The following is a 57671-nucleotide window of genomic DNA, read 5'->3' as shown; positions in this document are numbered from 1 at the left end:
CGTTCCGTCGCATAACGGTCAGAGTCGACCTCCACGCGCATCGGGGGCGGAAGATCGGCCTCGAGCAAGGCGAGATCGGCAGAAGAGAGGTTCGGCATCGCATCAACCCTCGGCGGCGTGTGCAAGATCCGGCGATTCCGTCTGACCGACGTAGCCCAGCCGACGCGACAGATCGGCTGCGGTCGAGCGCAGCGCGCGGGCAAACGGGCTGTCGAATTCCGGCTCGAAGCGCGCCGCGTCGCCTACCGCCGTTATCGCGAGCACCGCTGTGCCATCCGCGCCGCGCACCGGTGCGCTCAATGCGTGGATGATCGTGTGCGCGCCGTAGAACGCTCCGGGCGTACGCCTCGCGAGCCCGTGCAGGCGCACGCTTGCCAGTTCGTCGGCCCACGCCTGCGGCGTGGCCGGCCAGTCCACTTCGCCCGCCGAAGCGGCAATCAGTTCGGCGCCGACAAAGCGGTTCGTCGCTTCCGGCGGCAGATAAGCCGCGAGCGCAACGCCGGTCGCCGTCGACATCACGGGCAGCGTGAGTCCCACCGGCAGTTGCGGGCTGACGGGCTCCGACGACGGCTCCCACGCGACGATAGTCGGTCCATGATTGCCCCATACGGCGAGCGCGAGTGTCTGATCGAAGTCTTTCGCAAGACGCGCCATGGCGCGCGCGCCGAGCCGCATCGCGTGCAACTGTGACTGCACGGTCGTCGAGATGCCTGGCGGCGGCTTGCCGAAATCGTGCGGATCGGCAACCAGATACTGACCTCCGCCGAATACGAGCGGCTTGCGGGCCGTGCGGCGGAACGCCTCGATCTCTCCGACGAAAATCACGTGGTCGCCGCCCGGCAGCCGCGACACGACTTTGCACTCCAGCCATGCGCAACAGCCGCGCAGTAGCGCCACCCCGCCCTTGCCGCTGTCGGTCTCGACGTTTGCGAACTTGTCGATGCCCGATGACGCGAAGCGATTCGACAACTCAATCTGGTCCTCGGCAAGAATGTTGATCGCGAAGCGCGGCGCTTCGAGAAAGACCGCATGACTCGGCGATTTCGTCGCCTGACTCCACAGCACCAGCGGCGGATCGAGCGATACCGAGCTGAACGAATTGGCCGTCACACCATAGCGCTTGCCCTCGGCATCGGCGGTCGTGACCACCGTGACACCCGTCACGAAGGAGCCGAGCACCTGGCGCAGTTCCTTCGCATCGAACCGGCTCGTATCGCTCATGGTCACACCCGCTGCGTTTCTTCGAGGACAGGGCGCAAAGCGACTTGCCCCAGGTCTTTTAGATGCGGCATCACATGGTCGGAAAACAGATTCACCGACTTCACGACGTCGCTGTGCGCCATGTCGCCGAACACGTAGCTGCCGATCAGGTAGTTGAGCCCACCATCGGCGATCTGGCTGGCGAGTTCCTTCGTGACCGTTTCGGGCGAGCCCACCACCGCGTGACGGCTCGCAAGCAGCGAGTCGAAGTCGGGCGGCAGCTTTGCGTTGACGGGTTCCGTACCGTGCTTTCGCCACAGCCGGATGAAGTTGCCGAAGAATGTCGGCCATGCTTTGCGACCGATCTCGAGCGCGGCCTCGTCCGTATCGGCCACGATGATGTAGCGGTTCACGCCGATCAGCGGCAACTCGTCGTGAGCATCGTGCGTCTTGCTCCACTCTTCGCGATAACGGTCCGTAACCGCGCGGATTCGTTCGACCGGACCGCCGCACACGATGTTGATGCCGCGTTGCGCGGGCCACACCGTCGAATCCGGCGACGCGAGCGCATACCACACCGGCGGATGCGGATGTTGCAGCGGCTTGATCTCTACCGGGACGTCGTCGAATTGCCAGAACTGGCCCGCGAAATTCAGCCTGTCCGAAGTGAAGAACCGTTCGATGACGTCGAATGATTCCGCGTACATCTTCCCGGCATTCGCGGCATCGATGCCCATTGCCGCGAGTTCATGCGGAGACGCGCCGCGGCCAATGCCGAACTGGAAGCGGCCGTGGCTCAGGTGATCGAGCATGCAGATTTCTTCCGCCAGTCGCACCGGATGATGAATCGGCAGCAGATAAACGAGCGGACAGAGCCGGAGATGGCGGGTGCGCTGCGCGATAGCCGACATCAGCACATTCTGCGACGGCGTCGTGCTGAGCGGTGTCGCGTGATGCTCGCTCGTGTGATAGCAGTAGAAACCGTTGGCGTCGAACAGCTCCGCAAGCTGAAGACGCTCTTCGTACTGCTGCGCGAGCGGACGGCCGCTCCTGTCGTTTTGATCGAAAATGCCGAATTTCATGAGGATTCCTTATTGATGTCCGGGCTATCTATCACGCGGATGGCTGCCGGGAAAAAACCTGAAAGATCTGCCTTTCGGCATCGAGAAAGACCAGCACCCTGCCGTGCGAGCCCATGTCGCGCTCCGAAACGAACTCGCCGCCGGCGGCTTCGACGCGCTCCCGAATTCCGTCGACGCTGTCCGCTTCGAAAACGACGACGCTGCCTGTCGCTCCCGGCGCGGCCTCCTCTACGGAGCTCAGCGCGAAGTTCGAGCCGCCCACGCCGAACTGCAGCCATTTCGAACTGTCCCGAAACTTCAGCGTGAGCCCTAAAGCACGCTCGTAAAACGCCTGCGCCTTGTCCATGTCGCGTACGACCGTGTAGATGCTTTGAATCTTCTGGATCGCCATGCCTGCTTCTCCTGACTGGGAAACGACCGCCGTCGCGGCCCGATGCGGCCGCACTGTTCTTGCGTCGGTGTTCGTGGTATATTGTTGAACGCATGGTGTATGGTTGTATTATGCGCCGTGCGCGCGCCCTGTCAATGCAAGGGCGCCAGGTGCCCAACCCGTGCAAAAATGCGGGGATCGGTCGCAAAACGTTGTGGGAGCAGGGGTTGCGCGCCGCGGCGCGCGCCATGGTTTGCGCGCGAGGCCCGGGTTAATCCCTAGACGAACGCATGCATTCGACTCGCTGGAATTGACGAGAAATGGAACAACCAGACACTTCAGAACCGGTTGAAAAGAACGAGCGGCGCGGTATTCAGTCCGTCGAAATCGCTTTCCGGCTATTGATGGCATTGCAGAACACGCAGCAGGCCCTGCCGCTCAAAGAGATCGCGACGCGCGCGGAGATGACACCCAGTGCCGCAAACAACTATCTCGTGAGCCTCGTGCGCACGGGTCTTGCCGCGGCTGACGAGAAACCGGGCTACTACAGGCTTGGCCCGGCGGCACTGATGCTGGGGGTCAGCGCAACGCGGCAGATCGACGGCTTCGACGTGGTGCGGGGCGAATTGGGAAAGTTGCGCGACGCCACACAGTGCAGCGGCGCCATCACGATGTGGACGACCGACGGCGTGTTGAGCCTCTTCAAACTCGAAGGACAGCAGCGCGGCGCATTCGAGCTACGCACGGGTCTGATGTCGTTGCTCTCAACGGCAGCAGGCAAGGTGTTCGCTGCGAGCCTGCCGCTCGCCGTGACGCGACCGTTTCTCGAACAGGAACTGGCCTCGCGCAAAGCAGGCGGCGACGCGATCCAAACATTCCACGCGGACGTGATGCATGAACTGCAGGCGAACGGCTACGCAACCATGCGGCGTTCGGACATTGCGGGCTACGCGTCTATTGCGGCGCCGGTCATCAACTGGACCGGCGACGTCAAGTTCGTCATCAGCCTCGTGGGGGCCGACACCGTGCTGGACTTCGAGCCCGGTTCGAAGCATGTGGTCGCCCTGCTCGAGTCTGCGGCGCGGGCGACCGCCCTGCTGGGCGGTCGGCCCCGCTCGCAAAGCAACGCGGCGAACTGATGCGGTCGCGCGCGGGCCGGCGCAGTGCGCTCAAGCGCAGACAGCGAGCGACGCAAGCCGGTGCAGCACCGCTTCAGCGGCCGCGCCCGCCGATGCGGGGTTCTGCCCCGTGACGAGGTTGCCGTCGATCACTAAGTGGCTGCTCCACGGCGCGCCCGCTTCGAACAAGGCCCCGGCAGCGCGGAGGCGATCTTCCAGCAACCAGGGTGCGTTGGCGGCAAGGCCGACTTGCGTCTCTTCATCGTTGGTGAAGGCGGTCATTGTTCTGCCTTTGAACGCCCAGTCTTGAGCGTCGCCCGCGGACAGGAAGCTCGCCTGCCCGTGGCATACCGCTGCAACGACCTGTCGCTCGTTATGAAGTGCCGCTTGCAGGATCCTGCCTACGCCTGCGTCGACTGCGAGATCCTGCATGGGGCCGTGTCCGCCCGGCACGAACACGGCGTCGAAGTCGGCAGCGTTCACGTCCTCGGTGGGCAATGGCGCGCGTAGGGCGTCGGCAAAGCGCTCGAGGTAAGACGCCAGTTCGGCGACTTTTTCGGTATCGCCGTGATTGCCCTGCGGCGTGAGGCTCAGGGCATCGACAATCGACCGCTTGCCGGCTGGCGTAGCCAGCGTGATGCGGGCGCCGGCCCGTATGAAGATGTCATGCGGCGTGACGAACTCTTCGGCCCAGAAGCCGGTTGGACGTTGCGTGCCGTCTTTCTGTGTCCATGTTGTCGCGCCAGTCAGAATCATCAGGATGGAATGCATGTGCGTTGTTCGCCTTGAAGTGATGCCCGTAGAGCCGGCCCGAGTTTCGTCAGGAAATGTGGAGCAGCGGCCATCAGGCAGTGGATCGGGTATGCGTCGGCTAGTGTCGACCGTGCCGGTAATCGCGTAAATGAATGCACCGCGATTTCTCAATTCCTGTGCCCGGAACGCCATGTGGAGAAGCGCATGAACCGATTCGAAGCGTTGCGAATTTTTTGTGTAGCCGCCGGAAGTGCCAACTTCCGGGCAGCTGCCACACGAATGGGCGTGTCGCCGCAGGTCATTACGCGCGTTATACGGGAACTGGAAGCGGAGTTCGGCGAGCCGCTCTTTCATCGCAGCACGCGTGGGGTGCGGCTCACACACGTCGGCGAGCAGCTCGCCTCGAAGAGCGCAGCCGCGATTGCAGGCATTGACGAAATCTTTGCGCATGGTGCCGACCACGCCCCTCGCGAGCTCGCCGGCACGGTGAGGATTGCCGCTCCGACCTCACTGGGACGGCGCGTTATCACACCGGGGCTCGCGCCGCTCGTCGCGAGTCATCCGGGTCTTGTCGTGGATTTACGTTTGTCGGAAGTGCTCGCCGATGTCGTGGACGAACGGATCGACATCGGCGTACGCATCGGGCCGATGCGCGATAGCAGCCATGTCGCGAGAGCGGTATCGGGCGCATCGCTAGTGATTACCGGCTCGCCGGAACTCGTGGCACGATGGGGTGAACCCGAAAACCAGACGGCATTGGAGAAGGCTCCGCTCACCATGCTGATCGACCGCAATACCGGCCGCCCATGGCCCTGGCTACTCAATGGCGTGGAGCCTTTCGTACCCACGAATCCGGTATTCGTCACGGACGATCCGGAAGCGGAATGCGAGGCCGTGCTGGCCGGCATGGGTTTCGGTCAATTGCCAGGGCATCTCGCCACGCCGCTGTTGCGTGAAAATCGCCTTGTCCCCGTTCTAGAAAAACTGCGCCCTGCCGCAGCCGTCATGTATGTATACCGGCCCTACCGGATACCGTTACCGGCACGGGTCCGCGTGGTTTTCGACGCATTGTGTCAGTTGCTGGACAATTGCGAGGAGACGCTACATGGCCCAAGCGCCCGCTATACGTAGTCAAGCGATGGCGCGAACACCCACTTTCCGCAGTCTCCACCGCCCCTTGCGGGTCGTTCAGAGCCGCTGTCGGCGCGCTGCACAGCACCACGCATCGTTTAGCCCGAAAGGCCGAAGTGGATACTGCTTCGGTAAGCACCGACCCGGACCGTCTTGAAGGATTGACGACCGAGAGCAAGCGGTCTGCCAGATTGACCTGCCCTGGAATTTTCGGACCGGTTGAAACTTGAGAGAACGGCTTCCAACGGAGAAAAGGAAGTCATGAAGAAGAGCCGGTTCACGGAAGAGCAGATGGTCACCATCCTGCGCGAGGCGGACAAGGCGCCGGTCGCTGAGGCCGCGAAGAAGCACGGGATCAGCGAGCAAACCATTTACAACTGGCGGCAGCATTTCGGCGGGCTGGAAGCCGCCGATGTGAAGCGGCTCAAGCAACTCGAGCAAGAGAATGCGCGGCTGAAGAAGATGCTTGCCGAGCGCGATTCCGTCCACGTTGGACGATATTCCGCACGAGCCGAACGAAGCACAACTAGTTCAGTGCGTCATCGCGGTCACATGCTAGCCTCGATATAGCAAAGTCCGCAGCGTGAGGGTGCCGGCGATGTCGCTACCGGGGAATGTCCAGGCAACGGGAAGGCAACCGTTACCAGGGACGACGACATACCCAAGAGCGCAAAAAGAGAAGCCCGCGTAACCTTTTGATTACGCGGGCTTGTTCTGGTCGGGGCGAGAGGATTTGAACCTCCGACCACCTGCACCCCATGCAGGTACGCTACCAGGCTGCGCTACGCCCCGAAAGCACAAAAGTATAACAGAGTGTTTGCGCCTTTAGAACCTTTACGTACGAACTTACTGCAACGTCGGTCCGGCTAATGGCTCAGCACGTCGAGCACGTTGAGCAGGTCGTGACGCAGTTGCTCGACATCGACGCTCGATGCCGGTTTTGCCGTTACCGCATGCACCTGTCTGTCCATCTCGCGCACAGGCTCTTCTACCACATCGCCACGCGAGTCCAGCCGGTTGCGCGCGCCGTTGATCGTGAACCCCTGCTCGTAAAGCAGTTCGCGAATCCGGCGAATCAGCAACACCTCGTGATGCTGATAGTAGCGTCGGTTGCCCCGCCGCTTCACGGGCTTCAGCTGCGTGAACTCCTGCTCCCAATACCGCAGCACGTGCGGCTTCACGCCGCACAACTCACTCACCTCTCCGATCGTGAAATAACGCTTCGCGGGAATCGGAGGCAAGACGACTTTTTCAGTTGTCGCTGTCATCGCCGGTTAGCTGTCGTGGTGTTGGTAGAGGTGCTGCGAAGGGCGTTCGCCACGGTTGCGCCGCGCGTCGCATGGCGCCGCGGCGCAACGTCTAGTTGCGCGCGTAACTCGTGTCGGCGCCGTTCTCGACGAGCGCCTTCAGCTTCTGGCTGGCGTGGAACGTGACGACGCGACGTGCCGCAATCGGAATGGCCTCGCCGGTTTTCGGATTGCGGCCGGGACGCTGCGGCTTGTCGCGCAGTTGAAAGTTGCCGAAGCCGGAGAGCTTCACGCTCTCGCCGCCTTCCAGCGCATCGCGGATCACCTCGAAGAACGCCTCCACCATGTCCTTCGCTTCGCGCTTGTTGAGCCCGACATTGTCGAACAGCAATTCGGCGAGTTCAGCCTTCGTAAGCGTAGGCGTCTCCGTGGAGGCGGGGGCCGTTGATGTCGGGATGTCGCGAATCATGGCGCTGCGTTGCGCCGCAAGAAGGGCTTCGAAATCGCTCGAGTTCATTTCGTTCATGTAGCTATGAATGGCGCGCGAACCAGTAAGCTGCTATGCGCGAATTGCCGTTTCGGTTATCCGCGCAACCGGGCGCCATAGACTCGAGCCAGGCGATCCACCAGAGACTTGATGGCCTGATCGACCGTTTCGTCCTGAAGGGTCCCGCCAGTATCTTGCAAGGTCACCCGGAAGGCAAGGCTTTTCTCGTGCGCAGCCATACCACCGGAAGTGTTTGATTTTGCACGAAATTCGTCGAACAACGCAACCCTCTGAACGATCTTCGCGGGCCCTTCCTGAAGGGCCTTTTGCATCTCGTCCAGAAGCGCCTGCACCTCGATTTTCTGGTCGACCACGAGTGCGATGTCGCGACGCACGGGCGGGAATTTCGACACGTCCGTCGGGCTCGGCAGCGCACGCTGCATGAGCGCCTGCGCTTCGATTTCGAACAGGATCGGCGCGTGCGGCAGATCGTACTTCTGCATCCAGCGCGGATGCAGTTCGCCGATCCAGCCCACTGCGCGCCCGTCCACTTCGATGCGCGCGCAACGCCCCGGATGCAACGCCGGATGCTCGGCCTTGACGAAGCGCGCCACGGTCGGTGCGAGCAACGCTTCCAGGTCGCCCTTCACGTCGAAGAAATCGACGGCACGCGTGGGCGACGCCCACTGCTCGTCCGCAGTGGAGCCGTAGGCCAGCGCGCCGACCATCTTGGGCTGCGCGAAGCCTTCCACGGTCATCTCGCTCGAAGCAATGGAGGCATCGGGCAGAAACACGCGACCCACCTCGAACACGCGGATGCGTTCGGCGCGGCGGTTCAGGTTGTATCGCAGCACGCCGATCAGGCTACCGAACAGCGTGGTGCGCATCACGGAAAGCTGGCTCGCGATGGGATTCAGCAGACGCACGGGCTTGTCGTTGCCGGCGAAGTCGTGCTCCCATTCGGCGTCCACGAAGCTGAAGTTGACCGTCTCCGCGTAGTCGCGCGCGGCAAGCGCATGGCGAATGTCGTGCACGGAGCGCTGCGTCTCGTGCGTCGGACGCATGACGTTCGACGCAACCGGCGGACGCGCCGGAATCTTTTCGAAACCGTAGATGCGGGCGACTTCTTCGATCAGATCTTCCTCGATCTCGATGTCGAAGCGATACGCGGGCGGCGTCACCGAGAACGTCTCGCCGTCGCTTTCGAAGGCAAGGCCAAGGCGCGTGAAAATCTGCGCGATTTCGTCCGCGCCGATCCGCACGCCGATGATCCGGTTCGCGCGCGACACGCGCATCTTCACCGGCTCGCGCTTCGGCACATTGACGACCTGGTCGTCAACCGGGCCGGCCTCGCCGCCGCAAATATCGAGAATGAGCTGCGTGAGATATTCGATGTGTTCGACCGTCGTCGACCAGTCCACACCGCGCTCGAAGCGATGCCCCGCGTCGGTGGAGAAGTTGAAGCGGCGCGAGCGGCCGCGAATGCTGTCCGGCCACCAGAAGGCGGCTTCGAGGTAGATGTTCGTCGTATCGAGCGTAACGGCGGTGCTGTCGCCGCCCATGATGCCGGCGAGGCTTTCGATCTGGTGATCGTCCGCAATCACGCCCACGGCCTCGTCCACTTCGATGGTGTTGCCGTTCAGGAGCTTGAGCGTCTCGCCCTTGCGGCCCCAGCGCACGTCCATCGCACCGTGAATCTTGTCGAGATCGAACACATGCGAAGGCCGGCCCAATTCGAGCATCACGTAGTTAGAGATGTCGACGAGCGCCGAGATGCTGCGCTGACCCGAACGTTCGAGCCTTGCCACCATCCACTGCGGCGTCTTCGCGCGCGCGTTCACGCCGCGAATCACGCGACCCGAGAAGCGACCACACAGATCGGGCGCGGAAATGCGTACCGGCAGCGTATCGGCAAGCTTCACTTCGGCAGCCTTGAACTGCGGTGCCTTCAACGGCGCACCGGTGATGGCTGCGGTCTCGCGCGCGATGCCGAAGACGGAAAGGCAGTCGGCCTTGTTCGGCGTGAGCTTGATTTCGAAGACGGTGTCGTCGAGATTGAGTGCTTCGCGGATGTCCTGGCCGATCGGCGTGTCTTCCGGCAGGATCAACAGGCCGCTGTGATCTTCCGAAAGCTTCAGCTCACGCGCCGAGCACAGCATGCCCTGACTCTCCACACCGCGCAGCTTCGAGAGCTTGATGGCAAACGGCGCGCCGCCCTCTTCCGCCGGCGGCAACTGCGCGCCCACCAGCGCGACGGGCACCTTGATGCCGGGCGCCACATTGGGCGCGCCGCAGACGATGTTCAGCGTCGCGCCCGTGCCGGCATCGACTTGACATACGTTGAGCTTGTCCGCGTCCGGATGCTTGACGACTTCCAGCACGCGCCCCACCACGATCTTCGACGTGGGCGGCGCAGCCGGGCGCAGCCCCTCAACCTCGAGACCGGCCATCGTCAGCGCATGGGACAGCTCTTCGGTGGTGAGCTGCGGATCGACAAAGGTTCTGAGCCAGGATTCCGGGAATTGCATGAGTCTGTACGTTCCAACAGGTTAGGAGCACGGCGCCGCGCGACTCGCCTCGTTGCAGCGCGGCCGGCCAGTGGGCGGCGCGGCCCGGTCCACGGGCGCAGCCGCTCGGTCGTATCGCGGGTCAGGCAAATTGCTTCAGGAACCGCAGGTCGTTCTCGAAGAACAGACGCAGGTCCTGCACGCCGTAACGCAGCATGGTCAGACGCTCGAGACCGCTACCGAAGGCAAAGCCGATATAGCGCTCCGGGTCGAGGCCCATGTTGCGGATCACGGTGGGATGCACCTGCCCCGAACCGGAAATCTCCAGCCACTTGCCCGCGTTCTTGCCCTGCTCGAACATCATGTCGATCTCGGCCGAGGGCTCGGTGAACGGAAAGTAGGACGGCCGGAAACGCACCAGGATGTCGTCGCGCTCGAAGAACTTCTTGAGGAAATCGGAGTAGACGCCCTTGAGGTCCGCGAAGCTGATGTTCTCGTCGATCCACAGGCCTTCGACCTGATTGAACATCGGCGAGTGCGTGGCGTCGCTGTCTACCCGATACGTGCGGCCCGGAACGATCACCTTGATGGGCGGCGTATGGGTGCGTGCATAGCGAACCTGCATGGGGCTCGTATGCGTGCGCAGCAGCAGCGGGCGGCCGTCCTTGTCCTTGCCGTCCACGTAGAACGTGTCCTGCATGGAACGCGCCGGGTGGTTCTCGGGGCTGTTGAGCGCCGTGAAGTTGTACCAGTCGGTCTCGATCTCGGGACCGTCCGCCACGTCGAAGCCGATCGAGCCGAAGATCTGCTCGACGCGCTCCCACGTTTGCATCACCGGATGAAGGCTGCCTGCGCCCATGCCGCGACCGGGCAGCGTGACGTCGATGGCTTCGGCGGCGAGGCGCTGGTTCAACAGCGCGTCGGCGAGCGCCTGACGGCGTGCCGTCAGCGCCGCTTCCACCTGCTGCTTCGCGACGTTGATGCGTGCGCCTTCGGTCTTGCGCGTTTCGGGGTCAAGCCTGCCCAATCCCTTCAGGCGTTCCGTGAGGACACCCGACTTGCCGAGAAAGCGCGCCTTCTCGTTCTCGAGCGTGTTGACATCGGGCGCCTCGGCAAAGGCGCTTTGCGCGTCAGCGACAATCTGGTCCAGATCCATTGGTCCCATCGTTTCAACGTCAGTGTTTCAGTGTCTGTAGTACGGCGTAGCGGAGCCGGAGCACGACCGGTCCGACACCCACGCGCGACTGGCTCGACCAACAAAAACGGGGCTCGGTGAGGAGCCCCGTTTTTGTTGCAGCGTCACCGGCAAGCCGGAATGTTCGCTGCAACCAACCACGCAATACCTGAACGCCTGGTTAGCGATCAGGCCGCAACGGCGGCTTTCACCTGCTGGACGACAGCAGCAAAAGCAGCCTTGTCGAACACAGCCATGTCGGCCAGCACCTTGCGGTCGAGTTCGATCGACGCCTTCTTCAGGCCGTTGATGAACACGCTGTACGTCATGTCGTGCTGACGCACCGCCGCGTTGATACGCGTGATCCACAGTGCGCGGAACACACGTTTCTTGTTGCGACGGTCGCGGTAGGCGTACTGGCCTGCGCGCATGACCGCCTGCTTGGCGATGCGATAGACGTTATTGCGGCGGCCGCGGTAACCCTTGGCCAGCTTGATGATCTTCTTGTGACGGGCCCGTGCGGTAACCCCACGTTTGACTCGAGGCATGTTTCGCTCCTATGAGTATCGGTTGAGGGTTACGCGAACGGCAGCATTGCGCGCACGGAGTTCAGATCGGAATCGTGAACGGCCGTAGCGCCACGCAGGTGCCGCTTGTTCTTGGTGGTCTTCTTCGTCAGGATGTGGCGCTTGAAGGCTTGACCGCGCTTGACGGTACCACCCGGACGCACCACGAAGCGCTTCGCAGCGCTCTTCTTGGTCTTCATCTTGGGCATGACAGACAACTCCATTATTTGATGGACATGGGTGTGCGGTTGGCTCGCGAACGCCCGATGCAAAAGCCCGGGACCATCGTTTGCCCTTCACCCGCCCTTCGAAACCCACTCCACTTGGTATGCAGCCGGCCGGTGATGCTGGCCGCCGCTTTCAGGAAAAACGCCCGTCGCCGCACCGATCACTGAGATCGACACAGGATGCGGGCGCCGTTCCGGAACCTGCTGGCGCGAAGCGTCTAACGACGATCCGCGCACTAACCTGCTTCGCACGGCAGCGAAGTGCCTTGCGGCACATCGCGCTTGCCCTGCGCTTACTTCTTCTTCTTGGGAGCGAGCACCATGATCATCTGGCGCCCTTCCATTTTCGGCATCTGCTCGACCTGCCCCACCTCGTCGAGGTCAGTACGCAGGCGCTCCAGCATGCGCATACCGATTTCCTGGTGAGCCATTTCGCGGCCACGGAAACGCAACGTGATCTTCGTCTTGTCGCCGTCTTCGAGGAAGCGGACGAGGTTGCGCAGCTTGACGTGGTAATCGCCGTCATCGGTCCCGGGGCGGAACTTCACTTCCTTGACCTGGATGACCTTTTGCTTGAGCTTCGCCTCGTGCTGCTTCTTCGCTTCCTGGTACTTGAACTTGCCATAGTCCATCAGGCGGCACACCGGAGGCACTGCCTGCGGGGCAATTTCTACCAGGTCGAGATCCTGTTGTTCCGACAGACGGAAAGCATCTGCAAGCTTCACGATGCCGAGCGGCTCGTTATCGACTCCGACGAGACGCACCTCGGGCGCGGTAATTTCGCCGTTGATGCGATGCGACTTTTCAGTAGCGATGTTACGTTTCCTCTAAAAATTAAAAAAACGAGCCGCGCTGCCAGGTGGCTTACCTGAACGCCTGCAGGTCTTCACGCAGGCGTTCAACGAAGGCATCGACCGGCATCACACCGAGATCGACACCGCCACGGGCACGCACGGCTACCGTTTGCGCTTCACGCTCCTTGTCGCCGACCACCAGCAGGTACGGGACCTTTTCGAGCGTGTGTTCGCGTATTTTATAGCTAATTTTCTCGTTGCGCAAATCGGCCTCTACTCTAACCCCTTGTTTTTGCAACGTTTGGGCCAATTTTTGCGCATATTCGGCCTGACTTTCAGCAATATTCATCACAACCACCTGCATCGGAGCCAGCCAGGCAGGCATCGCGCCGGCATGGTGCTCGATCAGGATCCCGAGGAAGCGCTCCATTGATCCGAGGATTGCCCGGTGCAGCATGATCGGGCGCCGGCGGCTGTTGTCCTCGGCCACGTACTCGGCGCCAAGGCGCTCCGGCAGCACCATGTCGAGCTGCAGCGTGCCGCACTGCCACGAGCGGCCGAGCGCGTCCTTGATGTGGTACTCGACCTTCGGACCGTAGAACGCGCCTTCACCCGGCAGCTCTTCCCAGCTCACACCGCAGGCCGTGAGCGCGCGGCGCAGGCCGTCCTCTGCGCGATCCCACGTTTCGTCCGTGCCGGCGCGCGAGTCCGGACGCAGCGACAGCTTGATGTCGATGTGATCGAAGCCGAAATCCTTGTACACGCTCATGGCGAGCGTGTTGAAAGCGATCGACTCGCTGATGAACTGATCTTCCGTGCAAAAGATGTGTGCATCGTCCTGCACGAAGCCGCGCACGCGCATGAGCCCGTGCAGCGCGCCGGAAGCCTCGTTGCGATGGCACGAGCCGAATTCCGCGTAACGCAGCGGCAGATCGCGGTACGACCGCAAGCCATGATTGAACACCTGCACGTGGCCCGGGCAGTTCATCGGCTTGATGGCGTAGTCGCGCTTTTCCGACTCCGTCGTGAACATGTTTTCACGATAGTTCTGCCAGTGGCCGGACGCTTCCCAGAGCGAGCGGTCCATGATCATCGGCGTCTTGATCTCGAGATAGCCGGCCTCGGCCACGCGGCGGCGCATGTACTGCTCCACCTGCTGCCAGAGCGTCCAGCCGCGCGGATGCCAGAACACCATGCCGGGCGACTCGTCCTGCATGTGGAACAGGTCCAACTGCTTGCCGAGCTTGCGGTGGTCGCGTTTCTCCGCCTCTTCGAGCATGTGCAGGTACGCGTCCTGTTCTTCCTTCTTCGCCCAGGCTGTGCCGTAGATGCGCTGCAACTGCTCGTTCTTCGCGTCGCCGCGCCAGTAGGCGCCCGCCACCTTCATGAGCTTGAAGACCTTGAGCTTACCCGTGGACGGCACGTGCGGGCCGCGGCAAAGATCCGTGAACCCACCATGCGAATAGAGCTTGATCTCGTCGCTTGAGGGAATCGATCCGATGATCTCGGCCTTGTACTTCTCGCCGATGCTCTTGAAGTAGTCGACCGCCTCGTCGCGTGAGACGACGCGACGCGTAACCGGCTCGTCCTTCTTTGCGAGCTCCTGCATACGCTTTTCGATCTTCTCGAGATCCTCAGGCGTGAAGGGACGGCTGTACGCGAAGTCGTAATAGAAGCCGTTGTCGATCACCGGTCCGATCGTGACCTGAGCTTCCGGGTAAAGCTCCTTCACCGCGTACGCCAACAGGTGTGCCGTGGAGTGGCGAATGATGTCGAGACCGTCGGGGTCCTTCTCCGTGACGATCGCAAGCGACGCATCGCGATCGATGAGCGCCGACGTATCGACGAGCTCGCCATCGACCTTGCCGCCGAGCGCCGCCTTCGCGAGACCGGGGCCGATCGACGCGGCCACTTCGGCGACCGTCACGGGATGATCGTACTGTCGAACAGAACCGTCGGGCAGACGTATCGAAACCATTGCGTTCTCCATGTGCCGGCCGGCGGCACGTCAACAGGTGAAAGACAGAAACCCTACGCGGACCGGCAACGAAACCAGGGCAAAAAAAATGCGGCCCCGCTTTCGAGGGGCCGCATTCACATTTCGAACCAGACTACACGGCGAAATACAGAGGCGAAAGGGGTCCTCGACTAGCGTCGCTCCGAAGTAGTTTCGGTAAACGTTCGCGGTGTCATAACCGTATTCGCCTTATGCGCAAGAGCGCGTGCACTGCCGTTTGTACTGCTGCTTATACCGCATGAAACCCGATGCATGACCAGGCTTCCGATTTCGTTGGTAGGCTCGATTGGACTCGAACCAACGACCCCCACCATGTCAAGGTGGTGCTCTAACCAGCTGAGCTACGAGCCTGAAGAAGCTGAAATTATATGGAGTACCGGAACACTTGGCAAGCACTTTTATGCGGCGACATGAAAACGCCTCATGCCTTGCGCGCGGCCCGCACCACGCCCTGCACCTCTCCCAGCAGGGTGCACGCACGCTGGATTTGCGCCGCGCTCGACACCTCGACGGTGAACTGCATGAAAGCCGCGTTTCGCCGCGACTGCGTCTTCACGCCGATCACGTTGATCTTCTCGCGCGCGAACACTTCGGAGATGTCGCGCAGCAGCCCCTGGCGGTCGCCCGCCTCGATCGTGAGATCCACGGGATAGACGGACTGTCCGCGCCCGCTCAGCACGTCCGCGGACCACGTGGTCTGCAGCACGCGCTCAGGCGCGCGCTCGGCCATGCGACGAAACGTGGGGCAATCCGTGCGATGGATCGACATGCCTTTGCCGCGCGTGACGAAGCCGCTGATGTCATCGGGGGGCGCCGGACGGCAGCATCGCGCGAGCTGCGTGAGCAGCGCGTCCACGCCTACCACGAGCACGCCGGTGGATGCGCCATGCGCGACGCTCGCCCCGCTCGCGCGCTTCGTGATCTGCTCGGGCGTTTCCGTTTCCGGCTCGGGCGGCGGCGCGTCCTGCAACGCCTGCTCCACCTGACGCAGGCTGAACTCTTCCTTGCCGACCACGGAGAACAGATCGTCGGTCGACTTGAACCCGAGCTTGGCCGCGAGCTGGTCCAGATTGACCGAGGTCTTGCCCTCGCGCTGCAGCGTCTTTTCCACCATTGCGCGGCCAGACGCGATGTTCTCTTCGTGCTCGATCGCGTTGAACCACGCGCGCACCTTCTGGCGTGCACGCGGGCTTTGCAGATAGCCGAGCTGCGGGTTGAGCCAGTCGCGTGACGGCCCGCCCTCCTTCACCGCGATGACCTCGACCGTCTGACCGTTCTGCAGCGGCGTGTTGAGCGGCACCATCGCGCCGTCGACACGCGCGCCGCGACAGCGGTGCCCCAGCTCGCTGTGCAGGTGATACGCGAAGTCGAGGGGCGTTGCGCCCTGCGGCAGCGCGATCACGCGCGCCTGCGGCGTCATCACGTAGATGTGGTCGTCCTCGAAGGTAGCCTGGCGCAACTGGTCCCACGGCTGGCGGCCGTCGGACACGTCGTCTTTCCACGCGAGCAGTTGGCGCAGCCATGCGATCTTCTCGTCGTAGCGGTCGCTCGCGCTGAACTGACCGCCATAACCACGCACGCCCGCTTCCTTGTAGCGCCAGTGGGCGGCCACACCGTATTCGGCGAACTGGTGCATCTCGTGCGTGCGGATCTGCACTTCGAACGCGCGCCCGTCGTCGCCGATCACAACCGTATGCAGCGACTTGTAGCCGTTCGGCTTCGGCCGGGAGATGTAGTCGTCGAACTCTCTCGGCACCGGTTGCCACAGGTTGTGCACGATGCCGAGCACGGTGTAGCAATCCTTGATGTCGGGAACGATGACGCGAAACGCGCGCACGTCGTAGAGTTCGGCGAAATCGAGCTCCTTGCCGCGCATCTTGCGCCAGATGCTGTAGATGTGCTTCGGCCGCCCCGACACCTCCGCATCGATGTGCGCGGCGGCAAGCTCGGCGCGCAGGCGGTCGATGGCCTGCGTGACGTAGCTCTCGCGCTCCACGCGTTTCTCGTCGAGCAACTTCGCGATGCGCTTGTAGGTCTCGGGCTCTTCGAAGCGGAACGCGAGGTCCTCGAGCTCCCACTTCAACTGCCAGATGCCGAGCCGGTTCGCAAGCGGCGCGTAGATTTCGAGCGTCTCGCGCGCCACGTCGGGCGACGGCGTGAGCTTCGCCGCGGCGTAGTAGCGCAGCGACTGCAGCCGCGAGGCGAGCCGGATCAGCACGACACGGATGTCCTGCGCGAACGCGAGCAACATCTTGCGCAACGCTTCGACCTGCGCGCGACGCGCGGCCTGCGCATCGCGACCGGCCTCGGGCATCGCATTCTGAGCGGCGCGCATGCTGACGGTGCCGAGCCTCAACAGCTTGCGCACGTCCGCAACGAGCTGCGAAACCTCTTCGCCGAAGCGTTCGGCCAGAATGCGCTCGGGGTCCGACAGATACGGCGTGAGCGCGAAGAGCGCCGCCGCCAGCACCGCGGGCGAATCGACGTTGAGCTTGCCCATGATCGATGCCGTCCCCGCCGCATGCTCGATCAGTGATTCGCCGGACGGCAGTCGCGCGTCACCGGCGGTCTCGCGCACGAACGCGAGCGCGTCGTCGATGGACGGCACCGGACTCGTGGTGGTGGGGAGATTGTCGCGACTCATGATGCTTTGACCCGGCAATCATGCCGGGCTGGAACGATGAAACCGCCATGCGGCAGCCGAAGCTTCCGCACAGTCAATTGCAGGGCAACAAACCGCAGCCGCTTGCGCCGCGGGCTGCCCCGCCCAACCGTCAGCTGCGCTGAGCCGCCACTACGACCACTTCCACGAGGCACGCCGGGTTCGCGAGCTTCGCTTCCACCGTGGCACGCGGCGGCGTGGCGCCCGGCACGACCCACGTGTCCCACACGGCGTTCATGCCGGGAAAGTTGGCCATGTCGGAGATGAAGATCTGTACCGAAAGCAGATGCGACTTGTCGCTGTTCACTTCGGCAAGCAGGCGGTCGATGTGGTCGAGCACCTCGCGGGTCTGGCCGGTGATGTCCTGCTTCGTGTCTTCGGCGATCTGGCCGGCCAGGTACACGGTACCGTTGTGCACGGCGATTTCCGAGAGACGCGGGCCGACGTGGTGACGATTGACTGCCATAAGGTTTCCTGTTGGTGTGGTGAAGGTGGCACGCTGCGGCAATGGCGCAGCGCCATGCGCGGCCGCCTGCCTCGCGCAGGCGTGCAATCGCATATTATGACCCGAGCGCGGCTCAGCCGATCAGGAAACGTCGCGCGATAGCGATCTGGTCAGGTGCAAGAAAGGCCGGCGCATGGCCCGCACCGGCAATTTCGACGCTCGCAACAGCCTTCCCTTCGCTGACCATGCGCGCCACCGTCTCACGCGAAAGCAGATCCGACTGCTCGCCGCGCACGACGAGCATGCGCCCCGGGAAGGCCGCGAGCGAGCGCCAGAGTATCGATTCGCCGAGCGCGTTCTGCTCGGGCGTCGTGGCGCCGAACGGCTGGGCGATGCGCGGGTCGTAACGGAATGCCCAGGCGCCGTCCACCTCGTGCAGGAGCGGCGTGTTGATCTCGCGCCACTCCTCCTGGGTGAGCGGGCCGAACGACTGCGCGAGCAACGCGGCATGATCGATGCCCTGCTGCAGCGTTTCGAAGCGCGCCGGCTTGCCGAGATACTCGCCGATGCGAGCCAGCGCCTGCGGCTCGATATGGGGACCGACGTCGTTGACGATCATCTTGCCGATGGGTGAGTCGGGCAGGCCCGCCAGGGCGAGGCCGATCAGCCCGCCCATCGAAGTGCCGAACCAGTCCACTTTTTCAGCGCCCGTGCGCGCGATCAGCGTGACCATGTCGGCAACGTACTGCGCGACGCCGTAACCCATCGGGTCGGCGAGCCACGACGAGAGGCCGCGGCCCACCACGTCGGGGCACACCACGCGATAGGTGTCGCTCACCGCGGCCGCGAGCCGGTCGAAGTCACGGCCCGAACGCGTGAGCCCGTGCACGCAGACAAGCACGCGCGGGTTCGCAGGGTCGCCCCATTCGGTGTAGGCCATGCGGTGCAGACCGCCGGGGCTGATGCATTGAACGAAGCGCTGGCGCAAGGCGGTAGACGTGGCGGTCATCGTGAGGTCCTGTCCTGGCATAAGACTGTCGGGGCCGGGCCCGCTGCGGCGCCGGCGGCACGAGTCCGATTGTAGACGGCGGGGAACCGCACCAACGCGTTTTTCAAGGAAAGCGCGACGAGCGTCACGCGCAACGCGACCGCCCAAACACCGCGGGCGGAACGCTCTTTCCGAACCTTCCGCCCGCTTCGAATCGATTTACCGAACAAGGGTCACGTTTCGCCGACATAACCTCACGCAACCTCAAACGACCACACAGCCCCGCCTGCAAGCGACCGCGGCGACCACAGCAACCCACCATCAGGCCGCTTTTCGCCGACCGCGATACCGCTTAGCTCACGGCGCTCACGTCGAGCGGTGCGCCGGTCTTCGCCGCGATCTCGTCCACCGTCACGCCAGGCGCGAGTTCGGCGAGCCGCAAACCGTCTTCGGTCACGTCGATCACGCCGAGGTCGGTGATGATGAGATCCACCACGCCCACGCCCGTGAGCGGCAGCGAGCATTCATCGACGATCTTGTGCTGATCGCCCTTCGCCACGTGCTCCATCAGCACGACCACGCGCTTCACGCCGGCAACGAGGTCCATGGCGCCACCCATGCCCTTGATCATCTTGCCCGGAATCATCCAGTTCGCGAGGTCGCCGCTCTTGCTCACCTGCATGGCGCCGAGAATCGCCAGGTTGATGTGGCCGCCGCGGATCATGGCGAACGAGTCCGCCGACGAGAAGATCGACGAGCCGGGCAGCGTCGTCACCGTCTGCTTGCCTGCGTTGATGAGGTCGGCGTCCACTTCCTCGTCCGTGGGAGACGGCCCGATGCCGAGCAGCCCGTTCTCCGACTGCAGCCACACCTCGACGCCCGCGGGCACGTGGTTGGCCACCAGCGTCGGCAGACCGATGCCGAGGTTCACATAGAAACCGTCCTGCAGTTCCTTCGCCGCGCGCGCGGCCATTTCATCGCGATTCCATGCCATGGTCAGACTCCTTTTGCGCGCACGACGCGTTGTTCGATGCGTTTTTCCGGATGCGCATTGAGCACGATGCGCTGCACGAAGATGCCCGGCGTGTGGATCGCGTCCGGATCGAGTTCGCCCGTCTCCACGATTTCCTCGACCTCGGCCACCGTGATGCGGCCGGCCATCGCGCACATCGGGTTGAAGTTGCGCGCCGTGCGGCGATAGACGAGGTTGCCGGCCTTGTCCGCCTTCCACGCCTTCACGAGCGCGACGTCGGCGGTGAGCGAATGCTCGAGCACGTAGTGGTTGTCGCCGAACTGGCGGGTTTCCTTGCCCTCGGCAATCAGCGTGCCGTAGCCGGTGTTGGTGAAGAAGGCCGGAATGCCGGCGCCGCCCGCGCGCAGTTTTTCGGCGAGCGTACCTTGCGGCGTGAATTCGAGTTCCAGTTCGCCCGCGAGGTACTGCCGCTCGAATTCCTTGTTCTCGCCCACGTACGACGAGATCATCTTCCTGATCTGCCGCGTTTCGAGCAGCAGGCCGAGGCCGAAACCGTCCACGCCCGCGTTGTTGCTGATGCACGTGATGCCCTTAACGCCCGAATCGCGCAGCGCGCCGATCAGCGCCTCCGGAATGCCGCACAGGCCGAAGCCGCCCACGGCGAACGTCTGCCCGTCCTTGACGATGCCTTCGAGCGCGGCAGCCGCGCTCCCATAGACCTTGTTCATCAGTTTGTCCCTTCCTCAATGGAAACCCGAAAACCGGATCGGCGCAGTGCGCGGCAAAACTCGCCGGCAGCCAGTTGGCAAACGCCATTCTAGCCACACGGCGGCATGTCGTTGCAGCAGGCCGAATGGACATCCGGCCGTGCGCCTCACGCCGGCGCGGTGCCTTGCAGGGCAACGCTCGCCGCGCTCTTCTCGTTTGCCGCAAAGGGTACGATGCAGCGGTGTTGCGGCACAATACGCAAAAATACATAAGTAACCTCACCACCGTGGCGGCCTCGCCCATGCCCGACCAACGTTCGCTCGACTATCAGACCGCCTTTCATCTCGCGCCGATCGGCCTCGTGCTCGCGCGCGATCGCATCATCGAAGACTGCAACGACGAACTCGCGGCGATCTTCCGGTGCCGGCGCGAGTCGCTGATCGGGCAGTCGTTTCAGGTGCTGTATCCGTCGGCGGACGAGTTCGAGCGCATCGGCGCGCGCATCCCGCCCATCATGACCGCGCAAGGCAGCTACGCGGACGACCGTATCATGAAGCGCGCCGACGGCGAGCTCTTCTGGTGCCACGTGACGGGGCGGTCATTGGACCGCGCCGAGCCGCACGCGGCGGGCGTCTGGACCTTCGAGGACCTCAGCGCCACACGCCGCGTGGCCGTAGAACTCACCCCGCGCGAGCGCGAGATTGCCGCCCAGCTCGTCACGGGCAAGACGAGCAAGCAGATCGGGCGGATTCTGGATATCAGCTCGCGCACGGTGGACGTGTACCGCGCGCGGCTCATGCGCAAGTATGGGACGGGAAACGCCACCGAGCTGTTGCAGCGGCTGCTGGGGCAGTAAGACCCGGCGAGCGGGATTGTGCGCTCGCCGGTTGACAGGCCGGTGTGATGTTGTTGGCTGGACGCCGGCTTGAAGCTGTTCAGCAGGCCTGCTCAGCCGGCCTGCTCAGCTGGCCTGCTCATCTGGCCTGGGTAGTGAGCCTCAACGTGCCTTGACGAGTTCGGCCCGCTCGATCGTGGCGCGCAACAGATCCGGCATCGGCACCGATTTGCCGGCGGCGTAATCGATCCACACGCAGCGGGCGTTGCCGCGCGCATAGAGCGTGTCGGGGTCGTCCGCACGGCGCAGTTCGAAACCGGTGTCGAAGCTGCTGCGGCCAGGCTGGCCGACCGTCATCCGGCACACGACGTCGCCGGGATAGTGAAGCTGCCGCAAAAACTCCATCGATGCGTTGACGATCACCGGCCCTTGCCCCTCGCCGTTGCCGCCCGCGATGCCGAGATGCTCGAACCACGAAATCCGCGCCTGCTCCATGTAGCGGAAATAGACCGTGTTGTTGACGTGGCCAAACGCGTCCATGTCGCCCCAGCGAATGGGCATCGACATTTCGAAGACGGGGTGATACGCCTGCTCGCTCATCGAACTTCTCTTCCTGTTATTTCGTGGGACGCTTCACGTCAGTCTTCACGCGAGCCCGAAGCCGTCGTCGGCCGTAATCACCGAGCCGTTGATGAAATTCGATTCATCGGCCGCGAGCAGCAGCAAGAGGCCGTCGAGGTCCTCGGGCTTGCCCACGCGGTGGCGCGGCAGCATCGAAATCAGCTTCTGCCCCTGCTCCGTCGACCAGTGGTGATGGTTGATCTCCGTATCGATATAGCCCGGGCAGATTGCATTGACGTTGATGCCATGACGCCCCCATTCCTGGGCCATGGCCTTGGTCATGTGGACTACCGCCGCCTTGCTCATCGAATAGAGTCCGATCTGCGGCAGCACGCGCAAACCCGCCACGGACGCGATGTTGATGATGCGGTACGCCGGTTTGTGTGCGCCGTTGCCGCGCATCATCATCCGTTTGGCCACTTCCTGCGCGACGAAGAACGCGCCGCGCGTATTCGTATCGAACACGTATTCGAAGTCGGCGGGCGTGACGTCGGCGAGGCGCTGCGTCGTAGAGACGCCCGAGTTGTTGACGAGAATGTCGATAGTGCCTGCCTCGGTCTCGGCGTGCGCCACGGCAGACTTGATGCTCTGGTAGTCCGTCACGTCGAGCGACACGACGTGCGCCGCACCGCCCGATGCCTCGATTTCGGCGCGCAGTTCCTTGAGGCGCTCCACGCGGCGGCTAGCCAGCACGACTTTTGCGCCTGCCTGCGAGAGTACCTGGGCAAAGCGCTTGCCCAGTCCGCTCGATGCGCCGGTGATCAGCGCGACCTTGCCTTCCAGATTGATCGAACGGCCCATTGTCGTTCCTTGTAGGTGTTGAGCGTTGAGTGGACGGCACGTTGCGGCATGGCCGGACGTGCGTCAATACGGTAGCACAAAGAATAGAACGATCGTGCTAATCTGCGCTCTTCGGGTTGCGGGGTGTCAGACGTTACCGGACAATACGTTCCCGAAAAAAGCATTCTAACGGCAAGAGGAGCTTCGATGACCCCCGCAAGTCTCATTGAGCAGTACGGTCCACGCGAATCGATGGAGTATGACGTCGTGATCGTCGGCGGCGGCCCGGCCGGTCTTTCGGCCGCCATCCGTCTCAAGCAGCGGGCTGCGGAAAAAGGCGTCGAACTCGGCGTGTGCGTGCTGGAAAAGGGCTCGGAAATCGGTGCGCACATTCTCTCGGGCGCGGTCATGGACCCCCGTGCAATCAACGAACTGATTCCCCACTGGAAGGAAAAAGGCGCGCCGCTCGACGTGCCCGTCACCGAAGACCGCTTTCTGTTTCTGACCGAAACGGGCGCGCGCACCGTCCCGCACTGGGCGCTGCCGGAGAACTTCAAGAACGAAGGCAACTACGTGGTGAGCCTCGCGAACGTCACGCGCTGGCTCGGCCAGCAGGCGGAAGCCGCGGGCGTCGAGATCTTCCCGGGCTTTCCCGCGGCCGAGGTGCTCTACAACGAAGACGGCTCGGTGAAAGGCGTGGCCACGGGCAACATGGGCATCGGCAAGGACGGCCAGCCCACCGAGAACTTCCAGCTCGGCATGGAACTGCACGCAAAGTACACGCTCTTCTGCGAAGGCGCGCGCGGGCATCTGGGCCGCCAGTTGAACGAGAAGTTCAAGCTGAACCGCGACAGCGACCCGCAGGTGTACGGCATCGGCATCAAGGAACTGTGGGAGATCGACCCCGCGAAGCACCAGCCGGGCCTCGTCATCCATTCGGCCGGCTGGCCGCTCGACCCGCAGACCTACGGCGGCTCGTTCCTCTATCACATCGACAACAACCAGGTGATGGTCGGCTTCGTGGTGGGGCTCGGCTATTCGAACCCGTACCTCTCGCCGTTCGAGGAATTCCAGCGCTACAAGACGCACCCTGAAATCCGCAAGTTTCTGGAAGGCGGCAAGCGCGTTTCGTACGGTGCACGCGCCATCACGGCGGGCGGCCTCATGTCGCTGCCGAAGCTCGTGTTTCCGGGCGGCGCGCTGGTGGGCGACGACGCCGGCTTTCTCAACGCCTCGCGCATCAAGGGATCGCACGCGGCAATCAAGACCGGCATGCTGGCTGCCGACGCCGCGTTCGACGCCGTGCAGGCCGGCCGCACCGCCGACGAACTCACCGCCTACCCCGAGTCGTTCAAGACGTCGTGGCTTTACACGGAACTGCACCGTGCGCGCAACTTCAAGCAGTGGATGAGCAAGGGGCTCTACCTCGGCACGCTGATGGTCGGCATCGAGCAAAAGCTCTTCGGCGGCAACGTGCCGTGGACGCTGCATCACCAGCACTGGGACCACGAGATGCTCAAGCCCGCTTCGCAGTGCAAGCCGATCGAGTACCCGAAGCCGGACGGCAAGCTCACGTTCGACCGACTCTCGTCGGTGTTCATCTCGAACACGAATCACGAGGAAAACCAGCCGGCGCACCTCACGCTCAAGGACCCGAGCGTGCCCGTGAACGTGAACCTGCGCACGTATGCGGGACCGGAGGGACGTTACTGCCCTGCCGCCGTCTACGAATTCGTGAAGAACGACGACGGCAACGACCGGCTCGTGATCAACGCGCAGAACTGCGTGCACTGCAAGACCTGCGACATCAAGGACCCGACGCAGAACATCGTGTGGGTGACGCCGGAAGGCGGCGGCGGGCCGAACTACCCGAACATGTGAGGACTCGGGGCCGTCAGCACGCACAACGGCCCTTCTTCCGCCGATACAAAAAACGCCGCTTTCAAGCGGCGTTTCTTCTTATGGTGTGGCGCTTGCGCCCGAACGCTTCAGGGCGTTCCGGCCGCGATCTTCGGCGTCGTGGTCACCACGTCGCCGCACTGGGCGCGATGCCGCAACGCATGATCGATCAGCACGAGCGCCAGCATCGCTTCGGCAATCGGCGTGGCGCGAATGCCAACGCAGGGATCGTGGCGACCGAACGTCTCCACCGTCGCGGGCTGCCCCGCCTTGTCGATGGAGCGACGCGGCGTACGAATGCTCGACGTCGGCTTGATTGCGATGGAGACGGTAATGTCCTGCCCCGTCGAGATACCGCCGAGCACGCCGCCCGCATGATTGCCGACGAAGCCTTCCGGCGTGAGTTCGTCGCCGTGCACCGACCCACGTTGCGCCACGCTCGCGAAGCCGGCGCCGATCTCGACGCCCTTCACCGCATTGATGCCCATCATCGCGTGCGCAATGTCGGCGTCGAGCCGGTCGAACAGCGGCTCGCCCCAGCCGACCGGCACGCCCGACGCCACCACATTGATGCGCGCGCCGATCGAGTCGCCGTCCTTGCGCAGCGCGTCCATGTAGGCTTCGAGCTGCGGCACGATGTCGGCATTCGGCGCGAAGAACGGATTCTCGCGCACGTGCGACCAGTCGACGAACGGCACGTCGATCTCGCCCAACGCGCTCATGTAGCCCCGCACCTCCACGCCGAACTTCTCGCGCAGCCACTTCTTCGCCACGGCGCCGGCCGCCACGGTGGGCGCCGTGAGCCGCGCCGACGACCGGCCGCCGCCGCGATAGTCGCGAATGCCGTACTTTTGCCAATACGTGTAGTCCGCGTGACCCGGGCGGAAGGTTTCTGCGATGTTGCCGTAGTCCTTGCTGCGCTGATCGGTGTTGCGGATGAGGAGCGCGATGGGCGCGCCGGTCGTCACATCTTCGAATACGCCCGAGAGAATCTCGACCTTGTCTTCTTCCTGGCGTTGCGTCACGTGGCGCGACGTGCCTGGCTTGCGGCGGTCGAGTTCGAACTGGATGTCTTCGGTAGTGAGCGCCATGCCGGGTGGGCAGCCGTCGATCACGCAGCCGATGGCCGGGCCGTGCGATTCGCCGAAGGTCGTGACGGTAAAGAGCGTGCCGAGCGTGTTGCCGGACATGAGCGTCGTCCAAAGTAAAACGGGAAGCCGCTATTATGCCAGCCCGCGCGTTCAGCGCCGGGCGCCCCGCAGCGCCGTGACGATCTCCTCGAGCCCTTCCGGCGTGACGCTGGCCGGGTCGAGCGGCTCGCCCACCGCAAGTGTGAGCCGGCTGACCGCACCACGCCGCAGCGGCCGCGGCAGGTGCGCACTTTCGTCGCGCGAGAAGACGCTGCCCCACAGGCCGCGCAGCGCCATCGGAATCACCGGCACCGGCATGCGTTCGATGATCTCCATCACGCCATGACGGAACGCGTTGATCTCGCCCGTCCGCGTGAGTTTGCCTTCGGGGAAGATGCAGACCAGTTCGCCTTCGGCGAGCACTTTGGCGCACTGTTCGTAGGCCGCCGCAAGCAGGTGTGCGTCCTCGTGCGCCGGCGCAATCGGAATGGCCTTCGCGTGGCGGAACAGCCAGCCGGCCAGCGGCGCGCGAAAGATCCGGTGGTCCATCACGAAGCGGATGGGGCGCGGGCTTTCGGCCATGATGACGATCGCATCGACATAGCTCACGTGATTGCAGACGAGCACGGCCGGCCCTTCGGCCGGAATGCGCTCCGTGTGCACCAGCCGGATGCGATAGACCGTATGCACGAGCAGCCACGCGACGAAGCGCAGCAAGAACTCCGGCACGAGCAGATAGATGTAGGCGGCCACCGCCACGTTGAGAAGCGCCGTCACGAGATAGAGTCCCGGAATGCCGACGCCCGCGGAAGTCAGGGCCATCGCCATCAGCGCCGAGACGATCATGAACAGCGAGTTCAGGATGTTGTTCGCCGCGATGATGCGCGCACGGTGGCTCGGCACACTGCGGCTCTGGATCAGGGCATAGAGCGGCACGCTGTAGAAGCCCCCGAACATCGCGAGCAGGTACAGATCGACGAGGATGCGCCAGTGCGCCGGCACGCGCAGGAATTCGCCGACCGCGAGCAGATGCCCGGAGGCCGGAAGCGCGTGGCTCGCGAAGTAGAGGTCGATGGCGAACACGCTGATGCCGATGGAGCCGAGCGGCACGAGCCCGATCTCGATGCGGCGCTTCGAGAGCCGCTCGCACAGCAGCGAGCCCGTGCCGATGCCCACCGAGAATGTGGCAAGCAGCACGGTGACGACATCGGGGTTCGCGGAGAGCACGTCCTTCGCAAAGTTGAAGAAGGACGCGAGGAAGGTCGCGCCCACGAACCACAGCCACGAAATACCGAGCAGGCTCAGAAACACCGTGCGATTGCCGCGGGCCAGTGTGAGGTTGCGCCAGGTTTCGCTAACCGGATTCCAGTTGATTCGCAGCTCCGGCTGCGAAGGGGTGGACGGCGGCACGAATGCCGAGGCAAAACGTCCGATGAGCGCAACCGAGACGCACAGGCACGCCAGCACGGCCGCACCGTTGCCCGGCAGCCCTGCCGCGGCGCCACCGGCAATCGTGCCCACGAGGATGGCGACGAACGTGCCCATCTCCACCATGCCGTTACCGCCCACTAGCTCAGCATTCGTGAGGTGCTGCGGCAGGTAGGCGTACTTGACGGGACCGAACACGGTGGAATGCACGCCCATCAAGAACGTGCAGGTGTACAGCAGCGCCGCGCTGTGCAGCCAGAACCCCGCGCCGCCGACGAGCATCACGGCAATCTCGAAGGTCTTCACGAAACGCGTGAGCATGGCCTTGTCGTACTTGTCGGCGATCTGGCCCGAGGTCGCCGACAGCAGCACGAAAGGCAGGATGAAGATCGCGGAAATCAGGAACGGTGCGGTTTTCGGATCGACACCGGAAAAACGCGCCGTCTGATAGGTGACGAGCGAGGTGAAACCGATCTTGAAGACGTTGTCGTTCATCGCGCCGAGGAACTGCGTCCAGAAGAACGGCGCAAAGCGGCGCTCGCGCAGCAGCCCGAACTGCGATTCGTGTACCTCGCCGTCGCGAGGGGCGCGGCGCGCAGCGGGCAAGGGGCGGTCGCTCATGAGGGAGGCAGGAGGGGCAGGAATGGGGCCGGCACCGGCAATGTCCGCCTGGTGAAAGCGGGTGTTGAGGTAGAGGCCGGGGTAGAGGCCACGACGGCCAGCGACGGCCAGGTGAGTTCGACAAAAAAACGCGCGCCTGCTGCGCGCGTTTTTCTCTCGAAACGGTGACCGCGGTACCGCCGGCAGGTTGGAACCGGCCCGGCGATCGCGAACTCACGGCGCACAGCTTGCTCGCCCCTGGGCGCGAGCCCACCCGGTGAACCACCGACGGAGCAACCGCCGGCGCTTACTGCCGCGTGGGCTGTTCGCCCTCTTCCTCGGGCCAGTCGCGAATATATGCCTTCAGCATGCGATTTTCGAAGCTCTGCTCTTCCACCACGGCCTTCGCCACGTCGTAGAACGAGATCACCCCCATCAGCGTGCGGCTGTCCAAAACGGGCAGATAACGGACGTGATGTTCGAGCATCATTCGTCGCACTTCGTTGACGTCGGTTTCCGGCGTGCAGGTGACGGGGTGGTCGTCCATTACCTTGCGGATGGTCGCCGCGCCCAGGCTGCCATCGTTTTTGCGCAGCGTCAGAATGATTTCACGGAAGGTCAGCATGCCGACCAGATCGCCATATTCCATCACGACGAGCGACCCGATGTCGTGCTCGGCCATGGTGTTGACTGCGGCGTGCAGCGGCGTGTCGGGCGTCACGGTAAAAAGGGTGTTGCCCTTGACCTTCAAAATGTCGCTGACTCGCATGGTCGTCTCCTGGCGATACGGGTAAATGCAATTCACAAATGCGGCTGGTTATGCGGACTTATCTGGACTTATCCAGACATAGGGCACCCGAGCGGCAATGCGCGGGGCAAAAGCCCATGCCGCATAAGCAATGCGGACTGATTTTTGATGCTAGCGGAAAGGTCGGCAAAAGGAAAGCGGCCATTCCACGCACAACGGCATTCATTTGCGATCGAAATACCGGCAACGGCCGCCTCGCGCAGCGGCCCCTTCAGCAGGTCCATTGACGCGCTTGGGGGAAAACGGCACTTGATGCCGCGCAGCCCGGTGTTACGATCGCTCACTCCCTTACCTCACAAGGTTCTGGCCGCACCGGCCCGGGCCCATCGACATGTCCGCCAACCGTTTCGACACGCTCGCGCTGCATGCCGGCGCGGCCCCGGATCCCGCCACGGGCGCCCGCGCGACGCCGATCTACCAGACCACCTCGTTTTCGTTCCGCGACACCGACCATGCCGCCGCGCTCTTCAACATGGAGCGTGCGGGCCACGTCTACTCGCGCATCTCGAACCCGACCGTTGCCGTATTCGAAGAGCGGATCGCAGCACTCGAAAACGGCGTCGGCGCCATCGGCACCGCAAGCGGCCAGGCGGCGCTGCATCTCGCCATCGCCACGCTGATGGGCGCGGGTTCGCACATCGTCGCCTCCAGCGCGCTCTACGGTGGCTCGCATAACCTTCTCCACTACACGCTGCGGCGCTTCGGCATCGAGACCACGTTCGTTCCGCCTCATGACCTCGACGCCTGGCGCGCGGCGCTGCGCCCGCAAACCCGGCTGCTCTTCGGCGAAACGCTGGGCAATCCCGGGCTCGACGTGCTCGACATCGCTGCCGTGGCCCAGATCGCCCACGAACACCGCGTGCCGCTTCTCGTCGACTCGACATTCACCACGCCTTGCCTGCTGCGCCCCTTCGAGCACGGCGCCGACCTGATCTACCACTCCGCCACCAAGTTCCTGGGCGGCCACGGCACGACGATCGGCGGCGTGCTGGTGGATGGCGGCACATTCGACTTCGACGCATCGGGCCATTTCCCGGAACTGACCGAGCCCTACGAGGGCTTCCACGGCATGGTGTTCGCCGAGGAAAGCACCGTTGCCCCGTTCCTGCTGCGCGCGCGCCGCGAGGGTCTGCGCGACTTCGGTGCCTGCCTGCATCCGCAGGCCGCATGGCAACTGCTGCAGGGCGTGGAAACGCTGCCGCTGCGCATGGACCGGCACGTCGCGAACACGCGCAAGGTGGTCCAGTTTCTGGCCGCGCACGAGGCGGTGGAATCGGTCGCCTATCCCGAGCTCGAGACCCACCGCGACTACGCGCTGGCGCAACGCCTGCTGCCCCGCGGAGCAGGCGCCGTGTTCAGCTTCAACCTGCGAGGCGATCGCGCCGCCGGACGGCGTTTCATCGAAGCCCTGACCCTGTTCTCACATCTCGCCAACGTGGGCGACGCCCGCTCGCTCGTCATCCATCCGGCCTCTACGACGCATTTCCGCATGGATGCCGCCGCCCTCGCCGCAGCAGGCATCGCCGAAGGCACGATCCGGCTCTCCATCGGCCTCGAAGACCCGGACGACCTGATCGACGACCTCAAGCGCGCGCTGAAAGCCGCGCAGAAAAACGCCGCGCCCGCGGCAAGCGCGCTTCCCGCCTCGGCTCCCGGCTCTGCCGTCGCCAACCCGGCGCGGGCAGGCAAGGAGGCGCCATGATCCTCGACGTGCGGGGCGTACCCGCTTATGTCTATACCGGCGGCAAGCCCTTCGATCCGGCGCTGCCGACGGCCGTGTTCGTCCACGGCGCCGAGCACGATCACAGTGTGTGGGCACTGCAGTCGCGCTACTTCGCAAACCACGGCTTCGGCGTGCTCGCGGTCGACCTGCCGGGCCACAGCCGCAGCGCCGGGCCGGCATTGCGCGACATTCCCGCCATGGCAGACTGGCTCGCCGCACGGCTCGACGCGGCGGGCGTGCAGCGCGCCTTCGTGGCCGGTCACAGCATGGGCTCGTTGATCGCCCTCGACTTCGCCGCACGCTATCCGGCGCGCACCACGCATCTCGCGATGCTCGCCACCGCGTTGCCCATGACCGTCTCGCCCGCTTTGCTCGATGCCGCCCGCGAGCGCGAACCCGAAGCGATCGCCATGGTGAACGCATGGTCACACTCGACGATCGCGGCCAAACCGTCGAATCCCGGCCCGGGGTTCTGGCTGCACGGCATGAACCAGCGGCTCATGGAACGCGTGTCGGCGCGCGGCGAACCCCAGTTGTTCCATACCGATTTCGCCGCCTGCAACGCGTATACCGACGGCCTCGCACGCGCCGCGGCCGTGCGCTGCCCCGTGCGAATCATCGTCGGCCGGCGCGACGTCATGACGCCGCCGCGCGCCGCGCGCGCCTTGGCCAATACCTTCACGCAGGCCGGCGTGACCGTGGATACCGTGACGCTCGACTCCGGACACGCCATCATGGCCGAGCAACCCGACGCCACGCTCGACAGCCTGTTCGCCTTTGCATCACGCCCGGGTGCATTGCTTGCCTGAGACGAAACGGCCATCGCAGGCACCACGATAGCGGTTGCGCGCGTGTCGCGGCATCGGCCGGATAGCCGGGTTGCACGGGTGGTACGACAGCAGCACAATCGTTCGAACGCAATCACGAACGCCACAGCGAGGGCAAGGAGGCGATCATGGAACGCACCACGCACCGCGAAAACGAACACTTCGCGAACTTCGACGAGTTCTACCCGTTCTATCTCGGCGAGCATCGCAATCCGGTATCGCGGCGGCTGCACTTCGTGGGTTCGCTGGGCGTGATCGGCTGCGTGGCCATGGCAATCGCCACCGGCCACTGGCCCTGGTTGCCGGCGGCGGTCGTGTGCGGCTACGGGTTCGCGTGGGTCGGGCACTTCTTCTTCGAGAAGAACCGTCCCGCCACCTTCAGACACCCGATCTACAGTCTGATGGGCGACTGGGTGATGTTCGCGGACATCTGCCGCGGCAAGCTGCCTTTGTAGGGCAAGGTCACACCGCCGTCTGGTGCGGCATGGACGACGGGTGATGGGCGTCGCTCCCGGCGAAAGCCGCGCGAGCCTCGCGCGCCGCCATGAGGGAAGCCAGCGACAAGGCGAGTTTTTCGTTATCGAGCGCGGCGAGCAGCATGGCTGCATCCACGCGGCTGGAGCGTAGCTTAAGCTGATACTCGAGCTCGTCGCGGTCGATGACGAAGAGGCCGAACAGGCGCGCCACCGAAATCTGGCCGGGATTGGCGATCAACAGGAACCGCGGTTCAGCCCCGCCCTGCTCGAGCCGCGCCACCCATTCGAGCGCTTCGAAGCGCTGCAGCAACCGCGAGGTGGTTTCCATGTCCCGGCGCAGCATGCGCGCAAGCTCGGGCAGCGTATGGCCGGGCCGGCCGGCGTCACGTGCTTCGGCAAGCCGGCCGAGCAGTTGCAGCCCGTCCAGCAGATCGCTGCCGGGAAACTGCGGCCGGTGGAATTGCCCGATGCGTATTTCCGGCAAGGCGGACGCGATCATCGCGCCCGCCAGCGTGATGAACCAGCTCAGATACATCCACAGGAGAAACATCGGCGCCGCGGCGAACGCGCCGTACACGGCCGTATAGGTGGGAATGCGCCGCACGTAATAGCCGAAGCCGCGCTTGGCCAACTCGAACGCGACGGCCGCGCACACGCCGCCCACCACCGCGTCGCGCCATTCCACGCGGCAGTTCGGCAGATAGACGTAGAGCATGGTGAACGCGAGCACCATGAGCGGCAGCATGGCACCTGTCAGCAGCCATTCGATCACGCCGGAGCCGCTCTGGCCCGCCGCGAAAGCAAGCGACTTGGTGAACAGATACGACGAGATGGAAAGGCTCACGCCCACGAGAATCGGCCCCAGCGTGAGCACGGCCCAGTAGACCAGCACGCGCTGCGCGAACGGCCGCGGCTTGCGCACGCGCCAGATCACGTTGAACGCGGATTCGATGGTCATCATGGTCATGACCGACGTGACGAACAGCACGATCATGCCCATCGTCGTGAGGCCCTTGGCCTTTGACGCGAACTGGTTCAGGTAGCGAAAGATCTGATCGTTGATCTGCGAGGGCATCAGGTGATCCGCGAGGAAGCCCTGCAGGGACATCTGGAACTGCGCGAAAATTGGAAAGGCCGTGAAGAGTGCGAACGCGACGGTAGCGAGCGGCACGAGCGAAAGCAGCGTCGTGAAGGTCAGGCTGCCGGCCACCTGGGGGATGCGGTCTTCTGCGCTACGCCGCGCAGCAAAGCGCGCGAGCCGCCGCACGAGATCCAGATCCACACGCACTTTCGACAACCAGTCCATCGCCCCGCCTCAATCGAAGTGTGCGCCGCGCGCGGCATGCGCGGCCGACCCAACCCCTATAATACCTGTTCACCGACGAGGCTTATGAAAGACATCCTTGTGCTCTATTACAGCCGGCACGGCGCAACCCGCGAACTCGCGCTCGCGATTGCGCAAGGCATCGACAGCGTGCCCGGTGTTCAGGCGCGCGTGCGCACCGTGCCCCCCGTATCCACCGTCTGCGAAGCGACACAGCCCGACATCCCCGAGTCCGGTCCGCCCTACGCCGAGTTGCGTGACCTCGAGGAATGCGCCGGTCTCGCGCTCGGCTCACCCACGCGCTTCGGCAACATGGCCGCGTCGCTCAAGTATTTCCTCGACGGCACCACGCCGCAATGGCTCTCGGGTGCGCTCGCCGGCAAGCCCGCCTGCGTGTTCACGTCGACCGGCAGTCTGCACGGCGGCCAGGAATCCACGCTGCTTTCCATGATGCTGCCGCTTCTGCATCACGGCATGCTGCTCGTCGGCATTCCCTACACCGAAAGCGCGCTCGCCACTACGCAAAGCGGCGGCACGCCCTACGGCGCATCGCACTTCGCCCGCGCAGGTACAGCGGCGAACGGCATCTCCGCCGACGAACGCACGCTCGCCATCGCGCTGGGCGCACGGCTGGCCCGTACGGCGTCCATGCTGAACGAGCGGCCATGAACGTCCCTCGCGATGCCGGCAGCGCGCAGGCCGCGAACGCACGCGTCGAGTCGTCGCGTGCCGCGGCGCGCGGCGCGCTTGCCGCGCTCGTGGGGCTCATCGCACTCTGCATTGCATGGGAGCTGTGGCTCGCGCCGCTTCGCCCGGGCGGTTCGGCCCTCGTGCTGAAGGCCGCCCCGCTGCTGTTCGCGCTGCGCGGCGCGGCTCGCCGCGACCTGTACACGCTGCAATGGGCGTCGATGCTCGTGCTGCTGTATGTCGCCGAGGGCATCGTGCGCGGCATGACGGACGGCGGCCTGTCGAGCCGGCTGGGCTGGGTCGAGGTCGTGCTCGCCGGCGCTTTTTTTGTTGCTGCTCTCGTCTATGTCGCGCCGTTCAAGCGCGCTGCGCGACGCGCGCCGCCTGGACAACAGTAGCGCGTGCCTTGCCGGCCTGTCGCGTTACCGGGCGCGAATACGTCCCCGAACGGCCCGCTCAATAGCCATCCGGCGAATGCACCTTACGCAACACGTCGCGCGATACTCCACTCAACACGCCGCAAATCAAACCGACACCGCATACCTACCTTCGTCCCACTTCATCATGTCCGAAGCCGCTGAAACCGCCATTTCGTCGTTCATTGCCGCCTGCGTCGAGATCGTCGGCGCGCAGCACGTGCTGACCGATGCGCACGACACCGCCCCGTACCTCACCGACTGGCGCCGCCGCTACACGGGCGCCGCCTGCGCCGTGCTGACGCCCGCCAACGCCGAAGAGGTGGCGGCGCTCGTGCGCGCCGCGGTCGAGCACCGCGTGGCGCTCGTGCCCCAGGGCGGCAATACGGGACTCGCGGGCGGCGCCACACCGGACGCAAGCGGCACGCAGGCAGTATTGAGCGTGAAGCGCCTGAACCGCATACGCGACGTCGACCCGCACAACAACACCATCACCGTCGAAGCGGGCGTCGTGCTCGCCGAAGTCCAGGCGCGCGCCCGCGAAGCGGACCGGCTCTTTCCGCTTTCGCTCGCCGCCGAAGGCAGCTGCACCATCGGCGGCAATCTGGCGACGAATGCCGGGGGCACCGGCGTGCTGCGCTACGGCAATACGCGCGAACTGTGCCTCGGCCTCGAAGTCGTGACGCCGCAAGGGGAGATCTGGAGCGGCCTGCGCGGGCTGCGCAAGGACAACACCGGCTACGATTTGCGCGACGTCTTCATTGGCGCCGAAGGCACGCTCGGCATCATCACCGCGGCCGTCATGAAGCTGCATCCGCTGCCCGCCGCGCGCGTCACGGCGCTTGCCGCGCTCGCCTCGCCGCACGCCGCGCTAGACTTTCTCGCGCTCGCCCAACGCTTCGCGGGCCCGCTTCTCACGGGCTTCGAGCTGATGTCCGATTTCTGCCTGCAACTTGTGAACCGGCATTTCCCGCAGATGCGCTATCCGTTCGAGAGCCGGCACGCACAGGTCGTGCTGCTCGAACTGTCCGACAGCGAGAGCGAAGAGCACGCGCGCGGACTCTTCGAGCGTCTGATGGAGACGGCGCTCGAAGAGGGTCTAGTGGAAGATGCGGTGGTCGCGGAAAGCCTCGCGCAGTCGCAGGCGTTCTGGCATCTGCGCGAGCACATCCCGCTCGCGCAGGCGGAAGAAGGACTCAACATCAAGCACGACATCGCGGTGCCCATTTCGCGCATCGGCACCTTCATCGCGGAAACGGACGCCGCCATCGCCGCAGCCGCGCCCGGCGCGCGCATGGTGACGTTCGGCCACCTTGGCGACGGCAATCTGCACTACAACGTGCAGGCGCCCGAAGGCGTGGATGCGAAGGCGTTCCTCGCGCAGTACCAGAGCCCGATCAACCGCGTGGTCTACGACAGCGTGCATCGCCACCATGGCAGCATCAGCGCGGAACACGGTCTCGGCCAGTTGAAGGTGGACGACGCCGCGCACTACAAGAGCGAAGTCGAAGTGCGGCTGATGCGCACGCTCAAACAGGCGCTCGATCCGCTCAACCTGATGAACCCGGGCAAGGTGGTACGCTTCAGTCCCTAGCCGCGCCCTTCCACCCCAGACCATCGCGGGCACCATGCCGCGCCCGTCCGGTGTTCGCCGGGGCACGAAGCGAAACAAGCCCAACCGTTGAAGCAACCGTCGAGGAGCTGACGTCGTGAAGATTCGTGTGCTGTCCGATCTGCATCTGGAATGCGACGAGCCGGACACCATTGCCCACGCCGAGGCCGACCTCGTGATTCTCGCGGGCGACATCCACAACCACGCGCTGGGGCTACGCTGGGCCGCTGAAACGTTCGACGCCGCGGTACCGGTGGTCTACGTACCCGGCAATCACGAGTACTACGACGGCGAATTCGGCGCACTGGAAACGGCGATGCAGGACGCCGCGCGTTCGGTGGACAACGTGCACTTCCTGAACAACACCGTGCTGGTGGACCCCGAGGGGCGCTGGCGCGTGCTCGGCACCACGTTGTGGACCGACTTCGCGCTCTTCGGTGCCGACGAGGCAACGCGCCGCGAAGCCATTGAAGCGGCGAACAAGGTGATGCTGGACTTTCGGGGACTGATTCAGGTCTCGTGGCCCGCGAACGCCAAAGCCGGCGCGGCGGCCGCCACGTCCGCGCCGCGCGACTTCACGCCCGCCGACACGCTGGCGATGCACGCCAGGGCCCGCGCGTGGCTGGAAGCCGAAATCGCGAAGCCGTTCTCAGGCAAGACGATCGTGGTGACGCACCACGCGCCGCACCGGCAAAGTCTCGCGGCCCGGTATGCGGCCGATCCGGTATCGGCGGGCTTCGTGAACGACCTGCCGTCGCTGGTGCGCGCACCCGTCTCGCTCTGGGTACACGGCCATACGCACACGGCATTCGACTACACGGTGAACGGCACACGCGTGGTGTGCAATCCGCGCGGCTATGTGGACCGGCGCACGGGCCGGCTGGAAAACCGCCACTTCGCCTGGGACAAGGTGATCGAAATCTGAGGCCAACGCCTCAATCTCCGTGCGAGACGTCTCGGCGCGAAGAAACCATGCGCCGCGCACCACCCGTCGTGACCCGCACGGTCGCGGGCCGCAGTTGAGCGCGCAGCGCCTGAAGCAGGTCGCGCGACGCCGCGAGGCCGATCAGTCCCACCATCACCGCGACGCCAATCATCAGATGCGTGTCCATACCAATCCTCTTCGTTATGCCTTGCTTCGGTCTTGCCGGTCCCGACACGTTAGCAAACGGCGCCGCGCGAAAAAGTAAGCAAGTGTTGTACGCCGCCTCCGCCGTGTAACAGCAGGTCACATATCACACGCCGAGCGGCAGTCGACACAGGGCGCGCCGCAGGCGGCATGCCCACATCAGCGGACACAAGACCGGACACACGAACCGGAGGGACATCAAGCCGAACACCAAACGCGAACAGCGCGGCTACTTGCGCGCAAAGCGCTTCAGCGCGGCCTGGTCCTCGGCCATCGTGGCCGGCAGCGTCTCGCGCAGATGCTCGACCCACGTGCGAATCTTCGCGTCGAGATACTGCCGCGATGGGTAGACTGCGTAGACGTTCATCTCCTGCGCCGTGTATTCGGGCAGGATCCAAGCCAGCTCACCGCTTTTCAACCCATTGACCGCCGAGTAGATGGGCAGCACGGCAATGCCCATGCCTTCACGCACGGCGGACGCCATGGCCTCCGCCACGTTGACCTGAAAGGGCGATGGCCCGACCTCCACGGACTCGCGTCCGTGCGGCCCGTTGAAATCCCAATGGGTGGACGGAAACACTGGTGTCACCATCTGCAAGAGAACGTGGCGCGCGAGGTCGGCGGGCACCTGCGGCACCCCGTGGCGTTCGAGGTAAGCCGGTGAGGCACACACAATGCTGAAAGCACTTCCGATACGCTGCGAAACGAAGCCGGAGTCGGCCAGTTCCGTGGCGAGCACCAGCGCCACGTCGTAGCCTTCGTCGAGCAGGTCGGGCATGCGCTGGGCCAGCGTGAGTTCCACGTGAACGTCCGGGTAGCGCTGCTGGTATTGGCTCACCGCCGGAACGACGTAATGCTGGCCGAAGCTCGTCATGGCGTGCACCTTGAGCCGGCCGGACGGGCGGGCATGCGCGTCGCCCGCTTCGGCCTCGGCTTCGTCGACGTACGCAAGGATCTGCTCGCAGCGCTGCAGATAGCGCTCGCCGGCCTCGGTAAGAGCGATGCGCCGGGTGGTGCGGTTGAGCAGCCGTGTGCGCAGATGCGCTTCGAGGTCGGAAACCGCGCGCGAGGCATAAGCTGTCGTCGTATTGAGGTGCTGCGCGGCACCCGTAAAGCTACCCGCTTCGACAACCCTGACGAATACCCGCATGTTCTGTAGTGTGTCCATCGCTCCCCTCCTCCTGACGACAGGGATTGTTGCACAAGCTGCAAGTATGATTATCTCAAGGTCCGTAATAATGCCTTGCACTCTTGCGGGTTATTCGAGAATCGGCCAAAAAATATAATGCGTCATTGCTTTTCATCACGCTTTCTATGTCGATCCAGGAGGGAATTGTGCGGTTTCCGGTGTGCAAAGGGACAGCCACCCTCACGGTTCTTACGATCTCGTTGATAATCGCCGGCTGCGCCAGTACCGGAGGCATTGCACCGCAGGCGCAGGGTCTCGACGCCACGTCGCTGGACGCGGGCGCGGCCATCCGCGCCGCCAACGCCGACGCCGCCTGGCCCGCCGCGGACTGGTGGCGCGCCTACCAGGATCCCCAGCTCGACGCATGGGTAGACGCCGCGCTCGCCGGCAACCCGACGCTGGCCGTCGCCGAGGCCCGCGTGCGCGACGCCCAAGCCATGGCCGGTGTGGCCGCAGCCGCGCTCGCCCCGCAGATCAAGGGCGATCTCTCGATGCAGCGCCAGCACTGGCCCGACAACGTCTACTACGGGCCAGGCCCGCTCGCCAACGCCGACACCTGGAACAACACGGGCACGCTCGGCCTGTCGTACCACCTCGACCTGTGGGGCCGCGACCGCAGCGCGGCCGAACGCGCGCTCGACGCCGCGCACGCCCGCGCCGCCGACGCCCGCGCGGCCCGGCTCGAACTCGAAACCAACGTGGTGCGCGCGTACGTCGAACTCTCGATGAACTACGCGCTGCTCGACATCGCGCGCGCCACGCTCGCGCAGCAGCAGAAGGTGCTGGCCTACGCAGAGCGGCGCCTGAAGGGCGGCATCGGCACCCAGCTCGAGGTGACCCAGGCGGAAACGCCGCTGCCCGAGTACGAACGGCAGATCGACGCCTTGGGCGAAGCCATCGCGCTCGGCCAGAACCAGCTCGCCGCACTCGCGGGCAAGGGGCCCGGCGCCGGTGAAACCATCATGCGGCCGAAGCTTGCGCTCACAGCGCCTGCGGGCCTGCCCTCCGCGTTGCCCGCCGACCTGATCGGCCATCGGCCCGACGTGGTCGCCGCGCGCTGGACCGTGGCCGCGCAGGCACGCGGCATCGACGTCGCGAAGGCCGACTTCTATCCGAACATCAACCTGCTGGCGTCGCTCGGCGGCTTTGCCGCAGCCGGCCCGATGCTGCAATTCCTGCACGCGGCCAACGGCGGATGGACGGCTGGCCCCGCCCTGTCGCTGCCGATCTTCGACGGCGGGCGCCTGCGCTCGCAACTGGGCGCAGCATCGGCGGGTTACGACGCCGCCGTGGACCAGTACAACCAGACGCTCGTTACCGCCCTTCGGCAGATCGCCGACGAGGTGGTGCGCATCCGCTCGCTCGCCACGCAAAAGACCTCCGCTGAGCGCTCGGTCGCGGTGGCGCAGCGCAACTACGATCTTTCCGTGGAAGGCTACCGGCGCGGCCTCACCGACTACCTCAACGTGCTCACGGCGCAGACGCAGCTATTGCGCGCGCAGGAAGGCGTGGCGCGCATCCAGGCGGCGCAGCTCACCGCACACGCATCGCTCGTCGCGGCATTGGGCGGCGGCCTCGCCGATCCGGCCGACGGTCCGCGGCAAGCCGATGCGCTGCCCGCGCACGGCCGCGACGCGAGCCTGCTGCCGCACATGCCCGCCGCGCTCGACGTGAATCGCGCACCGGCTGTCACGGTGCCGACCGCAGGCAGCGGCAGTACCGTCGGCAACGGAACCACCCCGGAAATCTCGCGCGCCACAGCACCGGCCACGCCGACTGCGTCGGCCACGCCGCGGCCCGCTCCCTGAGGACTGCCCGTGTCCGCTCCCTCCTCCTCCGCGCCGCGCGTACCGGGTGCCGCGCTCGTCCCGGCCTTCGCCGAATGGGCCCGCACGGACGGCCTCACGTGGATCTACCTGTTCAAGGCGATTGCGGCCGGTCTGCTCGCGCTCGGCATTGCGATGCGGCTCGACCTGCCGCAGCCGCGCACCGCGATGACCACCGTCTTCATCGTGATGCAGCCGCAAAGCGGCATGGTCTTCGCCAAGAGCTTCTACCGGATAGGCGGCACGCTCGTCGGCCTCGTCGTCATGCTTGCGCTGATCGGGCTCTTCGCCCAGCAGCCGGAGCTGTTCATCGCCGCGACGGCGTTGTGGGTCGGCATCTGCACGGCCGGCGCCGCGCGCAACCGCAACTTCCGCTCGTACGGTTTCGTGCTGGCCGGCTACACGGCCGCGCTGATCGGCATTCCGGCCTCGCAACATCCTGACGACGCGTTCATGTCAGCACTCACGCGCGTGGCGGAGATCGTGGTGGGCATTCTCTGCTCGGGCGCCGTCAGCGGGCTCGTGTTTCCGCAGTTCGCCGGCGAGCAGATGCGCAGCACGGTGCGCGCACGCTTTTCGGCGTTCGTCGAGTACGTGTCCGCATCGCTCGCGGGACAGGCAGACCGCGCGCAGATCGAGGCCACCAACGCGCGCTTCGTCGCGGACATCGTCGGCTTCGAGGCCACGCGCAGCGTGGCCGTGTTCGAAAGCCCGGATGCACGCATGCGCAGCGGGCGGCTCGCGCGCCTGAACAGCGAGTTCATGACGGCCTCCACGCGCTTTCACGGGCTGCATCAGCTGATGAACCGGCTGCACGACGCCGGCGCGCACGCCACCATCGAAGCACTGGAGCCGTATTTCCACGAGATCGCGCCGCTGCTCGCGAAGTCCGGCGAACCGGTGCTCACGGCGGCCGACGCCGAGCACGCCGCTGCGCAGCTCGAAGCCTATCGGGCCGCGCTGCCGCGCCGCATCCGCGCGACGCGCGCCCTGCTCGAATCCCGCGCCGACGTCCCGCTGCTCGATTTCGACACGGCTTCGGAACTGCTCTACCGCTTCCTCGACGACCTGCACGCCTACACCGCGACCTACGCCTCGCTCGCCGTGGACACGCACGCCCGCGAGCGCTGGATAGAACGCTACGAGCCGAAGACCAACCTGATCGCGGCCGGCGTCGCAGGACTGCGCGCGGCGTTCGTGATGGCCGCGCTCGGCGCCTTCTGGATCGCGACCGCGTGGCCGAGCGGCACGACGCTCGTGCTCAACGCGGCGGCCGTCTGCGCGCTCGCGTCGTCGTCGCCGTATCCCGCGCGCATGGCGTTCCAGATGGCGCTCGGCACGATGCTCTCGTCGCTCGTCGGCATGATCATGACGTTCGGCGTGTATCCGCACATCGACGGCTTTCCGCTCTTGTGCGCCGTGCTCACGCCGTGCCTCGCGTTCGGCGTGTTTCTCACCACGCGGCCGAAATACGCGGGCATCGGCGCGGGCTATTGCATCTTCTTCTGCTTTCTCGCCGGCCCCGACAACCTGATCCACTACGAGCCGGTGAGCTTCATGAACGATGCGCTCGCGCTCGTGCTTTCGATGCTCGTCTCCGCCATCGCGTTCGCCGTGCTGCTGCCGCCTTCCACGCCGTGGCTGCGCAACCGGCTCTTCGCCGATCTGCGCGACGAGGTGGCGCTCGCCTGCCGCGGGCGACTCACGCGGCTGCGCTCACGCTTCGAAAGCCGCGCCCGCGACCTGATGTTCCAGATCAACGCGCTCGCTCAGGACGAGCCCGAGGTGAAGCGCGACACGCTGCGCTGGCTCTTCGCGGTGCTCGAAGTGGGCAACGCGATGATCGACCTGCGCAACGAAATCGGTACGCTGCCGCACGACCCGCGCTACGAGGCGAGCATGCCGTGGCGCGTGGCGATCCGCCGGCTGGGCGACCCGCTGGTGGCGCTGTTTCAGGCGCCCAACGGGCGCCGGCTCGACACCGCGCTCGCGGCGACCGCAGACGCCATCGCCGCCACGCAGCAGGCGCTCGTCACGTTCTCGCCGCCGCGCGAGGAACGCCACAAGCTGCAGCGCATCCTGAGCTACCTGCATTTCGTGCGCAGCGCGCTGCTCGATCCGCAATCGCCGCTCGAAGCGGCCGTTGCGCCGGGCCGCCGCCATGAAGGAGACCGCCATGCCCCGTGAAATCGCTTTCCTCGATGCCTACATGCCGGCCATCGTGCCGATCTTCATTCTGGGCGCCGTGCTGACGTGGGTGCTCGACCGGCTGCTCGCGCGCACGGGCCTGTATCGCGCGGTGTGGCATCCGTCGCTCTTCCGGGCAAGCCTGCTCGTGTGCGTGTGCACGACGCTGGGGCTCTTCGTTTACGGCTGAACACCGGACGCACGTTCCACCGCACACACCCATTCGCTGAATACGCTGACAAGAGTCGAAACATGACCCTCAGAAACATCATCGGCTTCGTCGTGACGGCCGTCATTTTCATCGTCGCGATACTGATCGGCCGCACCTTGTGGATCTACTACATGGACGAGCCCTGGACCCGCGACGGCCGCGTGCGCGCCGAAGTCGTGAACATCGCGCCCGACGTCTCGGGCGCCGTGGTCGAGCTGCCCGTGCGCGACAACCAGGTCGTGAAAAAGGGCGACCTGCTGATGCAGATCGACCCCTCGCACTACCAGATCGCCGTGGAACAGGCGCAGGCAACGGTCGCGGCACGCAAGGCCGATCTGCAGATGCGCCTCGACGACGCGAAGCGGCGCGCCGACATGGACAGCCAGGTGGTGTCGGCGGAAAACCGCGAGAACGCCTCGCATGCGGCAAGCGCGGCCCAGGCGCAGTACCAGGAAGCGCTCGCGCAGCTCGACGCGGCCAAACTCAACCTCGCGCGCACGCGCGTGATCTCGCCCGTGGATGGCTACGTGACGAACCTCAACGTGTTCCGCGGCGACTACGCGATCGCCGGCACCGCGCGGCTCGCGGTGGTGGACAGCCACTCGTTCTGGGTCTACGGCTACTTCGAGGAAACCAAGCTGCCGCGCGTGAAGGTGGGCAACAAGGCGGAGATTCGCCTGATGAGCGGTCCGGTGCTCAAGGGCCACGTGGAGAGCATCTCGCGCGGCATCTACGACCGCGACAATCCGCAAAGCCGCGAACTGCTCGCCGACGTGAACCCGACGTTCAACTGGGTGCGCCTCGCGCAGCGCGTGCCGGTGCGCATCCATATCGACGAGGTGCCGGAAGGCGTGGTGCTGGCCGCGGGCATCACCTGCACCGTGGTGGTGGAGCCGGCGAACGTGCGCAAGGGTCTCTGAGCCCGGCAACGGAGCCTCGCGACTGAGCCTCGCAACTGAGCCCGCCAACTGAGTCCGCCAACTGAGCGGGACAAACGCGCTTCGTCACTGAACGAAGCTGCCGGGCAACGTAACCGGGCGAGGCAACCGGGTAGGCCAATCGCACGACACATCTCCAGCCTCCCCCGCGACACGCGCGCGCATCATGGTCTACCCGCGTTGCCGCCGGCGGGGGCGCTGCACTATCCTGCCCCGGACGAATCCATCACACGGAATCCACCACACGGGGCAAGCGACGGACGGCAGCCGGCGGGGCCGCGCAAGACACGCGCAGCGACCCGCGCGGCGCGTGCGCCGCTGGCCACGGGCTCTCGCCGGAGGGACGCCGCCATGCCGCGCTACGCCGAATTTCATCGTCAGTCGATTGCCGATCCCGAAGCCTTCTGGCGCAACGAGGCCCGGCGAATCCACTGGGAAACGCCCTTCGACACCGTGCTCGACCGCTCGCGCCCGCCCTTCGCGCGCTGGTTCTGCGGCGGCCGCACGAACCTCTGCCACAACGCCGTGGACCGGCACCTGGCCGACCGCGCCCAGCAGAACGCGCTGATCTACGTCTCGACCGAAACCGGCATCGAGCGCCGCTACACCTACGCGGAACTGCACGCCGAGGTGAACCGCATGGCCGCCGTAATGCGCTCGCTCGGCGTGGCGCGCGGCGAACGCGTCCTGATCTATCTGCCGATGATTCCCGAAGCGCTTTTCGCGATGCTCGCCTGCGCGCGCATCGGCGCGATTCATTCGGTGGTGTTCGGCGGCTTCGCGGCCCCCAACCTGGCGGCGCGCATCGACGACGCCAAGCCCGTGCTCATCGTCACGGCCGACGCGGGGGCGCGCGCCGGCAAGGTGATCGACTACACGCCGCTCGTGGACGAAGCGCTCGCGCGCGCGACGCACCACCCCGCGAAGGTGCTGCTGATCGACCGGCAACTCGCACCGGAGCGGCTTGCCGCGAGCTACCTGGTCGACTACGAGCCGCTGCGCGAGCAGTATTTCGACGCCCACGTGCCCTGCGAGTGGCTCGAATCGAACGAGCCTTCCTACGTGCTCTACACCTCGGGCACCACCGGGCGACCCAAGGGCGTGCAGCGCGACGTGGGCGGCTATGCGGTGGCGCTGGCGGCGTCGATGGAATACATCTTCGAAGGCCGCGTGGGCGACGTGATGTTCACCGCGTCGGACATCGGCTGGGTGGTGGGCCACAGCTACATCATCTACGCGCCGCTCATTGCCGGCATGACCACCGTGATGTACGAAGGCACGCCCATCCGCCCGGACGGCGGCATCTGGTGGCGGCTCGTCGAGCAATACCGCATCAACCTCATGTTCACGGCGCCCACGGCGATCCGCGTGCTCAAGAAGCAGGACCCGGCGCTGCTCACCGCCGCGGACGTCTCGAGCCTGCGCACGTTGTTCCTTGCGGGCGAGCCGCTCGACGAGCCCACCGCGACGTGGATTTCGGGCGCGCTCGGCAAGCCTGTGGTGGACAACTACTGGCAGACCGAAACCGGCTGGCCGATGCTTGCCATCCAGCGCGGCGTGGAAGCGCTGCCGCCGAAGCTCGGCTCGCCCGGCGTGCCTGTGTACGGCTACAACGTCACGCTGCGCGACGAGCACACGGGCGAGCCGTGCGGCCCCGGCGAGAAGGGCGTCATCACGCTCGGCTGGCCGCTGCCGCCCGGCTGCATGCAGACCGTATGGGGCGACGACGCGCGCTTCGTGAAAACCTACTGGGAAAGCGTGCCCGGCGAGCAGGTCTACTCGACCTTCGACTGGGGCGTACAGGACGAGGACGGTTACGTCACGATCCTCGGCCGCACCGACGACGTGATCAACGTGGCCGGCCATCGCCTGGGCACGCGCGAGATCGAGGAAGCGCTGTCGAGCCACGCGGCCGTGGCCGAGGTCGCGGTGGTGGGCGTGAGCGATGCGCTGAAGGGCCAGGCCGCGCGCGCGTTCGTGGTGGTGCGCGACCCGGGGCGCTATGCCGACGAAACCGCGCGGCTCACGCTGGAAGCGGAACTGGCTGCAACGGTGGACCGCCAGCTCGGCGCCATCGCGCGGCCCGCACGCGTGCATCTGGTATCGATGCTGCCGAAAACGCGCTCGGGCAAGCTCCTGCGCCGCGCGATTGCGGCGCTCGCCGAAGGCCGCGACCCGGGCGACCTGCCCACCATCGAAGACGCCATGGCGCTGCACGAAGTGCGCGCGGCGCTGGACGAGGACAAGGGGCGGTAGGCTTTTGGTGTGTTGCGGCGGCGCGTGGGTGATGAAGCGCGCGGCCGCAACGGTTGAGCGAGTCAGCTTCGGAAACGGGCTAGACGTCGGATGACAAACAAGGCGGCGCTCGGCATGGCGTCCGCGCTAAACGGCCTGGGTTAAGCAGCCCGCGCTAAACAGCCTGCGCTAAACAGCCAGCTCCCCAGCCCGCGCTTCCAGAAAGCGCCGCAGAATGCCGGTCGAATACGTGCCCGCGATCTCCGTGAGAAACGAGGCAAACGACGTGGGCGCGTGGTCGTCGGCGGTATCGGACACCGTGCGCACGATCGCGCACGGCACCTCGTATTCGTGACACACCTGGGCGATCGCGGCGCCTTCCATCTCTACGGCGAGCGCGTCGGGCAGCGCGGCGCGCAGCGCTTGCACCGCACTGGCGCTCGCGACGAACTGATCCCCGCTGATCACGAGCCCGCGATGCACTTGCGGCAGCGCCGTGCCGAAGTGGGCCGCCAGCGCCGCGCCCTCTTCCGCCACGAAACGCTCGCACGCCGCGGCGAGCTGCGCGGCGAGACGCAGGTCGGCGGCAAAGCGGGCCATGCCGAGCAGCGGCACTTCGAAACGCGGAAAAAGCGGCGAGGCGTCCAGATCGTGCTGCAGCAGCGTCTCGCCCACCACGATGTCACCGATGCGCACGTGCGGCCCCACGCCGCCCGCCACGCCCGTGAAGACCACGGCGTCGACGTCGAATGCGTGGATCAGCGCGCTCGTGGTGGCCGCCGCGGCCACCTTGCCCACGCGCGCAAGCGTGACGACACACGGCGCGCCGTGCACGGTGCCGACGTGATAGTCGCGACGCCCGTGCGTGACGGTCTTCACGCCGGACTCGGCGCGCATGGTGGCGATCAGGTCGCCGAGTTCTTCGGGCAGCGCGGCAAGCACGCCGAGGGGACGCGGAAAAACGTGGGTGGTCTGGTTCATTTTCTTGATGTCAGGTGTGGGCGGCTTCGACGCGAACGGATGCGCGGCTCACTCCACGGGTTGTAGCTTCGCCACCGCCAGCGCGAGCCACTTCTCGCCGTGGCGCTTGAAGCGCACTTGCGCCTTGGCGTCGGTGCCGCTGCCTTCGAGCGCCGTAATCGTGCCCTCGCCGAATTTGGTGTGGAACACCTGCTGGCCGACGCGAAAGCCCGTCTCGGCCGCGCGCTGTGCGTTGGCGAACGCGGGCAGCGGCGCGGACGGCTCGCCGCGGTATTCGTCGCGGCCGGCACGCTGCGAATCGGGACGCGCGAACCAGTCGCGGCCCCAGCCCGCGTTGTCCGAGCGGCCGCCCCAGCGTGCCCCGGCCTCCACCTTCGGCGTGAGCCACTTCAGCGTGTCCTGCGGCAGTTCGTCGAAGAAACGCGAGCGGATGTTGTAGCGCGTCTGCCCGTGCAGCATCCGGCTCTGCGCGAACGAGAGATAGAGCCTCTCCTTCGCGCGCGTGATCGCGACGTACATGAGCCGGCGTTCCTCTTCGAGGCCGTCCGCTTCCATCGCGCTGTTCTCGTGCGGAAAGAGCCCCTCTTCGAGACCCGTGATGAAGACGGCCGTGAATTCGAGTCCCTTGGCCGCATGCACCGTCATGAGCTGCACGGCGTCCTGGCCTGCCTGCGCCTGGTTGTCGCCGGCTTCGAGCGAGGCATGCGAGAGAAAGCCCGCGAGCGGCGTCATCATGTCCGGGTTCTGCGCCGGGTCGGTGATGGCGGGGGCGTCGAGCACTTCGACTTCGTCGCCTGCCGCCGTCGCCAGTTCGGGTGCGGAGGTCGCGCCGGGGCGCAGCGGAATGGAGCGCGCCGGCGTGTCGAGCCCGTAGCCTTCCTCGCTCACGAAAGCGGCCGCCGCGTTCACGAGTTCCTGAAGGTTCTCGAGACGGTCCTGGCCTTCACGCTCGTTCTGGTAGAAGTCCGCGAGGCCGCTCGCGCGCACGGCATATTCGACCGTCTCCGGCAGGCTCATTTGCTGCGTCTCGGCACGCATCTTCGCGATCAGATTCGCGAAGCCCGCGAGGCTCGATCCGGCCTTGCCCACCACATACGGAATCGCGGCCGCCATCGAGCAGTTGTAGAGACGCGCCGCGTCCGTGAGCTGTTCGATGGAACGTGCACCGATGCCGCGCGCCGGAAAGTTCACGACGCGCGCGAACGCGGTGTCGTCGGTCGGGTTGTCGATGAGGCGCAGATAGGCGAGCGCGTGCTTCACTTCCTGGCGCTCGAAGAAGCGCAGGCCGCCGTAGACGCGGTACGGAATGCCCGCGTTCACGAGCGTGTGCTCGATGGTGCGCGACTGCGCGTTGCTGCGGTAGAGCACGGCGATCTCGTTGCGCGCGAGCCCCGTGTTGATGAGCGCACGAATTTCCTCGACGATCCAGCCCGCTTCCTGCGAGTCCGTAGCCGCTTCGTAGACGCGCACGGGCTCGCCGTGGCCCGCGTCGGTGCGCAGGTTCTTGCCGAGCCGGCGCGCGTTGTGGGCAATCAGCTGGTTGGCGGCATCGAGAATATAGCCGTGCGAGCGGTAGTTTTGCTCGAGCTTGATGAGATGCCGCACGCGAAACTCTTCCTCGAAGTCGCGCATGTTGCCCACGTTCGCGCCGCGAAACGCGTAGATGGACTGGTCGTCGTCGCCCACCGCGAAAATCGCATTGCTTTGCCCCGCGAGCAGCTTGAGCCACGCGTACTGCAGCTTGTTGGTGTCCTGGAACTCGTCGACAAGGATGTGCCGGAAGCGCGCCTGGTAATGCGCGCGCAGCGGCGGATTGTGCGCGAGCAGCTCGTAGCAGCGCAGCAGCAGCTCGGGGAAATCGACCACGCCTTCGCGCTGGCACTGCTGGTCGTAGGCTTCGTAGAGTTCGACGAACTTGCGGTTGAAGTTGTCGGTGACGTCCACGTCCTTCGGACGCAGGCCCTGCTCCTTCGCGTTGTTGATGAAGTACTGCAGATTCTTCGCCGGGTACTTCTCGTCGTCGATGTTCAGGCCCTTCATCAGGCGCTTGATCGCGGAGAGCTGGTCGGCCGTGTCGAGAATCTGGAACGTGGCCGGCAGGCCGGCGTCGCGGTAATGCGCGCGCAGCATGCGGTTGCACAGACCGTGGAAGGTGCCGATCCACATGCCGCGCGTATCGATGGGCAAGAGCGCCGAGAGCCGCCCCATCATCTCGCGCGCAGCCTTGTTGGTGAACGTCACGGCAAGCACGGTGGCGGGCGAGGCGAGCCCCTGCTGGATCAGCCACGCGATCCGGGTGATCAGCACGCGCGTCTTGCCGCTGCCGGCCCCGGCGAGAATCAGCGCCGGCTCGTTGGGCAGCGTGACGGCGGCATGTTGTTCCGGATTCAGGTTCGCGAGCAGATCGGGCATGAGGAAATGGGGGAATCAGGAGAAAAACGGGGACGTTGCGGCGGCTGGCCGGCGCGTGGCGCGGATCGTCCGACATTATAAGTCGGGGGCGCTTGGGGACGCGGGGGCGTTGGTGGGTGGGGCTTGGCGTAGGTGGGTCGTCGTGGCTTGGCTAGCGCAGGTGGCCGTCGTACGCGACCGGCGCAGGTAAAAGGCGCAGGCCGCTCTTCGCCATGCGCTTCGCATGCACACTTCGCATTCGCGTGCGCCACTTCGCACGCGCGGCTTGCCGGGCTCCGCCGCCGCCGCATCATCGGCAATGATCGCCCGCCTTGCGTGCAGGACGTGCTGCGCGGTGCCTGGGGGTTCCAGGCACCGCGCGACGCACCGCCACACCAAACGTCCGTGCGGCTGCAGGGCAGCAAGGGGATCAAGCCACGGGAGGCATTCAACATGTCGAGCGCGATTTCGGCCTTGTCCTTCGATACCGTGCCGTCGTCCGGCACCGGCACTTACGGTTCGTACAGCTCTTCGGCGACCGACCCGCAGCTCGAAAGCCTGCTGGGCGGCACGACCGGGCTGCAACCCTATTTCAGCTGGGAAAAAACCACGTTCGGCCAGAACGGCAACGCCGGCACCGCGAGCAAGGCGGCGCAACAGCTCTTCGGGTCCACGAACCCGCAAGGCACCCAGGGCAGCGGCAACGGCCAGTTCGACTCGGCACTACTCCAGGTGCTGATCGCGCTGCTGCAGGAACTGAACCAGTCGATCTCGTCAAACGACGGATCAGTGCCCACCTCAGGCTCCGTGCCCACGGGTGGCTATGGTGGCGGAGGTGGTGGAAGTTATGGCAGCGGCTCCCGCGCGGTCGGAAGTACGAGTACGGGCAGCACGTCCAGCGGCCCCGTCCAGCACGGCGACTCCAACGTGGCGCCCGCGGGCTCCGGCAACCCGGCCGGCATCGCCCAGGGGCTGCTCGACCATTCGGCCGCGAGCATCATGGCCAACCAGAACGTGCCCATGGACCGCGGCATTCCCACGGACGTCTGCTGCGCGAATTTCGTCTCGGCGTGCCTCACGAAGGCGGGCGAGCTCCCCGAATCGCAGCACACCAACAGCGTCGCGACGCTCGACTCCGAACTCAAGCAGGACGGCTGGCACACAGAGAGCCGCAGCCAGGCGAAGCCCGGCGACGTAGTGATCATCGGCGGCGACGAGCACACCGAAATCGTCGCGAGCAACGACAACGGCCGCATCACGCTGATCGGCTCGAACAACACGGAAGGCGGCTCGGGTCCGCAGGTGGTGTCGTACGACAGCGCCTCGGGCAACCGCGGCAACGTGGAGTTCCTCTCGAAGTCGTAAAGGCAGGCTTGCCGCTGGCGTACGATCAGGCACCCGCCCAGGCACACGGCTGACCGGCCGCGAGAGCGTGCCCGAGCGTCGCCGCCGTCGTCGTCGCAGGCCATCACCGCACCCCGCCCTTCCCGCAAGGTTCGACAGGGCCCTGCGGTCCTGCCGTTGTCCACCTTAGGCGCGACGCCCTACGCGTTCCGCACCGCTATCACGCCGCGCTTCAGTGTCCGCATCACGCTCCCTGCGCACCGCCCGCTGCGCGCGGCGCCCGCCTGCGCGGGAAGGTCCGCCGCGCCTCCCTTTATAATTCGAGGTTTCACGCCTCTCTTCACGCATTTTTTCGGCAGACTTCCATAATGAGCGACAGCACGCTTGCCAAGAGCTTCGAGCCTCAGACGATCGAGGCCTCGTGGGGCCCGGAGTGGGAAAAACGCGGCTACGCCGCGCCCGCGTTCGAACCGGGACGCCAGAACTTCTCGATCCAGTTGCCGCCGCCGAACGTCACCGGCACGCTGCACATGGGGCACGCGTTCAACCAGACGATCATGGACGCGCTCACGCGCTACCACCGCATGCTCGGCGACAACACGCTGTGGGTGCCGGGCACCGACCACGCGGGCATCGCCACCCAGATCGTGGTGGAGCGCCAGCTCGACGCGCAGGGCGTTTCGCGCCACGACCTGGGCCGCGAGAAGTTCGTCGAACGCGTGTGGGAGTGGAAGCAGCAGTCGGGTTCCACGATCACGAGCCAGGTGCGGCGCCTTGGCGCCTCCATCGACTGGTCGCGCGAATACTTCACGATGGACGACAAGATGTCGGCCGCCGTGCGCGAAGTGTTCGTGCGGCTCTACGAGCAAGGCCTGATCTACCGCGGCAAGCGGCTCGTGAACTGGGACCCGGTGCTCGGCACCGCGGTGTCCGACCTCGAAGTGACGAGCGAAGAGGAAAGCGGCCACCTCTGGCACATCCGCTATCCGCTCGCGGACGGCTCGGGCCATCTCACGGTGGCCACCACGCGACCTGAAACGATGCTGGGCGACGTCGCGGTGATGGTGCATCCCGAAGACGAACGCTACGCCGCGCTGATCGGCAAGATGGTGAAGCTGCCGCTCACGGACCGCGAGATTCCCGTGATCGCCGACGACTATGTGGACCGCGAGTTCGGCACCGGCGTCGTGAAGGTCACGCCCGCGCACGACTTCAACGACTATCAGGTGGGCCTGCGCCACAAGCTCGCCGCCATCGAAATTCTCACGCTCGACGCGAAGATCAACGACAACGCGCCCGCACAGTACCGCGGGCTCGACCGGTTCGACGCGCGCAAGCAGGTCGTAGCCGACCTCGACGCCGCCGGGCTGCTCGAATCCGTGAAGCCGCACAAGCTGATGGTGCCGCGCGGCGACCGCACGGGCGTGGTGCTCGAACCGATGCTCACGGACCAATGGTTCGTCGCGATGAGCAAGCCCGCGCCCGAAGGCACGTTCCACCCGGGCAAATCAATTGCCGAGACCGCGCTCGACGTGGTGCGCAACGGCGAGATCCGCTTCGTGCCCGAGAACTGGACCACCACCTACTACCAGTGGCTCGAAAACATCCAGGACTGGTGCATCTCGCGCCAACTGTGGTGGGGCCATCAGATTCCCGCCTGGTACGGCGACAACGGCGAAGTGTTCGTCGCGCGCACTGAAGACGAGGCGCGCGCGCAGGCCGCGGCGAAGGGCTACGCGGGGGCACTGAAGCGCGACGAAGACGTGCTCGATACGTGGTTCTCGTCGGCGCTCGTGCCGTTCTCGTCGCTCGGCTGGCCGAACGAAACGAAGGAACTCGCGGCCTTCCTGCCCTCTTCGGTGCTCGTCACGGGCTTCGACATCATCTTCTTCTGGGTGGCGCGCATGGTCATGATGACCACGCACTTCACCGGCAAGGTGCCGTTCGATACGGTCTACGTGCACGGCCTCGTGCGCGACCACGAGGGCCAGAAGATGTCGAAGAGCAAGGGCAATACGCTCGACCCCATCGACATCGTGGACGGCATCGATCTCGAATCGCTCGTCGCCAAGCGCACCACCGGCCTCATGAATCCGAAGCAGGCCGCCAGCATCGAAAAGAAAACGCGCAAGGAGTTTCCGGACGGCATCCCCGCGTTCGGCACCGACGCGCTGCGCTTCACGATGGCGTCGATGGCCACGTTGGGCCGCAACGTCAACTTCGACCTTGCGCGCTGCGAGGGCTATCGCAACTTCTGCAACAAGCTCTGGAACGCCACGCGCTTCGTGCTGATGAACTGCGAAGGCCACGACTGCGGCTTCGGCGAAAAGGCCGCGGCGTGCGGTCCCGACGGCGCGGGCGGCTGCGGTCCGGGCCGCTATCTCGACTTCTCGCAGGCCGACCGCTGGATCGTGTCGCTGCTCCAGCGCGTGGAAGCGGAAGTCGAAAAGGGCTTCGCGGACTACCGTTTCGACAATGTGGCAAACGCAACATACAAGTTCATCTGGGACGAATACTGTGACTGGTACCTGGAGCTCGCCAAGGTGCAGATCCAGAACGGCACGCCGGAGCAACAGCGGGCCACGCGCCGCACGCTGCTGCGCGTGCTCGAAACCGTGCTTCGACTCGCCCACCCGATCATTCCGTTCATTACCGAAGCCCTGTGGCAAAAGGTTGCGCCGCTCACGAACCGTTATCCGGCAGGCAAGGCCGAAGGCGAGGCATCCATCATGGTGCAGCCCTACCCTGTCGCCGAACCGGGCAAGATCGACGAAGCCGCCGAGCAATGGGTCGCGGACCTGAAAGCGATGATCGACGCGTGCCGCAACCTGCGCGGCGAGATGAACCTCTCGCCCGCCACGAAGGTGCCGCTGCTCGCCACGGGCAACGCCGAACGTCTCGCCACGTTCGCGCCGTACGCCCAGGCGCTCGCGCGGCTTTCCGAGGTCCGCATCATCGCCGACGAAGCGACGCTCGACGGCGAAGCCCATGGCGCGCCGATTGCTATCGTGGGAACGGACAAGCTCGTGCTCAAGGTCGAGATCGACGTGGCCGCGGAGCGCGAGCGGCTGTCTAAGGAGATTGCACGGCTCACCGCGGAAATCGCGAAGTGCAACGCGAAGCTCGGTAACGAGAGCTTCGTGGCAAAGGCCCCGCCTGCTGTCGTTGAGCAGGAACAGAGAAGGCTGGCAGAATATGAAACCACCATTGGCAAGCTGACCGCGCAGCTTTCGCGGCTGCCTGCCTGAACACCGCGGCGGCCGTTTTGGCCGCAGCAGTTGCCGCATGCGGGGCATGGCGCAGTGCTGGAGGCACCGCGTGCGGACAAAGGACCAGGGTAACGACATGCTCAAAGTAACCAAGGCGGTATTCCCCGTGGCCGGTCTCGGCACGCGCTTTCTGCCCGCCACCAAGGCGAGCCCGAAGGAAATGCTGCCCATCGTGGACAAGCCACTGATCCAGTACGCGGTGGAAGAGGCGATGGCCGCCGGCATCACCGAAATGATCTTCGTGACGGGACGCAGCAAGCGCGCCATTGAAGACCACTTCGACAAGTCTTACGAGATCGAGGCCGAACTCGAGGCGCGCGGCAAGGACAAGCTGCTCGAACTCGTGCGCAGCATCAAGCCGAGTCACGTCGACTGCTTCTACGTGCGGCAGCCCGAAGCGCTGGGTCTGGGCCACGCGGTGCTGTGCGCCGAAAAGCTCGTGGGCGACAACCCGTTCGCCGTGATCCTCGCGGACGACCTGCTGTACGGCACGCCGCCCGTCATGCAGCAGATGATCGAGGTGTTCGACCACTATCACAGCTCGGTGATCGGCGTGGAAGAGATCCCGCCCGAAGACACGAAGTCGTATGGCATCGTGGACGGCAAGGAGTGGGAAGACTCGATCATCAAGATGTCGGGCATCGTGGAAAAGCCGGCGCCGGACGTGGCGCCGTCGAACCTGGGGGTGGTGGGGCGTTACGTGCTCAAGCCGCGCATCTTCGAACATCTGCGTGCGCTCAAGCCCGGTGCGGGCGGCGAACTGCAACTGACGGACGCGATCCAGTCGCTGCTCGCCGACGAACAGGTGCTCGCGTACAAGTATCACGGCACGCGTTTCGACTGCGGCAGCAAGCTCGGCTATCTGAAGGCAACCGTGGAGTTCGCGTTGCGCCACCCCGAGGTGGGCGCGGAATTCGAAGCCTATCTGCGCACCCGCTCGCCGGTGCTCGCGGGGTAAAGCCGCGCGGTGGTGCACGCACCGCCGCCGTACGTTGAAACTCATGCTGTAAAGAAGCGCTGCGATTCGCTACCCGCGGATCGCAGCGCTTTTTGTTTCAGGGGCCATTTTCAGGAGTCCGCCGCCAGGCCCCGCATGACGCCTCCGTGACACAAGCGTCCGCCCCGCCCCTGCTTGACTCACATCAATCCGCCACCGTCCGCGGGTGCGAACATCTGCCCCACCGGCTCGTCGTCTTCGGCTGGCGTTGCGCGACGAAGGCAAGCGATGCCGGGCCGCCATTCAGGCGTCGTAACACGCTGGTGTCCGGCTCACTTCTGAATCCGATCATGATGCTTCCGGACGGCAAGGCGCGGTTCCTTTCTCCCATTCTGGACCGGCTGCGGCGCTCGCCGCGCGGCGGCTCGCACGTTCCCACGGCCACGCAGGGCACGCTCGAGCAGTTCGCGCGCCTGTCGCCCGACGAAGTCATGCAGCGGCTCGGCACCTGCGCCGCTGGCCTCGACGCCGACGACGCTGTGCAGCGCCTGCGCACGGTCGGTCCCAATCAGGTCGCTCGCGAGGCGCGGCACACCATGGTTCGCGAGCTGGCCGCGCGAGCCGCCAATTCGCTGAACCTCCTGCTGCTCTCGCTCGCCGCCGCGTCGTGGTTCCTCGGTGATCCGCGCGCCGCGCTCATGATTTCCGTGATGGTCGTACTCAGCGTTTCGCTCGGCTTCGTGCAGGAGCACCGCTCGAATCGCGCCGCCGAAGCGCTGCGCCGCATGGTGCACACCACCGCCACGGTGCGCCGGCGTAACGCCGCGGGTGGATGCGAACACGCCGCAGGCGTGAGCGAACACAGTGCGACCACGATCGAAATTCCTATCGAACAGATCGTGCCGGGCGACATCGTCATGCTTTCGGCCGGCGACATGATCCCCGCCGACCTGCGGCTCATTTCCGCGCGCGATCTGTTCGTGAATCAATCCGCGCTGACGGGCGAAGCCATGCCGGTCGAAAAGGCGCCCGCCACCGGCACGCACGGCGCCGACTCGCACTTCGAGCTGCCGGACATCTGCTTCATGGGCAGCGCAGTGGTGAGTGGTGTGGGCTGCGGCGTCGTGATTCTCACTGGCGGGCGCACCGCGTTCGGCAACGTGGCGGACATGATCGCGGGGCAGCGCGTGCTCACGAGCTTCGACCAGGGCATTGCGCGCTTTACGTGGCTCATGATGGGCTTCATCGCGGTGATGGTGCCGCTCGTGTTCCTCATCAACGGGCTGACCAAAGGCAACTGGTTCGAGGCACTGCTGTTCGCGGTCGCCGTGGCCGTAGGGCTCACGCCCGAGATGCTGCCCATGATCGTGACCGTCAATCTGGCCAAGGGCGCCATCGCGATGTCGCGCAAGAAGGTGATCGTGAAGCGGCTCAATGCGATCCAGAATTTCGGCGCCATGGACGTGCTCTGCACCGACAAGACCGGCACGCTCACGCAGGACCGCATCATCCTCAAGCGCCATCTCGACATTCACGGCAACGACTCCGACCGCGTGCTCGAATACGCCTACCTCAACAGCACGCATCAATCGGGCCTCAAGAATCTGCTCGACGTGGCCGTGCTCAAACACGTCGAACTGCACGAGCAGCTGAAGGCGCACGAGCAATACACGAAGATCGACGAAATGCCGTTCGACTTCGAGCGCCGCCGCATGTCCGTGGTGCTCGCGCGCGACGACGGCACGCATCTGCTGATCTGCAAGGGCGCGGTGGAAGAGATTTTTTCGGTGTGCAGCCGCTACGCGGTGGACGGCGACATCGGCACGCTCGACGAAAGCCATTTCGTGGCCGCCAAGCAAACCACGGACGCGCTCAACGCCGACGGCTTTCGCGTCGTCGCGGTCGCCTACAAGGAGATGCCGCCGCAACAGTCGGCGTATTCGGTGAAGGACGAGCAGGACCTCACGCTGCTCGGCTACATCGCGTTTCTCGATCCGCCGAAAGAAACCGCGGCGGCGGCGATTCGCGCGCTCAAGGCGAGCGGCGTCGCCGTGAAAATTCTCACCGGCGACAACGACATCGTCACGCGCAAGATCTGCCGCGAAGTGGGCATCGACGCGAGCACCATCGTGCTCGGCAAGCAACTGGAGAACTGCACGCCCGACGAACTCGCCGCGCTCGCTGAGCGCGCCTCGGTCTTCGCGAAGGTGTCGCCGGCGCAGAAGGCGGCAATCGTCGACGCGCTGCATCGCAAAGGCCACGTGGTGGGTTTTCTCGGCGACGGTATCAACGACGGGCCGGCGCTGAAGACCTCGGACGTGGGCGTATCGGTGGACAGCGCCGTAGACATCGCCAAAGATTCCGCCGACATCATCCTGCTCGAAAAGAGCCTCGCCGTGCTGGGCGACGGCGTGATGGAAGGCCGCAAGGTGTTCGGCAACATCACGAAGTACATCAAGATGGGCGCGAGCTCGAACTTCGGCAACATGTTCAGCGTGCTGGGCGCAAGCATCCTGCTGCCGTTCCTGCCCATGGCGCCCATCCAGGTGCTCACCAACAATCTGCTCTACGACTTCTCGCAAACCGCGATTCCTACCGACAACGTCGATGCCGAATACCTCGCCGTGCCGCGCCACTGGGATATCGTCAACATCATGAAGTTCATGCTGCTGATAGGCCCGATCAGCTCCATCTTCGACTACGTCACCTACTTCCTGATGCTCAACGTCTTCCACGCATGGAACAATGCGCCGCTGTTCCAGACCGGCTGGTTCGTGGAGTCGCTCCTCACGCAGACGCTGATCATCCACATCATCCGCACCGCGAAAGTGCCGTTCTTCGAAAGCCGTGCAAGCGGCGCGCTGATGGCGACGAGCGCGATCATCGCCGTGGTGGGCATCGCAATTCCGTTCACCTGGCTTGGGCACGTGCTGGGCTTCACGCGGCTGCCGGCGACGTACTGGCCGGCGCTGGTGCTGATCCTGCTCGCCTACGCGGCGCTCACCCACGTCGTGAAGACGTGGTTCGTGCGGCGGGTCGGGTTGGGATGACCGGGCAAACGATTACCCGGCTGAACGCCCCTCGAACCGTATAGCCGGCGCCGCCGCCTCTCGCCACACCTTGCCTCGCTTTCCGTCAAATTTACTTGACGCCGATTCCAATCGGCAGGAAAAATAGCGACGCTATACGTCAAATAAATTTGACAATGAGCGCCGCGCCGAACCCGGCATACGCGCTCGCGAACCGGAGCAAAGGGGTTTCGGGGCGAGGCTTGCAGGATCCAGGCGGGGTTTCCAGGACATATGACATGAACGACAGGTTCCTGTTACCGGTCGCGCTGCGCGGACACGAATGTGGCCCGGGCGACGCCGACGGGCAAGACGAGGCGCAATTCCTCGGGAAGCAGGTCGAACTGATCT

At 65.1% G+C, this 57671-nt stretch carries 49 protein-coding genes, 2 tRNA genes and 1 pseudogene (2 of these 52 only partly in view); 22 read left to right on the top strand and 30 right to left on the bottom strand.

The genetic code is table 11. The annotated features are described in order from the left end of the window. The 4 genes in view from P2869_RS05625 to P2869_RS05610 are tightly spaced (at most 31 nt apart) and all read right to left on the bottom strand, a layout consistent with a single transcriptional unit that may run on beyond the window. Positions 1–98, bottom strand: partial view of an alpha/beta hydrolase gene (locus tag P2869_RS05625; protein WP_277597696.1) — the 5' end (the start) only. 781 nt of this gene lie to the left of the window's left edge; 98 of the gene's 879 nt are visible here — the first part of the coding sequence; its start codon is at positions 96–98; its stop codon lies off the left edge, out of view. 4 nt (positions 99–102) lie between these two features. Beyond that, positions 103–1221: a flavin reductase gene (locus P2869_RS05620; RefSeq protein WP_277597695.1), complete on the bottom strand. Its 1119-nt coding sequence runs from the start codon at positions 1219–1221 to the stop codon at positions 103–105. Between the two features lie 2 nt (positions 1222–1223). Further along, positions 1224–2282: an LLM class flavin-dependent oxidoreductase gene (locus P2869_RS05615; protein ID WP_277597694.1), complete on the bottom strand. Its 1059-nt coding sequence runs from the start codon at positions 2280–2282 to the stop codon at positions 1224–1226. Positions 2283–2313: 31 nt separating this feature from the next. Next, positions 2314–2673 carry a VOC family protein gene (locus P2869_RS05610; protein ID WP_277597693.1) on the bottom strand — a complete coding sequence of 120 codons (360 nt, stop codon included), beginning with the start codon at positions 2671–2673 and terminating at the stop codon, positions 2314–2316. Between the two features lie 299 nt (positions 2674–2972). Between P2869_RS05610 and P2869_RS05605 the strand changes: the two genes are divergently transcribed. Beyond that, complete coding sequence (locus P2869_RS05605; RefSeq protein WP_017777786.1) at positions 2973–3791, top strand: helix-turn-helix domain-containing protein; 819 nt, start codon at positions 2973–2975, stop codon at positions 3789–3791. Positions 3792–3821: 30 nt separating this feature from the next. Here the strand turns inward: P2869_RS05605 and P2869_RS05600 are convergent, their stop codons facing one another. After that, entirely contained in the window at positions 3822–4715 is an 894-nt protein-coding gene (locus P2869_RS05600; protein WP_277597692.1) for a type 1 glutamine amidotransferase domain-containing protein, read from the bottom strand. 12 nt (positions 4716–4727) lie between these two features. On the opposite strand from P2869_RS05600, the gene P2869_RS05595 reads away from it, so the two are divergent. Both P2869_RS05595 and P2869_RS05590 read left to right on the top strand, forming a co-directional pair. Next, positions 4728–5654, top strand: a complete 927-nt coding sequence (locus tag P2869_RS05595) for a LysR family transcriptional regulator (protein WP_277597691.1) — start codon at positions 4728–4730, stop codon at positions 5652–5654. Positions 5655–5915: 261 nt separating this feature from the next. Continuing rightward, positions 5916–6134 (top strand): annotated as a pseudogene (locus P2869_RS05590) (transposase); the annotation flags it as partial. Between the two features lie 235 nt (positions 6135–6369). On the opposite strand, the gene P2869_RS05585 reads toward P2869_RS05590, so the two are convergent. The 15 genes from P2869_RS05585 to P2869_RS05515 form a co-directional block, all read right to left on the bottom strand. Further along, positions 6370–6446, bottom strand: a tRNA-Pro gene (locus P2869_RS05585). 74 nt (positions 6447–6520) lie between these two features. After that, complete coding sequence (locus P2869_RS05580; RefSeq protein ID WP_199544140.1) at positions 6521–6922, bottom strand: MerR family transcriptional regulator; 402 nt, start codon at positions 6920–6922, stop codon at positions 6521–6523. A gap of 91 nt (positions 6923–7013) precedes the next feature. After that, positions 7014–7427 carry an integration host factor subunit alpha gene (locus P2869_RS05575; RefSeq protein ID WP_126878851.1) on the bottom strand — a complete coding sequence of 138 codons (414 nt, stop codon included), beginning with the start codon at positions 7425–7427 and terminating at the stop codon, positions 7014–7016. A 56-nt stretch (positions 7428–7483) separates the two neighbouring features. After that, positions 7484–9916: a phenylalanine--tRNA ligase subunit beta gene (pheT, locus tag P2869_RS05570; RefSeq protein WP_277597690.1), complete on the bottom strand. Its 2433-nt coding sequence runs from the start codon at positions 9914–9916 to the stop codon at positions 7484–7486. Between the two features lie 121 nt (positions 9917–10037). Next, positions 10038–11051: a phenylalanine--tRNA ligase subunit alpha gene (pheS, locus tag P2869_RS05565; RefSeq protein WP_277597689.1), complete on the bottom strand. Its 1014-nt coding sequence runs from the start codon at positions 11049–11051 to the stop codon at positions 10038–10040. A 206-nt stretch (positions 11052–11257) separates the two neighbouring features. Continuing rightward, positions 11258–11617 carry a 50S ribosomal protein L20 gene (gene rplT / locus P2869_RS05560; protein WP_017777778.1) on the bottom strand — a complete coding sequence of 120 codons (360 nt, stop codon included), beginning with the start codon at positions 11615–11617 and terminating at the stop codon, positions 11258–11260. A gap of 29 nt (positions 11618–11646) precedes the next feature. Then, positions 11647–11844, bottom strand: coding sequence for a 50S ribosomal protein L35 (gene rpmI, locus P2869_RS05555; protein ID WP_004191477.1), 198 nt, complete (start codon positions 11842–11844; stop codon positions 11647–11649). Positions 11845–12155: 311 nt separating this feature from the next. After that, the gene (gene infC, locus P2869_RS05550; protein ID WP_081601939.1) at positions 12156–12677 is read right to left on the bottom strand and encodes a translation initiation factor IF-3; all 522 of its coding nucleotides are present in this window, start codon (positions 12675–12677) and stop codon (positions 12156–12158) included. Positions 12678–12726: 49 nt separating this feature from the next. After that, positions 12727–14634 (bottom strand): threonine--tRNA ligase, encoded by a 1908-nt coding sequence (gene thrS / locus P2869_RS05545; RefSeq protein ID WP_277597688.1) that lies wholly within the window; start codon positions 14632–14634, stop codon positions 12727–12729. Between the two features lie 313 nt (positions 14635–14947). Beyond that, positions 14948–15024, bottom strand: a tRNA-Val gene (locus P2869_RS05540). Between the two features lie 70 nt (positions 15025–15094). Beyond that, the gene (locus P2869_RS05535) at positions 15095–17317 is read right to left on the bottom strand and encodes a bifunctional (p)ppGpp synthetase/guanosine-3',5'-bis(diphosphate) 3'-pyrophosphohydrolase (RefSeq protein WP_126878854.1); all 2223 of its coding nucleotides are present in this window, start codon (positions 17315–17317) and stop codon (positions 15095–15097) included. Positions 17318–17447: 130 nt separating this feature from the next. Next, on the bottom strand, positions 17448–17801 hold the full coding sequence (locus tag P2869_RS05530) for a RidA family protein (RefSeq protein ID WP_017777773.1): 354 nt from the start codon (positions 17799–17801) through the stop codon (positions 17448–17450). A gap of 112 nt (positions 17802–17913) precedes the next feature. After that, complete coding sequence (locus tag P2869_RS05525) at positions 17914–18789, bottom strand: alpha/beta hydrolase (protein ID WP_277597687.1); 876 nt, start codon at positions 18787–18789, stop codon at positions 17914–17916. Positions 18790–19120: 331 nt separating this feature from the next. Beyond that, complete coding sequence (locus tag P2869_RS05520; protein ID WP_017777771.1) at positions 19121–19762, bottom strand: CoA transferase subunit B; 642 nt, start codon at positions 19760–19762, stop codon at positions 19121–19123. Between the two features lie 2 nt (positions 19763–19764). Beyond that, on the bottom strand, positions 19765–20469 hold the full coding sequence (locus P2869_RS05515; protein ID WP_126878856.1) for a CoA transferase subunit A: 705 nt from the start codon (positions 20467–20469) through the stop codon (positions 19765–19767). A 281-nt stretch (positions 20470–20750) separates the two neighbouring features. Here P2869_RS05515 and P2869_RS05510 point away from each other — a divergent pair, with 281 nt between their 5' ends. Beyond that, positions 20751–21305 (top strand): PAS and helix-turn-helix domain-containing protein, encoded by a 555-nt coding sequence (locus P2869_RS05510; RefSeq protein ID WP_126878857.1) that lies wholly within the window; start codon positions 20751–20753, stop codon positions 21303–21305. Between the two features lie 141 nt (positions 21306–21446). Here the strand turns inward: P2869_RS05510 and P2869_RS05505 are convergent, their stop codons facing one another. Both P2869_RS05505 and P2869_RS05500 read right to left on the bottom strand, forming a co-directional pair. Continuing rightward, positions 21447–21884 (bottom strand): thioesterase family protein, encoded by a 438-nt coding sequence (locus P2869_RS05505; protein ID WP_017777768.1) that lies wholly within the window; start codon positions 21882–21884, stop codon positions 21447–21449. A gap of 45 nt (positions 21885–21929) precedes the next feature. Further along, entirely contained in the window at positions 21930–22706 is a 777-nt protein-coding gene (locus tag P2869_RS05500) for an SDR family oxidoreductase (RefSeq protein ID WP_017777767.1), read from the bottom strand. Between the two features lie 186 nt (positions 22707–22892). On the opposite strand from P2869_RS05500, the gene P2869_RS05495 reads away from it, so the two are divergent. Continuing rightward, the gene (locus P2869_RS05495) at positions 22893–24566 is read left to right on the top strand and encodes an electron transfer flavoprotein-ubiquinone oxidoreductase (RefSeq protein ID WP_277597686.1); all 1674 of its coding nucleotides are present in this window, start codon (positions 22893–22895) and stop codon (positions 24564–24566) included. A 107-nt stretch (positions 24567–24673) separates the two neighbouring features. Here P2869_RS05495 and aroC read toward each other — a convergent pair whose 3' ends face one another. From aroC to P2869_RS05480, 3 genes are all read right to left on the bottom strand, one after another. After that, on the bottom strand, positions 24674–25774 hold the full coding sequence (aroC, locus tag P2869_RS05490; protein WP_277597685.1) for a chorismate synthase: 1101 nt from the start codon (positions 25772–25774) through the stop codon (positions 24674–24676). Positions 25775–25825: 51 nt separating this feature from the next. Next, entirely contained in the window at positions 25826–27763 is a 1938-nt protein-coding gene (locus P2869_RS05485; protein ID WP_277597684.1) for an MFS transporter, read from the bottom strand. Positions 27764–28049: 286 nt separating this feature from the next. Next, positions 28050–28511, bottom strand: coding sequence for a CBS domain-containing protein (locus P2869_RS05480; RefSeq protein WP_017777763.1), 462 nt, complete (start codon positions 28509–28511; stop codon positions 28050–28052). Between the two features lie 370 nt (positions 28512–28881). Between P2869_RS05480 and P2869_RS05475 the strand changes: the two genes are divergently transcribed. From P2869_RS05475 to P2869_RS05465, 3 genes are all read left to right on the top strand, one after another. After that, positions 28882–30252, top strand: coding sequence for an O-acetylhomoserine aminocarboxypropyltransferase (locus tag P2869_RS05475; RefSeq protein WP_017777762.1), 1371 nt, complete (start codon positions 28882–28884; stop codon positions 30250–30252). Next, positions 30249–31082 carry an alpha/beta hydrolase gene (locus P2869_RS05470; RefSeq protein ID WP_017777761.1) on the top strand — a complete coding sequence of 278 codons (834 nt, stop codon included), beginning with the start codon at positions 30249–30251 and terminating at the stop codon, positions 31080–31082. Before P2869_RS05475 ends, P2869_RS05470 begins: the two co-directional genes overlap by 4 nt. A 146-nt stretch (positions 31083–31228) precedes the next feature. After that, positions 31229–31555, top strand: coding sequence for a DUF962 domain-containing protein (locus P2869_RS05465; RefSeq protein ID WP_017777760.1), 327 nt, complete (start codon positions 31229–31231; stop codon positions 31553–31555). A gap of 7 nt (positions 31556–31562) precedes the next feature. Here the strand turns inward: P2869_RS05465 and P2869_RS05460 are convergent, their stop codons facing one another. Continuing rightward, positions 31563–32882 carry a YihY family inner membrane protein gene (locus P2869_RS05460; protein ID WP_017777759.1) on the bottom strand — a complete coding sequence of 440 codons (1320 nt, stop codon included), beginning with the start codon at positions 32880–32882 and terminating at the stop codon, positions 31563–31565. Between the two features lie 84 nt (positions 32883–32966). Between P2869_RS05460 and wrbA the strand changes: the two genes are divergently transcribed. The 4 genes from wrbA to P2869_RS05440 all read left to right on the top strand — a co-directional run bounded on the left by wrbA (position 32967) and on the right by P2869_RS05440 (position 36540). Continuing rightward, a complete protein-coding gene (gene wrbA / locus P2869_RS05455; RefSeq protein ID WP_017777758.1) occupies positions 32967–33569 on the top strand; it encodes an NAD(P)H:quinone oxidoreductase in 603 nt (200 codons plus the stop codon). Continuing rightward, positions 33566–33985 (top strand): DUF2069 domain-containing protein, encoded by a 420-nt coding sequence (locus P2869_RS05450; protein WP_277597683.1) that lies wholly within the window; start codon positions 33566–33568, stop codon positions 33983–33985. The genes wrbA and P2869_RS05450 overlap by 4 nt, the downstream gene beginning before the upstream one ends. A 166-nt stretch (positions 33986–34151) precedes the next feature. Further along, complete coding sequence (locus P2869_RS05445; protein ID WP_277597682.1) at positions 34152–35597, top strand: FAD-binding oxidoreductase; 1446 nt, start codon at positions 34152–34154, stop codon at positions 35595–35597. Between the two features lie 115 nt (positions 35598–35712). Next, the gene (locus P2869_RS05440; RefSeq protein ID WP_277597681.1) at positions 35713–36540 is read left to right on the top strand and encodes a metallophosphoesterase; all 828 of its coding nucleotides are present in this window, start codon (positions 35713–35715) and stop codon (positions 36538–36540) included. A 10-nt stretch (positions 36541–36550) separates the two neighbouring features. Here the strand turns inward: P2869_RS05440 and P2869_RS05435 are convergent, their stop codons facing one another. Together P2869_RS05435 and P2869_RS05430 are read right to left on the bottom strand one after the other, a co-directional pair. Continuing rightward, positions 36551–36727: a hypothetical protein gene (locus P2869_RS05435; protein ID WP_017777754.1), complete on the bottom strand. Its 177-nt coding sequence runs from the start codon at positions 36725–36727 to the stop codon at positions 36551–36553. 246 nt (positions 36728–36973) lie between these two features. Beyond that, entirely contained in the window at positions 36974–37912 is a 939-nt protein-coding gene (locus tag P2869_RS05430) for a LysR family transcriptional regulator (protein ID WP_017777753.1), read from the bottom strand. A gap of 167 nt (positions 37913–38079) precedes the next feature. On the opposite strand from P2869_RS05430, the gene P2869_RS05425 reads away from it, so the two are divergent. The 5 genes from P2869_RS05425 (at position 38080) to P2869_RS05405 (ending at position 45351) form a co-directional block, all read left to right on the top strand. Next, the gene (locus P2869_RS05425) at positions 38080–39741 is read left to right on the top strand and encodes an efflux transporter outer membrane subunit (RefSeq protein ID WP_277597680.1); all 1662 of its coding nucleotides are present in this window, start codon (positions 38080–38082) and stop codon (positions 39739–39741) included. A gap of 9 nt (positions 39742–39750) precedes the next feature. After that, positions 39751–41946, top strand: a complete 2196-nt coding sequence (locus tag P2869_RS05420; protein WP_277597679.1) for an FUSC family protein — start codon at positions 39751–39753, stop codon at positions 41944–41946. Continuing rightward, positions 41936–42136, top strand: a complete 201-nt coding sequence (locus tag P2869_RS05415; protein WP_126878869.1) for a DUF1656 domain-containing protein — start codon at positions 41936–41938, stop codon at positions 42134–42136. Before P2869_RS05420 ends, P2869_RS05415 begins: the two co-directional genes overlap by 11 nt. A 62-nt stretch (positions 42137–42198) precedes the next feature. After that, positions 42199–43077 (top strand): HlyD family secretion protein, encoded by an 879-nt coding sequence (locus P2869_RS05410; RefSeq protein WP_017777749.1) that lies wholly within the window; start codon positions 42199–42201, stop codon positions 43075–43077. Positions 43078–43446: 369 nt separating this feature from the next. Next, positions 43447–45351 carry a propionate--CoA ligase gene (locus P2869_RS05405; RefSeq protein WP_277597678.1) on the top strand — a complete coding sequence of 635 codons (1905 nt, stop codon included), beginning with the start codon at positions 43447–43449 and terminating at the stop codon, positions 45349–45351. A 168-nt stretch (positions 45352–45519) separates the two neighbouring features. Here P2869_RS05405 and P2869_RS05400 read toward each other — a convergent pair whose 3' ends face one another. Both P2869_RS05400 and P2869_RS05395 read right to left on the bottom strand, forming a co-directional pair. Further along, positions 45520–46311, bottom strand: a complete 792-nt coding sequence (locus tag P2869_RS05400; RefSeq protein ID WP_199544115.1) for a 5'-methylthioadenosine/adenosylhomocysteine nucleosidase — start codon at positions 46309–46311, stop codon at positions 45520–45522. Between the two features lie 48 nt (positions 46312–46359). Further along, positions 46360–48723: a UvrD-helicase domain-containing protein gene (locus P2869_RS05395; RefSeq protein ID WP_199544114.1), complete on the bottom strand. Its 2364-nt coding sequence runs from the start codon at positions 48721–48723 to the stop codon at positions 46360–46362. A gap of 432 nt (positions 48724–49155) precedes the next feature. On the opposite strand from P2869_RS05395, the gene P2869_RS05390 reads away from it, so the two are divergent. The 5 genes from P2869_RS05390 to P2869_RS05370 form a co-directional block, all read left to right on the top strand. Then, a complete protein-coding gene (locus tag P2869_RS05390; protein ID WP_277597677.1) occupies positions 49156–50067 on the top strand; it encodes a CHAP domain-containing protein in 912 nt (303 codons plus the stop codon). A 347-nt stretch (positions 50068–50414) separates the two neighbouring features. Beyond that, positions 50415–53294 carry a valine--tRNA ligase gene (locus P2869_RS05385; protein WP_277597676.1) on the top strand — a complete coding sequence of 960 codons (2880 nt, stop codon included), beginning with the start codon at positions 50415–50417 and terminating at the stop codon, positions 53292–53294. Positions 53295–53391: 97 nt separating this feature from the next. Beyond that, on the top strand, positions 53392–54273 hold the full coding sequence (gene galU / locus P2869_RS05380) for a UTP--glucose-1-phosphate uridylyltransferase GalU (protein ID WP_017777743.1): 882 nt from the start codon (positions 53392–53394) through the stop codon (positions 54271–54273). A gap of 329 nt (positions 54274–54602) precedes the next feature. Further along, entirely contained in the window at positions 54603–57302 is a 2700-nt protein-coding gene (gene mgtA / locus P2869_RS05375; protein WP_277597675.1) for a magnesium-translocating P-type ATPase, read from the top strand. 155 nt (positions 57303–57457) lie between these two features. Further along, positions 57458–57671: the 5' portion of a hypothetical protein gene (locus P2869_RS05370; protein ID WP_277597674.1), read on the top strand. The gene runs 203 nt beyond the window's last position; only the first 214 of its 417 coding nucleotides appear in the window; it begins with the start codon at positions 57458–57460; its stop codon lies off the right edge, out of view.

The organism is Paraburkholderia sp. SUR17, assembly GCF_029536165.1.
GTDB classification, from domain to species: domain Bacteria; phylum Pseudomonadota; class Gammaproteobacteria; order Burkholderiales; family Burkholderiaceae; genus Paraburkholderia; species Paraburkholderia kururiensis.
Note: the sequence above shows the minus strand (reverse complement) of the source record. Positions and strands in the feature narration are given on the sequence as shown.

What these genes read in the sequence shown, in the direction of transcription:
- P2869_RS05620 (WP_277597695.1), bottom strand. Translation starts at nt 1,221, where the DNA reads ATGAGCGATACGAGCCGGTTCGATGCGAAGGAACTGCGCCAGGTGCTC.
- P2869_RS05615 (WP_277597694.1), bottom strand. Translation starts at nt 2,282, where the DNA reads ATGAAATTCGGCATTTTCGATCAAAACGACAGGAGCGGCCGTCCGCTC.
- P2869_RS05610 (WP_277597693.1), bottom strand. Translation starts at nt 2,673, where the DNA reads ATGGCGATCCAGAAGATTCAAAGCATCTACACGGTCGTACGCGACATG.
- P2869_RS05605 (WP_017777786.1), top strand. Translation starts at nt 2,973, where the DNA reads ATGGAACAACCAGACACTTCAGAACCGGTTGAAAAGAACGAGCGGCGC.
- P2869_RS05600 (WP_277597692.1), bottom strand. Translation starts at nt 4,715, where the DNA reads ATGGCGTTCCGGGCACAGGAATTGAGAAATCGCGGTGCATTCATTTAC.
- P2869_RS05595 (WP_277597691.1), top strand. Translation starts at nt 4,728, where the DNA reads ATGAACCGATTCGAAGCGTTGCGAATTTTTTGTGTAGCCGCCGGAAGT.
- P2869_RS05580 (WP_199544140.1), bottom strand. Translation starts at nt 6,922, where the DNA reads ATGACAGCGACAACTGAAAAAGTCGTCTTGCCTCCGATTCCCGCGAAG.
- P2869_RS05575 (WP_126878851.1), bottom strand. Translation starts at nt 7,427, where the DNA reads ATGAACGAAATGAACTCGAGCGATTTCGAAGCCCTTCTTGCGGCGCAA.
- pheT (WP_277597690.1), bottom strand. Translation starts at nt 9,916, where the DNA reads ATGCAATTCCCGGAATCCTGGCTCAGAACCTTTGTCGATCCGCAGCTC.
- pheS (WP_277597689.1), bottom strand. Translation starts at nt 11,051, where the DNA reads ATGGATCTGGACCAGATTGTCGCTGACGCGCAAAGCGCCTTTGCCGAG.
- rplT (WP_017777778.1), bottom strand. Translation starts at nt 11,617, where the DNA reads ATGCCTCGAGTCAAACGTGGGGTTACCGCACGGGCCCGTCACAAGAAG.
- rpmI (WP_004191477.1), bottom strand. Translation starts at nt 11,844, where the DNA reads ATGCCCAAGATGAAGACCAAGAAGAGCGCTGCGAAGCGCTTCGTGGTG.
- thrS (WP_277597688.1), bottom strand. Translation starts at nt 14,634, where the DNA reads ATGGTTTCGATACGTCTGCCCGACGGTTCTGTTCGACAGTACGATCAT.
- P2869_RS05535 (WP_126878854.1), bottom strand. Translation starts at nt 17,317, where the DNA reads ATGAGTCGCGACAATCTCCCCACCACCACGAGTCCGGTGCCGTCCATC.
- P2869_RS05530 (WP_017777773.1), bottom strand. Translation starts at nt 17,801, where the DNA reads ATGGCAGTCAATCGTCACCACGTCGGCCCGCGTCTCTCGGAAATCGCC.
- P2869_RS05525 (WP_277597687.1), bottom strand. Translation starts at nt 18,789, where the DNA reads ATGACCGCCACGTCTACCGCCTTGCGCCAGCGCTTCGTTCAATGCATC.
- P2869_RS05520 (WP_017777771.1), bottom strand. Translation starts at nt 19,762, where the DNA reads ATGGCATGGAATCGCGATGAAATGGCCGCGCGCGCGGCGAAGGAACTG.
- P2869_RS05515 (WP_126878856.1), bottom strand. Translation starts at nt 20,469, where the DNA reads ATGAACAAGGTCTATGGGAGCGCGGCTGCCGCGCTCGAAGGCATCGTC.
- P2869_RS05510 (WP_126878857.1), top strand. Translation starts at nt 20,751, where the DNA reads ATGCCCGACCAACGTTCGCTCGACTATCAGACCGCCTTTCATCTCGCG.
- P2869_RS05505 (WP_017777768.1), bottom strand. Translation starts at nt 21,884, where the DNA reads ATGAGCGAGCAGGCGTATCACCCCGTCTTCGAAATGTCGATGCCCATT.
- P2869_RS05500 (WP_017777767.1), bottom strand. Translation starts at nt 22,706, where the DNA reads ATGGGCCGTTCGATCAATCTGGAAGGCAAGGTCGCGCTGATCACCGGC.
- P2869_RS05495 (WP_277597686.1), top strand. Translation starts at nt 22,893, where the DNA reads ATGACCCCCGCAAGTCTCATTGAGCAGTACGGTCCACGCGAATCGATG.
- aroC (WP_277597685.1), bottom strand. Translation starts at nt 25,774, where the DNA reads ATGTCCGGCAACACGCTCGGCACGCTCTTTACCGTCACGACCTTCGGC.
- P2869_RS05485 (WP_277597684.1), bottom strand. Translation starts at nt 27,763, where the DNA reads ATGAGCGACCGCCCCTTGCCCGCTGCGCGCCGCGCCCCTCGCGACGGC.
- P2869_RS05480 (WP_017777763.1), bottom strand. Translation starts at nt 28,511, where the DNA reads ATGCGAGTCAGCGACATTTTGAAGGTCAAGGGCAACACCCTTTTTACC.
- P2869_RS05475 (WP_017777762.1), top strand. Translation starts at nt 28,882, where the DNA reads ATGTCCGCCAACCGTTTCGACACGCTCGCGCTGCATGCCGGCGCGGCC.
- P2869_RS05470 (WP_017777761.1), top strand. Translation starts at nt 30,249, where the DNA reads ATGATCCTCGACGTGCGGGGCGTACCCGCTTATGTCTATACCGGCGGC.
- P2869_RS05465 (WP_017777760.1), top strand. Translation starts at nt 31,229, where the DNA reads ATGGAACGCACCACGCACCGCGAAAACGAACACTTCGCGAACTTCGAC.
- P2869_RS05460 (WP_017777759.1), bottom strand. Translation starts at nt 32,882, where the DNA reads ATGGACTGGTTGTCGAAAGTGCGTGTGGATCTGGATCTCGTGCGGCGG.
- wrbA (WP_017777758.1), top strand. Translation starts at nt 32,967, where the DNA reads ATGAAAGACATCCTTGTGCTCTATTACAGCCGGCACGGCGCAACCCGC.
- P2869_RS05450 (WP_277597683.1), top strand. Translation starts at nt 33,566, where the DNA reads ATGAACGTCCCTCGCGATGCCGGCAGCGCGCAGGCCGCGAACGCACGC.
- P2869_RS05445 (WP_277597682.1), top strand. Translation starts at nt 34,152, where the DNA reads ATGTCCGAAGCCGCTGAAACCGCCATTTCGTCGTTCATTGCCGCCTGC.
- P2869_RS05435 (WP_017777754.1), bottom strand. Translation starts at nt 36,727, where the DNA reads ATGGACACGCATCTGATGATTGGCGTCGCGGTGATGGTGGGACTGATC.
- P2869_RS05430 (WP_017777753.1), bottom strand. Translation starts at nt 37,912, where the DNA reads ATGGACACACTACAGAACATGCGGGTATTCGTCAGGGTTGTCGAAGCG.
- P2869_RS05415 (WP_126878869.1), top strand. Translation starts at nt 41,936, where the DNA reads ATGCCCCGTGAAATCGCTTTCCTCGATGCCTACATGCCGGCCATCGTG.
- P2869_RS05410 (WP_017777749.1), top strand. Translation starts at nt 42,199, where the DNA reads ATGACCCTCAGAAACATCATCGGCTTCGTCGTGACGGCCGTCATTTTC.
- P2869_RS05405 (WP_277597678.1), top strand. Translation starts at nt 43,447, where the DNA reads ATGCCGCGCTACGCCGAATTTCATCGTCAGTCGATTGCCGATCCCGAA.
- P2869_RS05400 (WP_199544115.1), bottom strand. Translation starts at nt 46,311, where the DNA reads ATGAACCAGACCACCCACGTTTTTCCGCGTCCCCTCGGCGTGCTTGCC.
- P2869_RS05395 (WP_199544114.1), bottom strand. Translation starts at nt 48,723, where the DNA reads ATGCCCGATCTGCTCGCGAACCTGAATCCGGAACAACATGCCGCCGTC.
- P2869_RS05390 (WP_277597677.1), top strand. Translation starts at nt 49,156, where the DNA reads ATGTCGAGCGCGATTTCGGCCTTGTCCTTCGATACCGTGCCGTCGTCC.
- P2869_RS05385 (WP_277597676.1), top strand. Translation starts at nt 50,415, where the DNA reads ATGAGCGACAGCACGCTTGCCAAGAGCTTCGAGCCTCAGACGATCGAG.
- galU (WP_017777743.1), top strand. Translation starts at nt 53,392, where the DNA reads ATGCTCAAAGTAACCAAGGCGGTATTCCCCGTGGCCGGTCTCGGCACG.
- mgtA (WP_277597675.1), top strand. Translation starts at nt 54,603, where the DNA reads ATGATGCTTCCGGACGGCAAGGCGCGGTTCCTTTCTCCCATTCTGGAC.